General features: G+C 60.2%; 56 protein-coding genes and 1 pseudogene (2 of these 57 only partly in view). 33 read left to right on the top strand and 24 right to left on the bottom strand.

What is annotated here, in order from left to right; translation table 11 throughout:
• On the top strand, positions 1-89 hold the 3' end of the coding sequence (locus AC3WJW_RS07650) for a NorM family multidrug efflux MATE transporter (RefSeq protein ID WP_095964442.1). Its footprint begins 1,309 nt before the window's first position; the window shows 89 of its 1,398 coding nt (coding positions 1,310-1,398); its start codon lies beyond the left edge, outside the window; it ends in the stop codon at positions 87-89.
• 135 nt (positions 90-224) lie between these two features.
• Here AC3WJW_RS07650 and AC3WJW_RS07645 read toward each other — a convergent pair whose 3' ends face one another.
• Positions 225-1,898: a putative bifunctional diguanylate cyclase/phosphodiesterase gene (locus AC3WJW_RS07645; RefSeq protein WP_102699678.1), complete on the bottom strand. Its 1,674-nt coding sequence runs from the start codon at positions 1,896-1,898 to the stop codon at positions 225-227.
• Positions 1,899-2,162: 264 nt separating this feature from the next.
• On the opposite strand from AC3WJW_RS07645, the gene rep reads away from it, so the two are divergent.
• Positions 2,163-4,172: a DNA helicase Rep gene (rep, locus tag AC3WJW_RS07640; RefSeq protein WP_007975144.1), complete on the top strand. Its 2,010-nt coding sequence runs from the start codon at positions 2,163-2,165 to the stop codon at positions 4,170-4,172.
• A gap of 55 nt (positions 4,173-4,227) precedes the next feature.
• Positions 4,228-4,800, top strand: coding sequence for a xanthine phosphoribosyltransferase (locus AC3WJW_RS07635; protein WP_007975145.1), 573 nt, complete (start codon positions 4,228-4,230; stop codon positions 4,798-4,800).
• A gap of 129 nt (positions 4,801-4,929) precedes the next feature.
• On the opposite strand, the gene AC3WJW_RS07630 is transcribed toward AC3WJW_RS07635, so the two are convergent.
• The 6 genes from AC3WJW_RS07630 to dadA form a co-directional block, all read right to left on the bottom strand.
• Positions 4,930-6,852, bottom strand: coding sequence for an acetyl-CoA hydrolase/transferase C-terminal domain-containing protein (locus AC3WJW_RS07630; protein ID WP_493725628.1), 1,923 nt, complete (start codon positions 6,850-6,852; stop codon positions 4,930-4,932).
• Between the two features lie 247 nt (positions 6,853-7,099).
• Positions 7,100-7,522, bottom strand: coding sequence for a c-type cytochrome (locus AC3WJW_RS07625; protein WP_150815265.1), 423 nt, complete (start codon positions 7,520-7,522; stop codon positions 7,100-7,102).
• 182 nt (positions 7,523-7,704) lie between these two features.
• Positions 7,705-8,253 carry a cupin domain-containing protein gene (locus tag AC3WJW_RS07620; RefSeq protein ID WP_007975150.1) on the bottom strand — a complete coding sequence of 183 codons (549 nt, stop codon included), beginning with the start codon at positions 8,251-8,253 and terminating at the stop codon, positions 7,705-7,707.
• A gap of 128 nt (positions 8,254-8,381) precedes the next feature.
• Positions 8,382-9,455 (bottom strand): alanine racemase, encoded by a 1,074-nt coding sequence (gene alr, locus AC3WJW_RS07615; protein ID WP_102700090.1) that lies wholly within the window; start codon positions 9,453-9,455, stop codon positions 8,382-8,384.
• A 97-nt stretch (positions 9,456-9,552) separates the two neighbouring features.
• A complete protein-coding gene (locus tag AC3WJW_RS07610) occupies positions 9,553-9,906 on the bottom strand; it encodes a RidA family protein (RefSeq protein WP_095964325.1) in 354 nt (117 codons plus the stop codon).
• On the bottom strand, positions 9,878-11,182 hold the full coding sequence (dadA, locus tag AC3WJW_RS07605) for a D-amino acid dehydrogenase (protein ID WP_493725627.1): 1,305 nt from the start codon (positions 11,180-11,182) through the stop codon (positions 9,878-9,880). Before dadA ends, AC3WJW_RS07610 begins: the two co-directional genes overlap by 29 nt.
• A 157-nt stretch (positions 11,183-11,339) precedes the next feature.
• On the opposite strand from dadA, the gene AC3WJW_RS07600 reads away from it, so the two are divergent.
• A complete protein-coding gene (locus AC3WJW_RS07600) occupies positions 11,340-11,828 on the top strand; it encodes an Lrp/AsnC ligand binding domain-containing protein (protein WP_007975155.1) in 489 nt (162 codons plus the stop codon).
• Positions 11,829-11,898: 70 nt separating this feature from the next.
• On the opposite strand, the gene AC3WJW_RS07595 is transcribed toward AC3WJW_RS07600, so the two are convergent.
• Positions 11,899-12,252 carry a YkgJ family cysteine cluster protein gene (locus tag AC3WJW_RS07595; protein WP_102700091.1) on the bottom strand — a complete coding sequence of 118 codons (354 nt, stop codon included), beginning with the start codon at positions 12,250-12,252 and terminating at the stop codon, positions 11,899-11,901.
• Between the two features lie 147 nt (positions 12,253-12,399).
• On the opposite strand from AC3WJW_RS07595, the gene AC3WJW_RS07590 reads away from it, so the two are divergent.
• On the top strand, positions 12,400-13,707 hold the full coding sequence (locus AC3WJW_RS07590; RefSeq protein WP_493725626.1) for an NAD(P)/FAD-dependent oxidoreductase: 1,308 nt from the start codon (positions 12,400-12,402) through the stop codon (positions 13,705-13,707).
• A 103-nt stretch (positions 13,708-13,810) separates the two neighbouring features.
• Here the strand turns inward: AC3WJW_RS07590 and AC3WJW_RS07585 are convergent, their stop codons facing one another.
• Positions 13,811-14,056, bottom strand: a complete 246-nt coding sequence (locus tag AC3WJW_RS07585; RefSeq protein ID WP_493725625.1) for a DUF1127 domain-containing protein — start codon at positions 14,054-14,056, stop codon at positions 13,811-13,813.
• A 179-nt stretch (positions 14,057-14,235) separates the two neighbouring features.
• On the opposite strand from AC3WJW_RS07585, the gene AC3WJW_RS07580 reads away from it, so the two are divergent.
• Together AC3WJW_RS07580 and AC3WJW_RS07575 are read left to right on the top strand one after the other, a co-directional pair.
• Entirely contained in the window at positions 14,236-15,669 is a 1,434-nt protein-coding gene (locus tag AC3WJW_RS07580) for an aminotransferase-like domain-containing protein (protein WP_493725624.1), read from the top strand.
• 60 nt (positions 15,670-15,729) lie between these two features.
• Positions 15,730-17,304 carry a phospholipase D family protein gene (locus AC3WJW_RS07575; RefSeq protein ID WP_493725623.1) on the top strand — a complete coding sequence of 525 codons (1,575 nt, stop codon included), beginning with the start codon at positions 15,730-15,732 and terminating at the stop codon, positions 17,302-17,304.
• Between the two features lie 55 nt (positions 17,305-17,359).
• On the opposite strand, the gene AC3WJW_RS07570 is transcribed toward AC3WJW_RS07575, so the two are convergent.
• Positions 17,360-18,502, bottom strand: a complete 1,143-nt coding sequence (locus AC3WJW_RS07570) for an MFS transporter (protein WP_218481072.1) — start codon at positions 18,500-18,502, stop codon at positions 17,360-17,362.
• Between the two features lie 192 nt (positions 18,503-18,694).
• Complete coding sequence (locus tag AC3WJW_RS07565; protein ID WP_493725622.1) at positions 18,695-20,188, bottom strand: aldehyde dehydrogenase; 1,494 nt, start codon at positions 20,186-20,188, stop codon at positions 18,695-18,697.
• Positions 20,189-20,423: 235 nt separating this feature from the next.
• Here AC3WJW_RS07565 and AC3WJW_RS07560 point away from each other — a divergent pair, with 235 nt between their 5' ends.
• Positions 20,424-20,786: a cupin domain-containing protein gene (locus AC3WJW_RS07560; RefSeq protein ID WP_493725621.1), complete on the top strand. Its 363-nt coding sequence runs from the start codon at positions 20,424-20,426 to the stop codon at positions 20,784-20,786.
• Between the two features lie 188 nt (positions 20,787-20,974).
• Here the strand turns inward: AC3WJW_RS07560 and rpmG are convergent, their stop codons facing one another.
• Both rpmG and rpmB read right to left on the bottom strand, forming a co-directional pair.
• A complete protein-coding gene (rpmG, locus tag AC3WJW_RS07555; RefSeq protein ID WP_003177274.1) occupies positions 20,975-21,130 on the bottom strand; it encodes a 50S ribosomal protein L33 in 156 nt (51 codons plus the stop codon).
• An 11-nt stretch (positions 21,131-21,141) separates the two neighbouring features.
• On the bottom strand, positions 21,142-21,375 hold the full coding sequence (gene rpmB, locus AC3WJW_RS07550) for a 50S ribosomal protein L28 (RefSeq protein WP_007975166.1): 234 nt from the start codon (positions 21,373-21,375) through the stop codon (positions 21,142-21,144).
• Positions 21,376-21,820: 445 nt separating this feature from the next.
• Here rpmB and AC3WJW_RS07545 point away from each other — a divergent pair, with 445 nt between their 5' ends.
• Positions 21,821-23,407, top strand: coding sequence for an ABC transporter substrate-binding protein (locus AC3WJW_RS07545; protein WP_493725620.1), 1,587 nt, complete (start codon positions 21,821-21,823; stop codon positions 23,405-23,407).
• A 127-nt stretch (positions 23,408-23,534) separates the two neighbouring features.
• Here AC3WJW_RS07545 and radC read toward each other — a convergent pair whose 3' ends face one another.
• Positions 23,535-24,209, bottom strand: a complete 675-nt coding sequence (gene radC / locus AC3WJW_RS07540) for a RadC family protein (protein WP_493725619.1) — start codon at positions 24,207-24,209, stop codon at positions 23,535-23,537.
• 135 nt (positions 24,210-24,344) lie between these two features.
• Between radC and coaBC the strand changes: the two genes are divergently transcribed.
• The 4 genes and pseudogenes from coaBC to argB all read left to right on the top strand — a co-directional run bounded on the left by coaBC (position 24,345) and on the right by argB (position 28,574).
• Positions 24,345-25,553, top strand: a complete 1,209-nt coding sequence (coaBC, locus tag AC3WJW_RS07535; RefSeq protein WP_493725618.1) for a bifunctional phosphopantothenoylcysteine decarboxylase/phosphopantothenate--cysteine ligase CoaBC — start codon at positions 24,345-24,347, stop codon at positions 25,551-25,553.
• Positions 25,554-25,558: 5 nt separating this feature from the next.
• Positions 25,559-26,014, top strand: coding sequence for a dUTP diphosphatase (dut, locus tag AC3WJW_RS07530; protein ID WP_102700100.1), 456 nt, complete (start codon positions 25,559-25,561; stop codon positions 26,012-26,014).
• A 260-nt stretch (positions 26,015-26,274) separates the two neighbouring features.
• Positions 26,275-27,651: pseudogene (locus tag AC3WJW_RS07525) on the top strand (phosphomannomutase/phosphoglucomutase); the annotation flags it as partial.
• 17 nt (positions 27,652-27,668) lie between these two features.
• A complete protein-coding gene (argB, locus tag AC3WJW_RS07520; RefSeq protein WP_015097366.1) occupies positions 27,669-28,574 on the top strand; it encodes an acetylglutamate kinase in 906 nt (301 codons plus the stop codon).
• Between the two features lie 176 nt (positions 28,575-28,750).
• Here argB and pyrE read toward each other — a convergent pair whose 3' ends face one another.
• The gene (gene pyrE, locus AC3WJW_RS07515) at positions 28,751-29,395 is read right to left on the bottom strand and encodes an orotate phosphoribosyltransferase (RefSeq protein ID WP_007954442.1); all 645 of its coding nucleotides are present in this window, start codon (positions 29,393-29,395) and stop codon (positions 28,751-28,753) included.
• Positions 29,396-29,476: 81 nt separating this feature from the next.
• Here pyrE and crc point away from each other — a divergent pair, with 81 nt between their 5' ends.
• On the top strand, positions 29,477-30,256 hold the full coding sequence (gene crc / locus AC3WJW_RS07510; RefSeq protein WP_003176915.1) for a catabolite repression control protein Crc: 780 nt from the start codon (positions 29,477-29,479) through the stop codon (positions 30,254-30,256).
• An 89-nt stretch (positions 30,257-30,345) separates the two neighbouring features.
• Here crc and gltS read toward each other — a convergent pair whose 3' ends face one another.
• The 3 genes from gltS to rph all read right to left on the bottom strand — a co-directional run bounded on the left by gltS (position 30,346) and on the right by rph (position 33,095).
• Positions 30,346-31,554: a sodium/glutamate symporter gene (gene gltS, locus AC3WJW_RS07505; protein ID WP_493725617.1), complete on the bottom strand. Its 1,209-nt coding sequence runs from the start codon at positions 31,552-31,554 to the stop codon at positions 30,346-30,348.
• A gap of 421 nt (positions 31,555-31,975) precedes the next feature.
• Entirely contained in the window at positions 31,976-32,344 is a 369-nt protein-coding gene (locus AC3WJW_RS07500) for a DUF4870 domain-containing protein (protein WP_007975177.1), read from the bottom strand.
• Between the two features lie 28 nt (positions 32,345-32,372).
• Positions 32,373-33,095, bottom strand: coding sequence for a ribonuclease PH (rph, locus tag AC3WJW_RS07495; RefSeq protein WP_007975179.1), 723 nt, complete (start codon positions 33,093-33,095; stop codon positions 32,373-32,375).
• Positions 33,096-33,363: 268 nt separating this feature from the next.
• Between rph and AC3WJW_RS07490 the strand changes: the two genes are divergently transcribed.
• From AC3WJW_RS07490 to AC3WJW_RS07465, 6 genes are all read left to right on the top strand, one after another.
• Positions 33,364-34,227: a YicC/YloC family endoribonuclease gene (locus tag AC3WJW_RS07490; protein WP_007975180.1), complete on the top strand. Its 864-nt coding sequence runs from the start codon at positions 33,364-33,366 to the stop codon at positions 34,225-34,227.
• 12 nt (positions 34,228-34,239) lie between these two features.
• Positions 34,240-34,860 carry a guanylate kinase gene (gene gmk / locus AC3WJW_RS07485; RefSeq protein WP_493725616.1) on the top strand — a complete coding sequence of 207 codons (621 nt, stop codon included), beginning with the start codon at positions 34,240-34,242 and terminating at the stop codon, positions 34,858-34,860.
• A gap of 167 nt (positions 34,861-35,027) precedes the next feature.
• A complete protein-coding gene (rpoZ, locus tag AC3WJW_RS07480; RefSeq protein ID WP_007921129.1) occupies positions 35,028-35,291 on the top strand; it encodes a DNA-directed RNA polymerase subunit omega in 264 nt (87 codons plus the stop codon).
• Between the two features lie 57 nt (positions 35,292-35,348).
• Positions 35,349-37,454 (top strand): bifunctional GTP diphosphokinase/guanosine-3',5'-bis pyrophosphate 3'-pyrophosphohydrolase, encoded by a 2,106-nt coding sequence (gene spoT, locus AC3WJW_RS07475; protein WP_102700103.1) that lies wholly within the window; start codon positions 35,349-35,351, stop codon positions 37,452-37,454.
• A 22-nt stretch (positions 37,455-37,476) separates the two neighbouring features.
• On the top strand, positions 37,477-37,857 hold the full coding sequence (locus tag AC3WJW_RS07470) for a RidA family protein (RefSeq protein WP_102673745.1): 381 nt from the start codon (positions 37,477-37,479) through the stop codon (positions 37,855-37,857).
• A 67-nt stretch (positions 37,858-37,924) separates the two neighbouring features.
• A complete protein-coding gene (locus AC3WJW_RS07465; protein ID WP_104450283.1) occupies positions 37,925-38,665 on the top strand; it encodes a hypothetical protein in 741 nt (246 codons plus the stop codon).
• A 90-nt stretch (positions 38,666-38,755) separates the two neighbouring features.
• On the opposite strand, the gene AC3WJW_RS07460 is transcribed toward AC3WJW_RS07465, so the two are convergent.
• A complete protein-coding gene (locus AC3WJW_RS07460; protein WP_493725615.1) occupies positions 38,756-39,610 on the bottom strand; it encodes an SDR family oxidoreductase in 855 nt (284 codons plus the stop codon).
• A 188-nt stretch (positions 39,611-39,798) separates the two neighbouring features.
• Between AC3WJW_RS07460 and exbB the strand changes: the two genes are divergently transcribed.
• The 6 genes from exbB (at position 39,799) to AC3WJW_RS07430 (ending at position 46,733) form a co-directional block, all read left to right on the top strand.
• On the top strand, positions 39,799-40,770 hold the full coding sequence (gene exbB, locus AC3WJW_RS07455; protein ID WP_493725614.1) for a tonB-system energizer ExbB: 972 nt from the start codon (positions 39,799-39,801) through the stop codon (positions 40,768-40,770).
• A 6-nt stretch (positions 40,771-40,776) separates the two neighbouring features.
• Positions 40,777-41,205, top strand: a complete 429-nt coding sequence (gene exbD, locus AC3WJW_RS07450) for a TonB system transport protein ExbD (protein WP_007975187.1) — start codon at positions 40,777-40,779, stop codon at positions 41,203-41,205.
• Positions 41,202-41,951, top strand: a complete 750-nt coding sequence (locus tag AC3WJW_RS07445; RefSeq protein WP_493725613.1) for an energy transducer TonB family protein — start codon at positions 41,202-41,204, stop codon at positions 41,949-41,951. The genes exbD and AC3WJW_RS07445 overlap by 4 nt, the downstream gene beginning before the upstream one ends.
• Before the next feature lie 285 nt (positions 41,952-42,236).
• Complete coding sequence (locus tag AC3WJW_RS07440) at positions 42,237-43,166, top strand: hydrogen peroxide-inducible genes activator (RefSeq protein WP_007975189.1); 930 nt, start codon at positions 42,237-42,239, stop codon at positions 43,164-43,166.
• Positions 43,167-43,175: 9 nt separating this feature from the next.
• A complete protein-coding gene (recG, locus tag AC3WJW_RS07435; protein ID WP_493725612.1) occupies positions 43,176-45,251 on the top strand; it encodes an ATP-dependent DNA helicase RecG in 2,076 nt (691 codons plus the stop codon).
• 78 nt (positions 45,252-45,329) lie between these two features.
• Complete coding sequence (locus tag AC3WJW_RS07430; protein ID WP_493725611.1) at positions 45,330-46,733, top strand: aminoacyl-tRNA deacylase and HDOD domain-containing protein; 1,404 nt, start codon at positions 45,330-45,332, stop codon at positions 46,731-46,733.
• 97 nt (positions 46,734-46,830) lie between these two features.
• Here the strand turns inward: AC3WJW_RS07430 and AC3WJW_RS07425 are convergent, their stop codons facing one another.
• Positions 46,831-47,214, bottom strand: a complete 384-nt coding sequence (locus AC3WJW_RS07425; RefSeq protein ID WP_493725610.1) for a helicase — start codon at positions 47,212-47,214, stop codon at positions 46,831-46,833.
• A gap of 437 nt (positions 47,215-47,651) precedes the next feature.
• Between AC3WJW_RS07425 and AC3WJW_RS07420 the strand changes: the two genes are divergently transcribed.
• The 3 genes from AC3WJW_RS07420 (at position 47,652) to AC3WJW_RS07410 (ending at position 50,335) form a co-directional block, all read left to right on the top strand.
• On the top strand, positions 47,652-49,001 hold the full coding sequence (locus AC3WJW_RS07420; RefSeq protein WP_493725609.1) for a DUF6861 domain-containing protein: 1,350 nt from the start codon (positions 47,652-47,654) through the stop codon (positions 48,999-49,001).
• 18 nt (positions 49,002-49,019) lie between these two features.
• On the top strand, positions 49,020-49,637 hold the full coding sequence (locus tag AC3WJW_RS07415) for a GAD-like domain-containing protein (RefSeq protein ID WP_493725608.1): 618 nt from the start codon (positions 49,020-49,022) through the stop codon (positions 49,635-49,637).
• Positions 49,638-49,717: 80 nt separating this feature from the next.
• Positions 49,718-50,335, top strand: coding sequence for a GAD-like domain-containing protein (locus tag AC3WJW_RS07410; protein ID WP_493725607.1), 618 nt, complete (start codon positions 49,718-49,720; stop codon positions 50,333-50,335).
• A gap of 121 nt (positions 50,336-50,456) precedes the next feature.
• Here the strand turns inward: AC3WJW_RS07410 and AC3WJW_RS07405 are convergent, their stop codons facing one another.
• The 3 genes from AC3WJW_RS07405 to AC3WJW_RS07395 form a co-directional block, all read right to left on the bottom strand.
• The gene (locus AC3WJW_RS07405; protein ID WP_003195589.1) at positions 50,457-50,732 is read right to left on the bottom strand and encodes an HU family DNA-binding protein; all 276 of its coding nucleotides are present in this window, start codon (positions 50,730-50,732) and stop codon (positions 50,457-50,459) included.
• Between the two features lie 194 nt (positions 50,733-50,926).
• Positions 50,927-52,075, bottom strand: a complete 1,149-nt coding sequence (locus AC3WJW_RS07400; protein ID WP_493725606.1) for an NAD(P)/FAD-dependent oxidoreductase — start codon at positions 52,073-52,075, stop codon at positions 50,927-50,929.
• Positions 52,076-52,093: 18 nt separating this feature from the next.
• Complete coding sequence (locus AC3WJW_RS07395; RefSeq protein WP_007975200.1) at positions 52,094-52,264, bottom strand: rubredoxin; 171 nt, start codon at positions 52,262-52,264, stop codon at positions 52,094-52,096.
• A 199-nt stretch (positions 52,265-52,463) separates the two neighbouring features.
• Between AC3WJW_RS07395 and AC3WJW_RS07390 the strand changes: the two genes are divergently transcribed.
• Together AC3WJW_RS07390 and ubiA are read left to right on the top strand one after the other, a co-directional pair.
• Complete coding sequence (locus AC3WJW_RS07390) at positions 52,464-53,027, top strand: chorismate--pyruvate lyase family protein (RefSeq protein WP_493725605.1); 564 nt, start codon at positions 52,464-52,466, stop codon at positions 53,025-53,027.
• Positions 53,027-53,917, top strand: a complete 891-nt coding sequence (ubiA, locus tag AC3WJW_RS07385; protein WP_493725604.1) for a 4-hydroxybenzoate octaprenyltransferase — start codon at positions 53,027-53,029, stop codon at positions 53,915-53,917. Before AC3WJW_RS07390 ends, ubiA begins: the two co-directional genes overlap by 1 nt.
• Before the next feature lie 61 nt (positions 53,918-53,978).
• On the opposite strand, the gene AC3WJW_RS07380 is transcribed toward ubiA, so the two are convergent.
• Positions 53,979-54,362 (bottom strand): COG4315 family predicted lipoprotein, encoded by a 384-nt coding sequence (locus AC3WJW_RS07380; RefSeq protein WP_493725603.1) that lies wholly within the window; start codon positions 54,360-54,362, stop codon positions 53,979-53,981.
• A gap of 153 nt (positions 54,363-54,515) precedes the next feature.
• Between AC3WJW_RS07380 and phoB the strand changes: the two genes are divergently transcribed.
• The gene (phoB, locus tag AC3WJW_RS07375) at positions 54,516-55,205 is read left to right on the top strand and encodes a phosphate regulon transcriptional regulator PhoB (protein WP_003229608.1); all 690 of its coding nucleotides are present in this window, start codon (positions 54,516-54,518) and stop codon (positions 55,203-55,205) included.
• An 80-nt stretch (positions 55,206-55,285) separates the two neighbouring features.
• A protein-coding gene (gene phoR, locus AC3WJW_RS07370; protein ID WP_493725784.1) for a phosphate regulon sensor histidine kinase PhoR crosses the window boundary here: on the top strand, positions 55,286-56,197 show its 5' portion. It continues 375 nt past the right edge of the window; the window shows 912 of its 1,287 coding nt (coding positions 1-912); the start codon lies at positions 55,286-55,288; the stop codon falls past the right edge of the window.

Here is a 56,197-nt window from a genome sequence, read left to right as displayed (position 1 = left end):
TGACGCTGGGGTTTGAGTGGAAGATGAAGCGGATGATCAAGCGCGAAACGACGTCAGAGCAGCGCTTCGAAGTCGCTCAGCCTGACTGAGACCCCTTGTAGGAGCGAGCCCGCTCGCGATAAACCCGAGAACGCCGCGGGGCACATGCCAACCAGCGTTATCGTTGACGACCATCGCGAGCAAGCTCGCTCCTACAGGGTTCCGTGGCAACCAATTACTCGTGATCAGATCACGACTTCCAGCGGCGGCTGCTGGCTGGAGCCAAACATCAGATACTCCACCAGCTCGGCCAACGGCAATGGCCTGCTGATCAAATACCCCTGCACCTGATCGCATTCGAACCCACGCAGTAGATCCAGTTGCTCCGGCGTCTCCACACCTTCGGCGACCACCTCAAGGTTGAGGTTGTGCGCCAGGTTGATCATCGCGTGGACCAGCTTGCGGTTTTCCTCACGCTGTTCCATGCCACCGACAAAGCTCTTGTCTATTTTCAGCAAAGTGATCGGCAGGCTGTTGAGGTGCACGAACGACGAGAAGCCAGTGCCAAAGTCGTCGAGGGAGAAGCGCACACCGAGGCGCCCGAGGGCGTCCATGGTCTGCTTGACCAGATCGCTGCGGCGCATCACGGCGGTTTCGGTTAGTTCGAACTCCAGCCACTGCGCCTCGACACCGCGCTCGGCAATCAGGCGACTCAGGGTCGACAGCAACTGGCTGTCCTGGAACTGCCGGAACGACAGGTTGATCGCCATGTGCAACGGCGGCAAACCCAGCTCAAGCAGCGCCTGCATGTCGCGCAAGGCCCGGGAAATCACCCAGTAGCCCAGCGGCACGATCAGGCCGCTTTGCTCGGCCAGCGGCACGAATTCGCTCGGTGGCAGCAAGCCGCGCTCGGCATGCCGCCAGCGCACCAACGCTTCGAGGCCGACGATCTGTCCGTCTTCAAGGTTCAGCCGTGGCTGGTAGTGCAATTCCAGCTCATCGCGGCGCAGTGCCCGACGCAGTTCGGTTTCGAGGTCGGCGATGCTGCGGGCATTGCGATTGATGCGCTCGTTGAAAATGTGAAAGGTGCAACCTTGCGTGCTTTTGGCCTGCTGCATGGCGATGTGCGCGTGCCACATCAGCGGGTCCGCGCCGGCCTGGGCCCGGGCGTGGGCAATGCCCAGGCTGGAGCCGATCAACAGGCTTTCGCCGTCAATCCAATAGGGCTCGGCCAGCGCTTCGCTGATGCGCTCGGCCATCCATTCGGCACGCTGGGGAGCGCGACGGGTGTCGATCAGCAGCGCGAATTCATCGCTGCCCAGGCGTGCCAGTTGATCGCCGGCTTCAAGCTGGCTCTTGAGTCGCGCCACCACTTGCAGGATCAGGCGGTCACCAGCCTGATGGCCGAGGGCGTCGTTGGCGTAACGGAAATTGTCGAGGTCGAGATGACCGAGGGCCAGGCCGCGACCGTCGTTTTCCGCCAACCGCGCCGTCAACAGGGTCTGAAAGCCCTGGCGGTTGGCGATGCCGGTGAGCGGATCTTGCTCGGCCAGACGTTGCAGGGTGTTTTCCAGAACGCCACGTTCGCGCACATGGCGCAGGCAACGGCGCAACATGCCCGGATCGAGATGATCGCGCACCAGCCAGTCACTTACACCGTCGGGCGGGGTCAGCGGCTCATGGTCGAGCAGCAACACCGTCGGCAGGCTGCAACGGCCCGGCGCCGGTTGAAGTTGCGGGATGGTCAATAACACCGCGCTGCGGTTGTCATCGAACAGGCTGCTGACCGACTCCCAACTCGGCGCGCTGATGAGCACGGCCGAGCTCCCCATCGGAGCCAGACACTCGCGCAACAACGCTGCCCACGCTGGCTCTTCGGCCAGTAGCAGCAAACGCAAGGGTTCGACAGGCGTAGACAAGCTAGCTCCCTAGACTCTGCAAAGATGTAGGCGACGGGCATTATGCCGTCCCGATAACTAATGACAATGACATCAGTTATCAAAACGAGCCCTTTGTATCTGGAATTACGAACATTAGCCGCAAATTCGTTGCGCATCCTGCGTGAAAGTAACAAAACCGGCAATTGCAGATCGCGCGGTACGTCACAAGTCGGACAGAGCAGCACAATTCGCTGAGCCTGTTAAAATGCCGGCCCATTTCGTGACTGACTCCTGAATTTACCTATGTCCCGACTCAATCCCCGGCAGCAAGAAGCCGTGAGCTACGTCGGCGGCCCTCTTTTGGTGCTCGCCGGTGCAGGCTCCGGCAAGACCAGTGTGATCACGCGCAAAATCGCGCACCTGATCCAGAACTGCGGCATCCGCGCCCAGTACATCGTCGCCATGACCTTTACCAACAAGGCCGCCCGCGAGATGAAGGAACGGGTCGGCACCCTGCTGCGTGCCGGTGAAGGTCGCGGGCTGACGGTCTGCACCTTCCACAACCTGGGCCTGAACATCATCCGCAAGGAACACGTGCGGCTGGGCTACAAACCGGGCTTCTCGATCTTCGACGAGACCGACGTCAAGGCCCTGATGACCGACATCATGCAGAAGGAATACTCGGGCGACGACGGCGTCGACGAGATCAAGAACATGATCGGTGCCTGGAAAAACGACCTGATCCTGCCGGCCCAGGCCCTGGAAAACGCGCGCAACCCCAAGGAGCAGACCGCCGCCATCGTCTACACCCACTACCAGCGCACGCTCAAGGCGTTCAACGCAGTGGACTTCGACGACCTGATCCTGCTGCCGGTGAAGCTGTTCGAAGAACACGCCGACATCCTGGAAAAGTGGCAGAACAAGGTGCGCTACCTGCTGGTCGACGAATACCAGGACACCAACGCCAGCCAGTACCTGCTGGTGAAAATGCTCATCGGCAAACGCAACCAGTTCACCGTGGTGGGCGACGATGACCAGTCGATCTACGCCTGGCGCGGTGCCCGCCCGGAAAACCTGATGCTGCTCAAGGAGGACTACCCGTCCTTGAAAGTGGTGATGCTTGAGCAGAACTACCGCTCCACCAGCCGCATCCTGCGCTGCGCCAACGTGCTGATCTCGAACAACCCCCACGAATTCGAAAAGCAGCTGTGGAGTGAAATGGGCCACGGCGACGAGATCCGCGTGATCCGCTGCCGCAACGAGGATGCCGAGGCCGAGCGTGTGGCCATGGAAATCCTCAGCCTGCACTTGCGCACCGACCGTCCGTACAGCGATTTCGCGATCCTCTATCGCGGCAACTACCAGGCCAAGCTGATCGAGCTGAAATTGCAGCACCACCAGGTGCCGTATCGCCTGTCCGGCGGCAACAGCTTTTTCGGCCGCCAGGAAGTGAAAGACCTGATGGCCTACTTCCGCCTGATCGTGAACCCGGATGACGACAACGCCTTCCTGCGGGTGATCAACGTGCCGCGCCGCGAGATCGGCTCGACCACGCTGGAGAAACTGGGTAACTACGCCACTGAACGCAAGATCTCGATGTACGCCGCCACCGACGAAATCGGCCTGGGCGAGCATCTGGACAGCCGCTTCACCGATCGCCTGTCGCGCTTCAAGCGCTTCATGGACAGGGTGCGCGAGCAGTGCGCCGGCGAAGACCCGATCTCGGCCCTGCGCAGCATGGTCATGGACATCGACTACGAGAACTGGCTGCGCACCAACAGCTCCAGCGACAAGGCCGCCGATTACCGCATGGGTAACGTGTGGTTCCTGATCGAGGCGCTGAAGAACACCCTGGAAAAAGACGAAGAAGGCGAAATGACCGTCGAGGACGCCATCGGCAAACTCGTCCTGCGCGACATGCTCGAGCGTCAGCAGGAAGAGGAAGACGGCGCCGAAGGCGTGCAGATGATGACCCTGCATGCGTCCAAGGGCCTGGAATTCCCCTACGTGTTCATCATGGGCATGGAGGAGGAAATCCTCCCGCACCGCTCCAGCATCGAAGCCGACACCATCGAAGAAGAACGTCGCCTGGCCTACGTGGGCATTACCCGCGCCCGCCAGACCCTGGCCTTCACCTTCGCGGCCAAGCGCAAGCAGTACGGCGAGATCATCGATTGCGCGCCGAGCCGCTTCCTCGATGAGTTGCCACCGGACGATCTGGCCTGGGAAGGCAACGACGACACACCGACCGAAGTCAAAGCCGTGCGGGGCAACAACGCATTGGCAGATATACGCGCGATGTTAAAGCGCTAGAATTGACCACTTTTATATGACCTTCGGCGCACAGGCGCCAAAAGAGGACAGCTTCATGGAAGCCCTGCACCAGAAAATTCGCGAACAAGGCATTGTGCTTTCCGACCAGGTCCTGAAGGTCGACGCCTTTCTGAACCACCAGATCGACCCGGCCTTGATGAAGCTGATCGGCGACGAATTCGCCACGCTGTTCAAGGACTCGGGCATCACCAAGATCGTCACCATCGAAGCCTCGGGCATCGCCCCGGCGATCATGACCGGCCTGAACCTCGGTGTGCCGGTGATTTTCGCCCGCAAGCACCAGTCCCTGACCCTCACCGAAAACCTGCTGTCGGCGACCGTGTACTCGTTCACCAAGCAGACCGAAAGCACCGTGGCCATCTCCCCTCGCCACCTGACCAGCAGCGACCGCGTGCTGATCATCGATGACTTTTTGGCCAACGGTAAGGCGTCCCAGGCGCTGATTTCGATCATCAAACAGGCCGGTGCGACCGTGGCGGGCCTGGGCATTGTGATCGAGAAGTCGTTCCAGGGCGGCCGTGCGGAGCTGGATTCGCAGGGTTATCGCGTGGAGTCCCTGGCTCGCGTGAAGTCGCTGGCCGATGGTGTCGTGACCTTTATCGAGTAAGCCGGGACACAGTAATACCTTGTGGGAGCGAGCCTGCTCGCGATTGCATAGTGTCAGTCGATATCTTCGTTGACTGATACACCGCTATCGCGAGCAGGCTCGCTCCCACAGTTGATTTTGGGTGGGCAGTTATTGCGCGGTGGCCTTGAGGCCGGTGAGCAGCAACCGCTGATACAAATCCTCCTTCAGTCCTTCAGGATTGGCCAGTTGCATGCGCTCCAGATGCTCCGGGAACGCTGCTGCCTCCGGCGCATCCAGCGCTGCCTTGCCCAGTTCCAGCACCTCGCTCAGCTTGAACTTGCTCTTGAGCCAGTTCAGCGCCCGCAACACATCTCGCTCGACCTCGGTGAAATCACAGCCCAGCGGATACTCTGGAAAAAGCCGCGGATGCCGCGCCTGGATCTCCTGCAACCGCTGCGGAGTGTTATCGGTAAAGCGCGGCTCGAGTCGGAAGTCCTTGGGCAGTTTGCCGACCTTCTGTGCCCGCTCAATCAATCCCGACTGAAAACGCGAGTCGCTGATATTGAGCAAGGCCTCGATCACTGCCGCATCGGTTTTGCCACGAAGATCGGCGATGCCATATTCGGTGACCACCATGTCCCGCAAGTGCCGGGGAATCGTGCAGTGGCCATACTCCCAGACGATGTTCGAGCTGACATCACCGCCAGACTCACGCCAGCTGCGCAGCAGCAACACCGAGCGCGCGCCTTGCAGCGCATGCCCCTGAACCACGAAGTTGTATTGCCCGCCTACGCCGCTGAGCACACGTCCGTCTTCGAGCTGATCCGCCACCGCGGCACCGAGCAAGGTCACAGTGAACGCGGTGTTGATGAACCGCGCATCCAGGCGCTGCAAGCGCTTGAGTTCTTCCTGGCCGTAGAGCTCGTTGATGTAGCTGATGCGGGTCATGTTGAATTCGAGCCGCTTGTTTTGTGGCAATTCGCGCAAGCGTTCGTAGTAGCTGCGCGGACCAAGGAAGAAACCGCCGTGCACCGAGATGCCATCGGTTTGCGCAGGCTCGTCGAGGGTGCCGGCATTCGCCTGCTGCTGGGTCGCCACGTCCGGATAAACCTTGCGCCGCACGATCCCGGCATCAGCCAGTACCAACAAGCCGTTGACGAACATTTCGCTACAGCCATACAGGCCTTTGGCGAACGGTTCGATGCCGCCCTCGCGCTCGATCAGTTGCGCCCAGTGGCTCAGGTTTACGTCGGCCAGCAACGCCTTGTAAGCGTCGTTGTCCGCTTGCCGCGCCAGCAGCGCCGCCGTCAGCGCATCGCCCATGGAGCCGATGCCGATCTGCAAGGTGCCACCGTCACGCACCAGGGTGCTGGCATGCAAGCCGATGAAATGGTCCTGGCACCCCACCGGCATGTTCGGCGTGGAAAACAGCGTGGTGTGGTCTTTCTCATCGATCAGCAGGTCGAAGGTGTCGATGCCGAGTTCCGCATCGCCGGGCATGTAAGGCAGTTCGTTGTGCACCTGGCCGACCATCAGGATGGTTTCTCCTGCGGCGCGGCGCTTGGCGATCATCGGTAACAGGTCGAGGGTGATGTCGGGGTTGCAGCTGAGGCTCAAGCGGTCGGGATGCTCGGCATGGCTGGCCACCAGTTGCGCCACCAGGTTCAACCCGGCGGCGTTGATGTCCCGCGCCGCATGGCTGTAGTTGCTGCTGACGTAATCCTGCTGCGCCGTGGCACTGTTGAGCAGGCTGCCGGGCTGCATGAAAAACTGCTGGATGTGGATGTTGCCCGGGAGCTGATCGCGACGCAGATCGGCGAGGAAATCCAGCTCCGGATAATCGCCGAAAACCCGTTCGACAAAAGGTTCGAGGAAGCGCTTTTGCAATCCGTCGCCCAAGGGCGGGCGGCCCAGGCACAACGCGGTGTAGATCGTCAGCCGCCGCTCGGGCAACTGTGCGATTCGTCGATACAACGCGTTGACGAAGTGATTGGGTTTACCCAACCCCAGAGGCAAGCCCATGTGGATATGCGCCGGCAACCGCGCCAAGACGTCATCGACTGCCTGTTCGATAGAACACAGCTGCACCATTCGATCCTCCCTTACATTCCATGAAGTGGGTTGGACCGAGCTTGCCGGGTCTTTGCTGCAATGAACAGCCTGTATCGGCCAACCGCCCGACACAAAAATCTCTGTAGGAGCTGCCGCAGGCTGCGATCTTTTGATGTTGATCATAAAAAGTAAAATCAAAGGATCGCAGCCTGCGGCAGCTCCTACAGGGAACCGACAGGCACAAAAAAGCCGCTCGAAAGCGGCTTTTCGGCAGCAAGACCCTGGCTTATTTCAAGCCGGACATCTTCTGGATGGCGCCTTTGAGTTCGGCGTCTGCGCAATCGGCGCAGGTGCCTTTTGGCGGCATCGCGTTGATACCGGAGATCGCTTTGGCAAGCAGGCCGTCAACACCACCTTCTTTCTTGGCGCGCTCGCCCCAAGCGGCAGCATCACCGATTTTCGGTGCGCCCAACAGGCCTGAACCGTGGCAAGCGTTGCAATGTTTTGCAATCACTTCATCCGGGGTTTTTGCACCACCCCCGCCGCCGGCGGAAGCGGCCACTTCCATGCCCTTGCACTCTTTACCCTGAACACAGACCTGGCCGACTGGCTCAAGGCGTTTGGCGATATCGTCGTTGGTCGCAGCCTGAGCGCTGACACTGACAGCCCATAGGGCCAATACGGTTGCTGGTGCAGCCAGCATTTTCATAATTAGGTTCACGCGTTCACCCTCAATGGTGGCTAGTCACGCCTACGGCCACGGTTCGCAGGCGGGCGCAAGTATAGCGGTAAGCCCGTCGCACTGAAACAACCCCAAAGTCGCAAGGGTCTTAGGCTGCGGCGGAAAAACGGCCCGGGCGCCTCTGCGATGCTGGCAGGACGCCTCTTTTCTTAGAAATTCGCCGGCGTGGCTGCGCTGATTAGTCGCGCAGGCGCATCGAACGGATTCCGGAAACGGTGTGGCTTGGTACTTTCAAAGTAGTAGCTATCGCCGGCTTCGAGGACAAAAGTTTCGAGACCGACCACCAGTTCCAGTTTTCCTTCGACCAGGATGCCGGTTTCCTCACCCTCATGGGTGAGCATCTCGTCACCGGTGTCGGCGCCTGGCGGATAGATTTCATTGAGGAATGCGATAGCCCGGCTCGGGTGCGCCCGGCCGACCAGTTTCATGGTCACGGCGCCATCGGAAATATCGATCAGCTCGTTGGCCTTGTAGACGATCTGGGTCGGCTTTTCCTGCAGGATTTCTTCGGAAAAGAATTCGACCATGGACATGGGAATCCCGCCCAACACCTTGCGCAACGAACTGATCGAAGGGCTCACGCTGTTCTTTTCGATCATCGAAATGGTGCTGTTGGTGACACCCGCACGTTTGGCGAGCTCACGCTGGGAAAGGCCTTTGAGCCTACGGATGGATTGCAGTCGTTCACCGACGTCCAAAGCTTGCGCCTCCAGGATTCAAGATTGTTGGAATAGTGGACGTTATCATGGCGACAGCGTTCAGTATTTACAACACCTTGACCTGAATCCTGCTCAGTGAGGCGACTTCCGGTCTGGAGCCTTGCGCACTAAGCCCCGGAATAGAGCAGTGGCACCCGGCGCAGGTTGCAGAAAATCTGGTAAGGAATCGTCCCGGCGGCCATGGCTACATCGCTGGCGAGGATGTTTTTGCCCCACAACTCGACGGTCGAACCGAGACCGGCCTGCGGCACATCGGTCAGGTCGATGCAGAGCATGTCCATCGACACCCGGCCGATCAACTGGCTGCGCTGCCCGGCAACCAGCACGGGGGTGCCGGTCGGTGCCAGACGCGGGTAGCCGTCGGCGTAACCCATGGCCACCACACCAATGCGCATCGGTTTGGGCGTGATGAATCTGGCGCCGTAACCGACTGGCTCGCCAGCCGGCAGTTCGCGGACACTGATGACTTTCGACTCAAGGGTCATCACGGGTTGCAGCCGCGATGCCACTTCATTGGCCTCTTCGAACGGCGTGGCGCCATAGAGCATGATGCCGGGACGTACCCAATCGCTCGGAATCTGCGGCCAACCGAGCACCGCCGGCGAGTTGCGCAGGCTGATCTCGGCGGACAAGCCCTTGCGCGCCGCTTCAAATACCGCCACCTGATCGGCACTGGCTTGTTCGTGCAGTTCATCGGCACGCGCAAAGTGGCTCATCAGCACTATCTTCGCGACCTTGCCGCTGGCCAGCAGCCGTTGATAGGCGGCCTGATAATCCGCCGGGTGCAGCCCCACGCGGTGCATGCCCGAATCAAGCTTCAGCCACACGGTGATCGGCTTGCTCAACGCCGCTTTCTCGATGGCTTCGAGTTGCCACAGCGAATGCACCACGCACCAGAAATCATGCTCGACGATCAGCGCCAGTTCATCGGCTTCGAAAAAACCTTCCAGCAGCAGGACCGGTGCACGAATGCCCGCCGCCCGCAGCTCCAGCGCCTCTTCGATGCAGGCCACGGCAAACCCGTCCGCCTCGGCTTCCAGCGCCTGGGCGCAACGCACCGCGCCATGGCCATAGGCATCGGCCTTGATCACCGCGAGGGCTTTGGCCCCCGTGAGCTCACGGGCGATTCGGTAGTTGTTGCGCAGGGCTTGAAGGTCGATCAGGGCACGGGCAGGACGCATGGCGGCAGACTTCTGGTCGGGTTATCGGGAAAAAAAACCGGCGCTGGCTGACAGCGTGAACCGCCAACAGCACCGGGAGAGGGATCTGTCTGAAAGCTTATGGCAGAGCGGCTACAACCGACAGCTCGACCAGGATTTCCGGTTCGCACAATTTCGATTCAACGGTGGCACGGGCCGGAGCGACGCCTTTTGGCAGCCAGTTGTCCCACACCGCGTTCATGCCTTCGAAGTGCGCATCGATGTCTTTCAGGTAAATCGTCACCGACAGCAGGTTGTGCTTGTCGGTGCCGGCCAGATCGAGCAAACGCTCGATGTTGGCGAGGGTTTCACGGGTCTGCTGTTCAATCCCGGCGTTCATGTCGTCGCCTACCTGTCCGGCCAGGTAAACCGTGCCGTTATGGGTGACGATCTGACTCATGCGCTCATTGGTGAGCTGGCGCTGGACTGACATGCTTTGCAGGCTCCTGGGTATTGTTGCCATAACGGGAAATATCGAGGCCTTCGGCGCTGATCTGCGGCTTTTTCTTCGCCATCAGGTCAGCCAGCAAACGGCCCGAGCCACAAGCCATGGTCCAGCCGAGCGTGCCGTGACCGGTGTTCAGGAACAGGTTCTTGAACGGGGTGGCGCCAACAATCGGCGTGCCGTCCGGGGTGGTCGGACGCAGGCCGGTCCAGAAGCTGGCCTGGGCCAGATCACCGCCCTGAGGATAAAGATCGTTGACGATCATCTCCAGGGTTTCCCGGCGACGCGGGTTCAGCGACAGGTCAAAACCGGCGATTTCAGCCATGCCGCCGACGCGGATGCGGTTGTCGAAACGGGTGATCGCGACCTTGTAGGTCTCGTCGAGAATGGTCGAGGTCGGGGCCATCGCCGAGTTGGTGATCGGCACAGTCAGGGAGTAGCCCTTGAGCGGGTACACCGGCGCCTTGATCCCCAGCGGCTTGAGCAGTTGCGGCGAGTAGCTGCCGAGGGCCAGCACGTAGCGGTCGGCGGTTTCCAGCTTGCCGTCGATCCATACACCGTTGATGCGGTCACCGGCGAAGTCGAGGCGCTGAATGTCCTGGCCGAAACGGAATTGCACACCGAGGTTCGCGGCCATCTCGGCGAGCTTGGTGGTGAACATCTGGCAGTCGCCAGTCTGGTCGTTCGGCAGGCGCAGGGCACCGGCGAGGATGTCAGTCACGCTGGCCAGCGCCGGCTCAACGCGGGCAATACCTTCACGGTCGAGCAGTTCGAACGGCACGCCGGACTCTTTCAGCACGGCGATGTCTTTCGCGGCGCCGTCCAGTTGAGCCTGGGTGCGGAACAGTTGGGTGGTGCCGAGGCTGCGGCCTTCGTAGGCGATGCCGGTTTCGGCACGCAGTTCATCGAGGCAGTCACGGCTGTACTCGGACAGGCGGACCATGCGCTCCTTGTTCACTGCATAACGGCTGGCCGTGCAGTTGCGCAGCATCTGTGCCATCCACAGGTACTGGTCGATGTCGGCAGTGGCCTTGATTGCCAGGGGCGCGTGGCGCTGCAACAGCCACTTGATGGCCTTGAGCGGCACACCCGGTGCGGCCCACGGCGAGGCATAACCCGGCGAGACCTGCCCGGCGTTGGCGAAACTGGTCTCCATGGCAGCAGCCGGCTGCCGGTCGACGACCACCACTTCAAACCCGGCACGGGCCAGATAATAAGCACTGGTGGTACCGATGACGCCGCTGCCCAAGACCATGACGCGCATTTTCATATCCCTCATCGCGGCTAACCGCTGACGTTTGTTGTTCAGAGCTTTAGATGCGCGCAGTGTAAAAAAGATTTGCCAGTGCTTTTCACTATATAAGCGCCTATATTTGGCGACAATTCTCGGCAAAAACCCTTTTCACGGAGGCGCATCCCCTATGCGTACCAACACTCAGACCAAACGTGAGCTGGACAAGATCGACCGCAACATCCTGCGGATCCTGCAAGCGGACGGGCGGATTTCCTTTACCGAGCTTGGGGAAAAGGTCGGGCTCTCGACCACGCCCTGTACTGAACGGGTCCGGCGCCTGGAGCGCGAGGGGATCATCATGGGCTACAACGCCAGGCTGAATCCGCAACACCTGAAGGGTAGTCTGCTGGTGTTCGTCGAGATCAGCCTGGATTACAAATCCGGCGATACGTTCGAAGAGTTCCGGCGTGCGGTGCTGAAATTGCCCCATGTGCTGGAGTGTCATCTGGTGTCAGGGGATTTCGACTACCTGGTGAAGGCGCGGATTTCCGAGATGGCCTCGTACCGCAAGTTGCTGGGCGACATCCTGCTCAAGCTGCCCCATGTGCGGGAATCCAAGAGCTATATCGTGATGGAAGAGGTGAAGGAGAGTTTGACTCTGCCGATTCCGGATTGACGAACAAAAGATCAAAAGATCGCAGCCTTCGGCAGCTCCTACATAGGAGCGCGTGGTCCGCTGCGATCCTTTAAACCAGCACCTGCCGGGTGCTGGCCATATACTCGAACACCTGCTTCTCCACCCGCGGATGAATCAACTCCACCGGCCCGCGCCCATTGGGGCATGGCAAGGTCTTGGTAGTGCCGAACAACCGGCAAATCAGCGGCCGCTCGTCATACACCGTGCAGCCATTGGGCCCCAGATGCACACAGTTGAGTGCTTCCATGGCGGCATCCTGCTCGGCGCGCGTCTTGCGCGGCAGGCGCGACATTTCTTCCGGCGAGGTGGTCACCGGCCCGCAGCAGTCATGACAGCCGGGCACGCACTCGAATGAGGGAATCTGTTGGCGCAATGTGCGGATTGTCTGGCTGTTGCAGCTCATTGCAGCGGTGACCCAAAGCGGAATAGAGCGCGATTCTGACGCAAAAGCCTCGATCCAGACAGCACCAGCCGACCAATGTTGCCCGTCCGGGAAGGTCCGGCTTATGCTCCGTCAAATTTTCTAAACGCAAGAATCAGGAACACGCACATGACCCCCCGTGCTCAACAGCCTGCTCTGAACCACACCGCGTCCTACTACGCCGCCACCAGCCTGCCGCAGCCCGAACTTCCGGTGCTCAAAGGCGAAGTGCTGGCCGATGTCTGCGTGGTGGGCGGCGGGTTTTCGGGGTTGAACACGGCGCTTGAGCTGGCCGAACGCGGCCTCAGCGTGGTGTTGCTTGAAGCCCACAGAATGGGTTGGGGCGCCAGTGGACGCAATGGCGGGCAGCTGATTCGCGGCGTCGGCCACGGCCTTGATCAGTTCACCAACGTCATCGGTGCCGAAGGCGTGCGGCAAATGAAACTCATGGGCCTGGAAGCCGTGGAAATCGTCCGGCAACGGGTCGAGCGCTTCCAGATCCCCTGCGACCTGACCTGGGGTTACTGCGACCTCGCCAACAAGCCACGCGACCTTGAAGGGTTCGCCGAGGATGCCGAAGAACTGCGCAGCCTCGGATATCGCTACGAGACCCGCTTGTTGCAAGCCAATGAGATGCACACGGTGGTCGGCTCCACACGGTACGTCGGCGGCCTGATCGATATGGGCTCGGGGCACCTGCACCCACTGAACCTGGTCTTGGGTGAAGCGGCGGCGGCGCAACAACTTGGGGTCCGACTGTTCGAGCGATCGGCCGTGACCCGCATCGACTATGGCCCCGAGGTCAAGGTCCATACCGCCGAGGGCTCGGTGCGCGCCAAAACCCTGGTGCTGGGCTGCAACGCCTACCTCAACAACCTCAACCCGGAACTCAGCGGTAAAGTCCTGCCCGCCGGCAGCTACATCATCGCCACCGAACCACTGAGCGAAGAACAGGCCCACGCCCTGCTGCCGCAGAACATGGCGGTCTGTGACCAACGGGTGGCGCTGGACTACTACCGGCTCTCGGCGGACCGACGCCTGCTGTTTGGCGGCGCTTGCCATTACTCCGGCCGCGACCCGAAAGACATCGCCGCGTACATGCGTCCGAAAATGCTCGAGGTTTTCCCGCAGCTGAGCGCAGTGAAGATCGATTACCAATGGGGCGGCATGATCGGCATCGGCGCCAACCGCCTGCCGCAGATCGGCCGGCTCAAGGACCAGCCGAATGTGTATTACGCCCAGGCTTACTCCGGTCATGGCGTGAATGCCACCCACCTGGCCGGCAAGCTGCTGGCCGAAGCCATCAGCGGTCAGCACAGCGGCGGCTTCGATCTGTTCGCCCGGGTGCCGCACATCACCTTCCCTGGCGGGAAGCATTTGCGCTCGCCGTTGCTGGCGCTGGGGATGTTGTGGCATCGGCTTAAGGAATTGGTTTAATCAAAACCTGTAGGAGCTGCCGCAGGCTGCGATCTTTTGACTTTGCCTTTTTAAAAAACAAGATCAAAAGATCGCAGCCTGCGGCAGCTCCTACGAGGGACGGTTACTGTCTCCAGAAGGGTTTTAGCCCCTCCTCGCGCGCCTGCTCCCGTGTCAGTCCGATATCCTTGAGCTGGTCGGGGGTCAGCGCCAGCAACGCCTTGCGCGTGTGCAGCCGACGCCAGAACTGATCCCAACGACTCTGGCCGGACGACGCATTGTGCATGCCCGCCTCCCGCGCGCCGTTGTTCTGCCCTGTCGCCAGTTCCTGACTGTGTAATGTCAGCCGCACATCGCTCAAACCGTTCATCTTGGATGCTCCTGTTTACTTGGGTAGCCAGAGGTTCCATGATGCGCGGGCGGGAAAAAGCATTACAGATTCAACGAGACTGTATTAACTCCATACAGTTTTACCGATTCCGCCACTGAATCACGATTTTTCGTCTGATCTGTACTGGTTGACCGAATCATCCCTATCGAGGCTGCACCATGACCCTTTACGTCAACCTGGCCGAATTGCTCGGCACGCGTATCGAACAGGGCTTCTATCGCCCCGGTGATCGGCTGCCCTCGGTACGGGCGCTGAGCGTCGAGCACGGCGTCAGCCTGAGCACGGTGCAGCAGGCTTATCGGGTGCTGGAAGACAGCGGACTGGCCACGCCACGTCCCAAGTCCGGGTACTTCGTCCCGGCAAGCCGCGAACTGCCGGATTTGCCGGCAGTCGGCCGCCCGGCCCAACGGCCGGTGGACATCTCCCAATGGGATCAGGTGCTGGAGTTGATTCGCGCCGTGCCACGCAAAGACGTGGTGCAACTGGGCCGCGGCATGCCGGACATCACCAGTCCAACGATGAAGCCACTGTTGCGCGACCTGGCACGGATCAGCCGGCGGCAGGACATGCCCGGTCTGTATTACGACAACATCCACGGCAACCTCGAACTGCGCGAACAGATCGCCCGCCTGATGCTCGATTCCGGCTGCCAGTTGGGCGCCAGCGACCTGGTAGTGACCACCGGCTGCCACGAAGCGCTGTCCACCAGCATTCGCGCGATCTGCGAACCGGGAGACATTGTGGCGGTGGACTCGCCAAGTTTTCACGGTGCGATGCAGACCCTCAAGGGCCTGGGCATGAAGGCTCTGGAAATCCCCACCGATCCACTGACCGGCATCAGCCTCGAAGCGCTGGAGCTGGCCCTGGAGCAGTGGCCGATCAAGGTCATACAGCTGACGCCCAACTGCAACAACCCGCTGGGCTACATCATGCCCGAGTCGCGCAAACGCGCGTTGTTGACGCTTGCGCAGCGGTTTGACGTGGCGATCATCGAGGACGATGTGTATGGCGAACTGGCCTACACCTACCCGCGTCCGCGCACGATCAAGTCCTTCGACGAGGACGGTCGCGTCCTGTTGTGCAGTTCGTTTTCCAAGACCCTGGCCCCAGGCCTGCGCATCGGCTGGGTCGCGCCCGGCCGCTATCTGGAACGGGTGCTGCACATGAAATACATCAGCACCGGCTCCACCGCGCCGCAACCGCAGATCGCCATCGCCGAATTTCTCAAGGGCGGCCATTTCGAACCGCATTTGCGGCGGATGCGCACGCAATACCAGCGCAATCGCGACATGATGATCGATTGGGTAACCCGCTACTTCCCGGCCGGCACCCGCGCCAGTCGCCCACAAGGCAGCTTCATGCTGTGGGTCGAACTACCGGAAGGTTTCGACACCCTGAAACTGAATCGCGCCTTGCACGACCAGGGCGTACAGATTGCCGTGGGCAGTATTTTTTCCGCCTCGGGCAAGTACCGCAATTGCCTGCGCATGAACTACGCTGCCAAGCCAACACCGCAGATCGAAGACGCGGTTCGCAAGGTCGGTGCGACAGCGATCAAACTGCTGGCGGACACCGATCAGCTCAGCGACTGACTTTTATACTGGATTCAGCGTCCATATGCCTGACTATGCCGCCAAACGGAACGACCCTACGTGAGAGTCAGACAGCCCCTGCTTGCTCTTGTGCTACTCGCCGCGTTCCTGGGCGGCTGCGCCAGCCTCGACGTACAGCGTGTACCGAGCCAGGCGTTGCCGGCTTCAGACTCCGCATTCGGCCGCTCGGTCCAGGCGCAGGCCGCGCCTTACAAGGGACAATCGGGCTTCCGCCTGCTATCGGACAGCACCGAGGCCTTCACCGCCCGTGCCGAACTGATCCGCAATGCCCAAAGCAGCCTCGACTTGCAGTACTACATCGTGCACGACGGCATCAGCACACGCATGTTGATCGAGGAATTGCTCAAGGCCGCTGACCGGGGCGTGCGGGTGCGGGTACTGCTTGATGACACGACCAGCGACGGCCTGGACCGCGTCATTGCCACCCTCGCCGCGCACCCGCAAATCCAGATCCGCGTGTTCAATCCGCTGAACCTGGGCCGCAGTACGGGGGTGACACGTACCGTCGGCCGCCTGCTCAACCTGTCGCAACAGCATCGACGCATGCATAACAAGTTGTGGTTGGCGGACAGCAGCATGGCCATCGTCGGCGGGCGAAATCTGGGGGATGAGTATTACGATGCCGAGCCCAACATGAATTTCACTGACATCGACTTGCTCGGTGTCGGCCCGGTTGCCGAGCAACTCGGGCACAGTTTCGACCAATACTGGAACAGCGCCCTGAGCAAGCCGATCGACGAATTCCTGTCGAGCAAACCCACCCTCCACGACCTGGAAAACACCCGCACCCGACTGGAAGAGTCCCTGGCGGAAACCCGCAAGCAGGATCACGCGCTCTACAAACACTTGATGACCTTCACCACCCATCCGCGTCTGGACATCTGGCGCCGCGAACTGATCTGGGCCTGGAACCAGGCATTGTGGGACGCGCCGAGCAAGGTGCTGGCCAAGGGCGAGCCCGATCCACAGTTGCTGCTGACCACGCAATTGGCGCCTGAACTCGACGGTGTCCGCAAAGAGCTGATCATGATTTCGGCTTATTTCGTGCCAGGTCAACCGGGGCTGGTGTACCTGACCGGGCGCGCCGATGCCGGCGTTTCGGTGAGTTTGCTGACCAATTCACTGGAAGCCACGGACGTTCCCGCGGTTCACGGTGGTTATGCACCCTATCGCAGGGCATTGCTGGAACACGGCGTGAAGCTGTACGAATTGCGTCGCCAACCCGGCGAGGAAGGCGGCAGCGGTAGCGGGCCGCATCTGTTTTCCAGCAGCTCCTATCGCGGCTCCGACTCCAGCCTGCACAGCAAGGCGATGATCTTCGACCAGCAGAAATCCTTTATCGGCTCGTTCAATTTCGATCCACGCTCAGTGCTGTGGAACACCGAGGTCGGCGTGCTGGTGGACAGCCCGGAGTTGGCTGCACGGGTCCGCGAACTGGCGCTGCAGGGCATGGCGCCAGCCCTGAGCTATCAAGTGGAGCTGGAGAACGGTCAGATTGTCTGGAGCACGGAAGATGACGGAAAAATGCACATCCTGACCAAGGAGCCTGGGAGCTGGTGGCGTCGCTTCAATGCGTGGCTGAGCAACACGGTCGGGCTGGAGCGGATGCTGTAGCCCCCTCAAAACCCCGTAGGAGCTGCCGAAGGCTGCGATCTTTTGATCTTTTGATCTATGCCGGTTGCACCGCACCAAACGCCCCCTGCCGCGACACCACGATCAACACACCCAAAGCCCCGACCGCCATCAGCAACGGCAACGCATGGCCGCTGATCCACTGGCTGCCGGCGCCCGCCAGCAGCGGCCCGACCAGACAACCGATGCCCCACAGCTGTGCAATATGCGCGTTGGCCCGCACCAGCGCATCGTCGCGATAACGCTCGCCGATCAGGATCAGCGACAAGGTGAACAAGCCGCCGGCACTGGCGCCGAACAAGACCCACAGCGGCCAGATCAGCAGCGTATCGATAAACATCGGAATCGCCAGGCTCGACACCAGCAAGACGACTGCGCAGCCGGTAAACAACGCCCGGCGCGACAAGCGATCGGCCAACGCACCGATCGGCAATTGCAGCACCGCATCGCCGACCACCACCGTACTGACCATCGCCAGGGCGATCTCCGTGGTGAAACCCTGGCGCAGGCAATAGACCGGCAGCAGGGTCAGAATCATCGCCTCGAACGCGGCGAACAGCGACACCGCCCAGGCAATCGCCGGCAGGCCACGACAGAAAGCAAGCAAATCACTCAAGGTCACGCTGCTGGCTTCGCTGCTCGGTGCACCACTGCGGCCCAGCAACAGGAACGGAGCCGCCATCAACAAACCGACGCCCACCCAAAAGCCATAATCGTGTTCGGTACCGAGAAAGCCCAGCAACACCGGGCCTGCCAGCTGACTCAGCGCATAGCTGCTGCCATACAGCGCCACCAGCCGCCCGCGCCACTCCTCGACGACCAATTGATTGATCCAGCTTTCACCGATGATGAACACAAGGGTCAGGATCACCCCGATCATCAACCGCAGCACCAACCAGACCGGATAACTCGGCAACAGCGCCAGCAATCCGATCGAAACCGCCCCGGCCCACAGGCACAGGCGCATCAGATTGGCGGTACCGAATCGCGCCGCCAGGTGGCTGGAGATTTTCGCGCCCAACAGGACGCCGATGGCCGGCATCGCGGCCATCACACCAATGGCAAACGAGCCGTAGCCCCAGCTCTCCAGGCGAAACGACACCAGCGGCATGCTGACGCCCAGGGCCAGGCCGACACTCAGGACAGATGCCAATACGGCGAAATAAGTCGCCCAACGCATGTTCCACGCTCCTGTGGATTTATTGTTTTTACAGACAACACAAAACACTGTGGGAGCGAGCTTGCTCGCGATACCGGTACAACATTCAACATTTTCGTCGACTGTCACACCGCTATCGCGAGCAAGCTCGCTCCCACAGGGGATCTGTGTCGCTTAGGGAGGCCGGTTCTACAACCGGCCTCCCTTAAAGACTTACAGCTTGATCCAGGTCGCCTTCAGCTCGGTGTACTTGTCGAACGCGTGCAGGGACTTGTCGCGACCGTTGCCGGACTGCTTGAAGCCACCGAACGGGGCGGTCATGTCGCCGCCATCGTACTGGTTGACCCACACGCTACCGGCACGCAGTGCGCGGGCGGTGAGGTGCGCCTTGGAAATGTCGGCAGTCCAGACCGCAGCGGCCAGGCCGTACGGCGTGTCGTTGGCGATCGCGATGGCCTCTTCGGCGCTGTCGAATGCGATGACCGACAGTACCGGGCCGAAGATTTCTTCCTGGGCGATTTTCATCGCATTGCTCACGCCGTCGAAAATCGTCGGTTCAACGTAAGTGCCGCCAGTTTCCTGGAGGGTACGCTTGCCACCGGCCACCAGCTTGGCGCCGTCGGCATGGCCGGACTCGATGTAGGACAGCACGGTGTTCATCTGTTGGGTATCGACCAGCGCGCCAACATTGGTCGCCGGATCCAGCGGGTTGCCAGGCTTCCAGGTTTTCAGCGCCTCGATCACCAGCGGCAGGAATTTATCCTTGATCGAACGCTCCACCAGCAGACGCGAACCGGCGGTGCAGACTTCGCCCTGGTTGAAGGCGATGGCGCCAGCAGCGGCTTCGGCAGCTTCCTGCAGGTTCGGCGCATCGGCGAAGACGATGTTCGGGCTCTTGCCGCCGGCTTCGAGCCAGACGCGCTTCATGTTCGACTCGCCGGAGTAGATCAGCAGTTGCTTGGCGATTTTGGTAGAGCCGGTGAATACCAGGGTGTCGACGTCGTTGTGCAGGGCCAGAGCCTTGCCGACGGTGTGGCCGTAACCTGGCAGCACGTTCAACACGCCTTTCGGAATGCCGGCTTCGACGGCCAGAGCGGCGATGCGAATGGCAGTCAGCGGCGATTTTTCCGAAGGCTTGAGGATCACCGAGTTACCGGTGGACAGCGCCGGACCCAGCTTCCAGCACGCCATCATCAGCGGGAAGTTCCATGGCACGATGGCCCCGACCACGCCGACCGGCTCACGGGTCACCAGACCCAACTGATCGTGCGGGGTGGCGGCTACTTCGTCGTAGATCTTGTCGATGGCTTCGCCACTCCAGCTCAGGGCTTGCGCCGCGCCAGGGACGTCGATGTAGAGGGAGTCGCTGATCGGCTTGCCCATGTCCAGGGTTTCAAGCAGCGCCAGCTCTTCGGCGTGCTGCTTGAGCAGGCCGGCGAAACGGATCATGGTGGCTTTGCGCTTGGTCGGCGCCAGGCGCGACCATGCACCGGAGTTGAAGGTGGCGCGGGCGTTTTCCACGGCGCGCTGGGCATCGGCGGCGTCACAGCTGGCAATCCTGCCCAGCAGACGGCCATCGACCGGACTGATGCACTCGAAGGTCTCGGCGGAAACGGCGTCGGTGTATTCGCCATTGATATAGGCGCGGCCTTCGATTTTCAGATCGCGGGCACGTTGTTCCCAGTCGGCACGGGTCAGGGTGGTCATGCGAGTGTCCTCCTCTTATTGATACGACACCCGCGTTCTTCGCGGGTGCTGTCAGGAATTCTGCCCGGCCAGCCTGCTTTTCGGCCCAAGGCATCCACCACCCTAAACCAGCCACCCATGAAGTTTCAATATATTTGACATAACGCCGGCAAACGGCCTTGCGATGTTCATTTTAATAAACATAGACTTTGGGCTCATCAACCAACCGCGCCGCAATCACGGGGAGATAACAACAATGAACATCCAGAACGTCGTCGACTTCAGCCAGGCCACCACCGCCGCCGAGCGCTACCGCCCGGACCCGACCAAAGTGCTCAAGGGCGACCCGGAACAAGCGGTGTACAACCACTACAACAGCCCTTGTGGTCAGTTGAATGCGGGCGTGTGGGAAGGTGAAGTCGGACAGTGGACGGTGAATTTCACCGAGCACGAATACTGCGAAATCGTGCAGGGTGTTTCCGTGCTGCGTGACCTCGACGGTAATGCCAAGACCCTGCGCGTGGGCGACCGCTTCGTGATTCCGGCAGGTTTTCGCGGTACCTGGGAAGTGCTGGAGGCGTGCCGCAAGATCTACGTGGCGTTTGAACAGAAGGCCTAAAGAATATCGCTGTCCGGGCCGACGCTATCGCGAGCAAGCTCGCTCCCACAGGGATCTGTGATGACCACAAAACCTGTGGGAGCGAGCCTGCTCGCGATGAGGCCCTGACAGGCAGCGCATAACCATCAGACAACAAAAAAGGCCCGTATCTCGCGATACGGGCCTTTTTCGTAAGAGAGAAAAATCAATTACTTGATTTTGCCTTCTTTGTAGATCACGTGCTTGCGAACAACCGGATCATATTTCTTGATCTCGATTTTGTCCGGGGTAGTACGCTTGTTCTTGTCGGTAGTGTAGAAGTGACCAGTACCGGCGCTCGAAATCAAACGAATCAATTCACGCATGATTAGCTCCCTTAAACCTTGCCATCGCGGCGAAGTTCGGCCAGCACGACAGTGATGCCACGCTTGTCGATGATACGCATGCCTTTGGCAGATACGCGCAGACGCACAAAACGTTTCTCTTCTTCAACCCAGAAGCGGTGATGCTGCAGGTTCGGCAGGAAACGACGACGGGTTTTGTTGTTTGCGTGGGAAATGTTATTCCCGGTTACCGGACCCTTACCGGTAACTTGACATACTCTAGACATGCCTCAGCCCTCTAAAACCACATGCCCAACCCGGCATGGGTTGGCCGCTTAATCTCTCAGTCATTTGGCGCCAGGCGCCGCGTTTCTTTAGAGGTCTTACCGGCTACACCTACAGTGAAGGAACCGGGCCCCTAGAAAAGAGCGCTGCTTTATACCAGAAAGACTGGAGAGCAACAACATTCAGTGTGCGTTGAATTCACAAAATCCCCGTTTTCCGGGCTCCGAGCGCTTTGGACAAAGGCTATCGTCGATGGCGACCGCTCGTCGCAGAGAATCGGGCATTGGGCCAACCAGGGGGGTTTCACAACCGCTGCACAGCAAAACAGTCGCCTATAGTCCTCTCAAAATGAAAAAGGGGATAGTCATTTGCAAAAGAGCCCACTAGGGTAAGGCTTTTCCAGACTGCACTTGCAGATGGGCCTTCGATCTGTAAAGGAAGCCGACCATGCGCCTCGCTGCCCTACCGCTGTTGCTCGCCCCGCTTCTGCTGAGTCCACAAGCCTTTGCCGCCGCCCTGAGCGTCTGCACCGAGGCCAGCCCTGAAGGGTTCGATGTGGTGCAGTACAACTCGTTGACCACCACCAACGCCTCGGCCGACGTGCTGATGAACCGCCTGGTGGATTTCGACACGGCCAGCGGCAAGGTGGTCGCCAGTCTCGCCGACAGCTGGGAAGTCAGCCCCGACGGCCTGATCTACGTCTTCAAGTTGCACCCGCAAGTAAAATTCCATCGCACCGAGTACTTCACCCCAACGCGCGACCTGAACGCCGAAGACGTGATTTTCAGCTTCGACCGCATGCTCGACCCGGCCAATGCGTGGCACAAAGTCGCCCAGAGCGGCTTCCCGCATGCGCAATCGATGCAGTTGCCGGCGCTGATCAAGAAAATCGACGCCCTCGACCCACAGACCGTGCGCTTCACCCTCGACCACGCGGATTCGACCTTCCTGGCGACCCTGAGCATGGGCTTCGCCTCGATCTATTCGGCCGAGTACGCCGACAAGCTGATGAAGGCCGGCACGCCTGAAAAACTCAACAGCCAACCGATCGGCACGGGTCCGTTCGTGTTCACGCGCTTCCAGAAGGATGCTTCGGTTCGCTATAAAGCCAACCCCGACTACTTCGCCGGCAAACCCTCTGTCGATCCGCTGATCTTTGCCATCACACCGGACGCCAACGTCCGCTTGCAGAAATTGCGGCGCAATGAATGCCAGATCGCCCTGTCGCCCAAGCCTCTGGACGTACAGGAAGCGCTGAAAGAGCCGACCCTGAAAGTCGAAAAGACAGACGCGTTCATGACCGCATTCGTCGGCATCAACAGCCAGCATCCACCGCTGGACAAGCCAGAAGTGCGTCAGGCCATCAACCTTGCCTTCGACAAGTCCAATTACATCAAAGCCGTGTTCGAAGACACCGCCGAAGCGGCCAATGGTCCGTATCCGCCGAACACCTGGAGCTATGCGAAAAGCCTTCCGGGGTATCCGCATGACGTCGAGAAGGCCAAGGCGCTGATGGCCAAGGCCGGGCTCAAGGATGGCTTCCAGACCACCATCTGGACCCGTCCTTCCGGCAGTCTCCTCAACCCCAACCCGAGCCTTGGCGCTCAACTGCTGCAATCCGACCTGGCGGAAATCGGCATTCAGGCCGAAATCCGGGTAATCGAATGGGGCGAACTGATCCGCCGCGCCAAGGCCGGTGAACACGACTTGCTGTTCATGGGCTGGGCCGGTGACAACGGCGATCCGGACAACTTCCTCACGCCGCAGTTTTCCTGCGCCGCGGTCAAGTCCGGCACCAACTTCGCGCGCTACTGCAATGCAGACCTGGACAAGCTGATCAGCGCCGGCAAGACCACCGGCGAGCAAGGCGTGCGCACCAAGCTCTACGAACAGGCGCAGGCGCAGATCCAGCAACAGGCGCTGTGGTTGCCCCTGGCCCACCCGACGGCCTTCGCGCTGACGCGCAAGGATGTCGAAGGGTATTCGGTCAGCCCGTTCGGGCGGCAGGACTACTCAAAGGTCAACCTCAAATAATCCGCCCCACTACAAAACCCTGTAGGAGCGAGCTTGCTCGCGATGGACGTCAACGATAACGCGGGGAGCCAGACACCCCGCAGCGTTCTCGGGTTTATCGCGAGCAAGCTCGCTCCTACAGGGCGCCCTACATCCACCCATACTCAGCCATCGACAGCGGATCGCCATCGCCAACGATGAAATGGTCGAGCACCCGCACGTCAATCAACTCCAGCGCCTCTTGCAGACGCTTGGTCAACACCCGGTCGGACTGACTGGGGTTACTGTTGCCCGAAGGATGGTTGTGGCAGAGGATCAATGCCGCTGCATTGTTGGCCAAGGCGCGCTTGACCACCTCTCGCGGATGAACGCTGGTGTGGTCAATGGAGCCGCGAAACAGCGTCTCAAACGCCAGTACCTGGTGCCTGGAATCGAGAAACAGGCAACCAAACACCTCGTGCGGCTCATGGCGCAGCATTGATTTCAGGTACTCGCGAACCGCTTGCGGGCTCTCAAGTGCCGATTTTTGACGCGCACGCTCGGCCAAATGGCGCCTGCTCATTTCTTGCGCAGCCTGCAACTGTGCAAATTTCGCCGGACCCAGCCCCAACTGCTTGCTGAACGCTTCCTGGTCGGCCTCAAGCAGCAAACGCAGGCTGCCAAACTGATTCAACAGGTGTCGTGCCAAATCCACGGCGCTTTTACCGACCACGCCCGTCCGTAAAAATATCGCCAGCAACTCGGCGTCCGAAAGGCTTCCCGAGCCCTGTTCAAGCAACCTCTCCCGCGGCCGTTCCGCCGCCGGCCAATCGCGAATACTCATAACACCTCCCTGTCTGTGGGCGCCGCTGTTCCGTAGCGGTCGCTGTGATATCGTAGCCCATCTTTTTTGCGGGCGAATTCACCCTGGGGAGGGGGTTTCGCCACGTATGTCACCAACGAATTGAAAGGCAGGCCTATGCAGCGGCTGTATCGGAAACGCATTGTTCTGGGCGTCGGCGGCGGTATCGCTGCCTACAAGAGCGCCGACCTGGTTCGCCGCCTGATCGACCAGGGCGCCGAAGTGCGTGTGGTCATGACCCGTGGCGGCGCAGAGTTCATCACCCCGTTGACCATGCAGGCCCTGTCCGGGCACCCGGTCCATCTGGACCTGCTGGACCCGGCGGCCGAAGCGGCCATGGGCCACATCGAACTGGCGAAATGGGCCGACCTGGTGCTGATCGCCCCCGCCACGGCGGATCTGATTGCCCGCCTGGCCCAAGGCATTGCCGATGACCTGCTGACCACGCTGGTGCTGGCCACCGACGCGGTGGTCGCCGTTGCCCCGGCCATGAACCAGGCCATGTGGCGCGATCCGGCGACCCAGGCCAACCTGCAAACCCTCGAGAGCCGCGACATCAAAGTCTTCGGTCCGGCCTCCGGCAGCCAAGCCTGCGGCGACGTCGGCCTGGGGCGCATGCTCGAAGCCCTTGAGCTGGCCCAGTGCGCCGCCGACTGCTTCCAGCGCCAGGCCCTGACCGGCAAACACGTGCTGATCACTGCCGGCCCAACCCAGGAAAACATCGACCCGGTGCGCTACATCACCAACCACAGCTCCGGGAAAATGGGCTTTGCCCTGGCCGAAGCCGCCGTGGAAGCCGGTGCCCGCGTGACCCTGATCACCGGCCCAGTGCATCTGCCGACCCCGGATCGCGTCACTCGCATCGACGTGGTCAGTGCCCGCGACATGCTGGCCGCCTGCGAAGCAGCCATCCCTTGCGATCTGTTCATCGCCTCGGCAGCCGTCGCGGACTACCGCCCGGAAGTCGTCGCCCCACAGAAACTCAAGAAAGATCCTACGAACGGCGACGGCTTGTTGCTACAGATGGTGCGTAACCCGGACATCCTGGCCACCATCGCCACCCGCCCCGACCGCCCGTTCAGTGTCGGTTTCGCCGCCGAGACCGAACACCTGCTCGATTACGCTGCGCGCAAGTTGAAAGACAAGAACCTCGATTTGATCGTCGCAAACGACGTCGCCAACCCGAGTATTGGCTTCAACAGCGAAGAAAACGCCTGCAGCGTCATCGATCGTAAGCTTCACGCCACACTTTTCGCCCAGACCAGCAAGAGCAAGATTGCTCGCCAGCTGATCACTTTTATCACCGAACGTCTGAACCAGGTTTAATTTACATGCACGCTTTGCAAGCCAAGATCCTCGACCCCCGCATCGGTACCGAATTCCCGCTGCCGCAATACGCCACACCGGGCTCCGCCGGCCTCGACCTGCGCGCCATGCTGGAGCAGGACACCGTGATCAAGCCGGGTGAAACCGTGCTGATCCCTACCGGCCTGTCGGTCTACATCGGTGACCCGAACCTGGCGGCGCTGATTCTGCCGCGCTCGGGGATGGGCCATAAGCACGGCATCGTGCTGGGCAATCTGGTCGGCCTGATCGACTCCGACTACCAGGGCCCACTGATGGTTTCCTGCTGGAACCGTGGCCAGACCGAATTCACCATGCCGGTCGGCGAGCGCCTGGCGCAACTGGTGCTGGTGCCGGTGGTGCAGGCTCACTTCGAGATGGTTGACGAGTTTGTTGAAACCGAGCGTGGCACTGGCGGTTTCGGCCATACCGGTACCCGTTGATACAGATCCATGGTGGGGAGGGAGCTTGCTCCCTCCCCACAAAATTCAAATTGTCATCTGCAACGTTTAGCACCGAAAATCAAGGCATTGCCCGGCCAAACCCTTGCCATCAGGGGCGTCATGGCCCTTTCACACCACGAACTCTCTGTGGAAAACGCCGTCATACCCTTCAGTTTGAACCTGTCGCCGAATGACTCGGCGGCCTGTCCAGCCACTTTCGAGATGGAGCATTTCCACAGATGAACACCCCGGCCAAAATTGCACCCAAGTTCCCTGACAGCATCTTCCGCGCCTACGACATCCGCGGCACCGTCCCGGAATTCCTGAACGCCGAGACCGCTTACTGGATTGGCCGCGCCGTCGGCTCCCAAAGCCTGGCCCAGGGCGAGCCAAATGTGTCCGTCGGTCGCGACGGTCGCTTGTCCGGTCCGGAGCTGGTCGCGCAACTGATCAAAGGCATCGCCGACAGCGGCTGCCACGTCAGCGATGTCGGTCTGGTCCCGACGCCGGCGCTGTACTACGCCGCCAACGTGCTGGCCGGCAAATCCGGTGTGATGCTCACCGGCAGCCACAACCCGTCGAACTACAACGGTTTCAAGATCGTCATTGCCGGCGACACCCTGGCCAACGAACAGATCCAGGCCCTGCACGACCGCCTCAAGACCAATGACCTGAGCAGCGGCCAGGGCAGCATCACCCAGGTCGAAATCCTCGACCGCTACACCACCGAAATTGTCCAGGACATCAAGCTGGCCCGTCGCCTGAAAGTGGTCGTCGACTGCGGCAACGGCGCGGCCGGCGTGATTGCCCCGCAGCTGATCGAAGCGCTGAACTGCGAAGTCATCCCGCTGTTCTGCGAAGTCGACGGCAACTTCCCGAACCATCACCCGGACCCGGGCAAGCCTGAAAACCTCGTCGACCTGATCGCCAAGGTCAAGGAAACCAACGCCGACATCGGCCTGGCCTTCGACGGCGACGGCGACCGCGTCGGCGTGGTGACCAACACCGGTAGCATCGTCTATCCGGACCGCCTGCTGATGCTGTTCGCCCGCGACGTCGTAGCGCGCAACCCGGGCGCCGAGATCATCTTCGACGTCAAATGCACCCGGCGCCTGATCCCGCTGATCAAGGAGTACGGCGGCCGGTCGTTAATGTGGAAGACCGGTCACTCGTTGATCAAAAAGAAAATGAAACAATCCGGCGCCCTGCTGGCTGGCGAAATGAGCGGGCACATCTTCTTCAAGGAGCGCTGGTTCGGTTTCGACGACGGCATTTATAGCGCCGCGCGGTTGCTGGAGATCCTCAGCAAGGAAAAATCCTCGGCGGAAGAGCTGTTCGCAACCTTCCCGAACGATATTTCTACGCCGGAAATCAATATCCATGTGACCGAAGAGAGCAAATTCAGCATCATTGATGCACTGCACGACGCACAGTGGGGCGCAGGCGCCGACCTGACCACCATTGACGGCGTGCGAGTCGACTACGCCAAAGGCTGGGGCCTGGTACGCGCATCCAACACCACACCGGTGCTGGTGCTGCGTTTCGAGGCCGATGACGAGGCTGAATTGCAGCGCATCAAGGACGTTTTCAAAGTCCAGTTGAAGCGCGTTGCACCTGATCTCCAACTACCGTTCTGATTCACCCGGAGCCCTGAATGACCCTCGAACGCGAAGCCGCCGCCAACACCGCCAAGGTCCTGTCCGAAGCGTTGCCTTATATCCGCCGATACGTCGGCAAGACACTGGTGATCAAATACGGCGGCAACGCGATGGAAAGCGAGGAGCTGAAAACCGGCTTCGCCCGCGACATCGTGCTGATGAAGGCCGTGGGCATCAACCCGGTGGTGGTTCACGGCGGCGGCCCGCAAATAGGTGACCTGCTCAAGCGCCTGTCGATCGAGAGTCATTTCGTCGACGGCATGCGCGTCACCGACGCCGCGACCATGGACGTGGTGGAAATGGTCCTCGGCGGCCAGGTCAACAAGGACATCGTCAACCTGATCAACCGCCACGGTGGCAGCGCAATCGGCCTGACCGGTAAAGACGCCGAGCTGATTCGTGCGAAGAAGCTCACCGTCACCCGCCAGACCCCGGAGATGACCACCCCGGAAATCATCGACATCGGCCATGTGGGCGAAGTGGTCGGAATCAACACCGATCTGCTGAACCTGCTGGTCAAGGGCGACTTCATTCCGGTGATCGCGCCAATCGGCGTCGGCGCCAACGGCGAGTCGTACAACATCAACGCTGACCTGGTGGCCGGTAAAGTCGCCGAAGCGTTGAAAGCCGAGAAGCTGATGCTGCTGACCAACATCGCCGGCCTGATGGACAAGTCGGGCAAGGTCCTGACCGGCCTGACGACTCAACAGGTCGACGAACTGATCGCCGACGGCACTATCTACGGCGGCATGCTGCCGAAGATCCGCTGCGCACTGGAAGCGGTCCAGGGCGGCGTGGGCAGCTCGCTGATCATCGACGGTCGTGTGCCGAACGCGATCCTGCTGGAAATCTTCACCGATACCGGTGTGGGTACTTTGATCAGCAATCGCAAGCGTCCTTAAGCGATAACGCAAACAAAAAGACCCCGCTCGGCCTGGCTGAGCGGGGTCTTTTTTTGCCTGCAATCCCTGCGACCCACCCCCTGTAGGAGCTGCCGCAGGCTGCGATCTTTTGATTTTGCTTTTAAAAACAAGATCAAAAGATCGCAGCCTGCGGCAGCTCCTACAGGGGTTTGCCGTTACACGCCGAACTGGGCGCGGTAGGCTTCGACGGCTGGCAGGTGCTGCTTGAGCTGCGGATCATCCGCCAGGAATTCCAGCACCTGGTTCAGCGAAACGATGCTGATGACAGGGATGCCGAAGTCGCGCTCGACTTCCTGGATCGCCGACAACTCGCCATTGCCGCGCTCCTGACGGTTGAGGGCGATCAGCACGCCGGCGGCCTTGGCGCCGTCCTGGGAAGCGATGATCTGCATCACTTCACGGATGGCTGTACCGGCGGTGATCACGTCGTCGATGATCAGCACTTCGCCGGTCAAGGGTGCGCCAACCAGGCTGCCACCTTCGCCGTGGGCCTTGGCTTCCTTGCGGTTGAAGCACCATGGCAGGTCACGGTTGTGATGCTCGGCCAGGGCCACGGCCGTAGTCGCCGCCAACGGGATGCCTTTGTAGGCCGGGCCAAACAGCACGTCGAACGGAATGCCGCTCTCGGCAATGGCAGCGGCGTAGAAACGACCCAGCTGCGCCAGGGCCGAACCCGAGTTGAATAGCCCGGCATTGAAGAAGTAAGGACTGGTGCGCCCGGACTTCAGGGTGAACTCACCGAAGCGCAAAACGCCGCGATCGATGGCAAAACGGATGAAATCGCGCTGATACGCTTGCATGAAAAAACCCCAAATACCACGGATTTAGCTAATTAGCTTGACGCCGTGTATCATACACGCACGCGATTTTTGGGGCCATTTATGCGGATCATCAGTGTGAACGTCAATGGTATTCAGGCTGCAGTCGAGCGCGGTTTGCTCAGTTGGCTGCAGGCACAGAATGCCGACGTCATCTGCCTGCAGGACACCCGCGCCTCCGCCTTTGAACTGGACGATCCAGCCTTCCAACTGGATGGATACTTCCTTTATGCCTGCGATGCCGAAGTCCCCGCCCAAGGTGGCGTGGCTTTGTATTCGCGGCTGCAACCGAAGGCTGTCATCAGCGGTCTCGGTTTCGAGACGGCCGACCGCTACGGGCGCTACCTGCAAGCCGATTTCGACAAGGTCAGCATCGCGACCTTGCTGCTCCCTTCGGGGCAGAACGGCGATGAAGACTTGAACCAGAAGTTCAAGCTAATGGACGACTTCGCCCGTTATCTTGATAAACAGCGGCGCAAACGTCGCGAGTACATCTATTGTGGCTCGCTGTACGTGGCGCAACAGAAGCTGGATATCAAGAACTGGCGCGACAGCCAGCAATCTCCGGGTTTCCTGGCGCCTGAACGTGCCTGGATGGACGAGATTGTCGGCAACATGGGTTATGTCGACGCCCTGCGCGAAGTCAGCCGCGAAGGCGACCAGTACAGCTGGTGGCCGGATAACGAACAGGCGGAGATGCTCAACCTCGGTTGGCGCTTCGACTATCAACTGCTGACCCCGGGTCTGCGCCGCTTCGTACGCAGTGCACGCCTGCCACGCCAGCCGCGGTTCTCGCAACACGCGCCGCTGATCGTGGACTACGACTGGACGCTGACCATCTGAGGCGTCGTTTCGCAGACGCCCAGGACGGTCAAAAAAAATGCCCGTATCGCAAGATACGGGCATTTTTTATGGGGCAAGCCGGCTGAACTTCAGACAGCGACGAAAAATGGCAGCGCCAGGAACAACTTGATCACGATGACGTTAATGATATCGATGAAGAAAGCGCCCACCATTGGCACCACCAGAAACGCAATCTGTGAAGGTCCGTAGCGTTGTGTCACGGCCTGCATATTAGCAATGGCTGTTGGCGTGGCACCCAGCCCGAAACCGCAATGTCCTGCGGACAGTACTGCCGCATCGTAGTTGCTCCCCATTATTCTGAACGTCACGAATATCGCAAACAGCGCCATGACGACTGTTTGCACAGCCAGAATGATAAAGATCGGCAAAGCCAGCGATGCCAGGTCCCAGAGTTTGAGGGACATCAGGGCAATTGCCAGGAACAGCGACAAGCTTACATTCCCAAGTACCGAGACTTCGCGCTCAAACACCTGATACAAGCCAAGTGCCGAAAGCCCGTTGCGCAGAACAACACCGACGAACAACACACAAACGAAAGTCGGCAACTCGAATGCACTGCCGAGCAACAGCCCATTGAGAAGATTACCTGCCAGCAAGCTGACGGCGATCAGCGCGAGTGTCTCGATAAACGAGAAAGGCGTGATCGAGCGCTCCTTGTTCGGTTGCTCAAAGCCCTTTGGCGCGCGCGGCTTAGCCTGCTCAACGCAACCGGGTACCTGTACACGCTTGATCAGCAAGCGGGCGACCGGCCCACCAATCAGACCGCCCAGCACCAGGCCGAATGTCGCAGAAGCCATCGCAAGCTCGGAAGCCGAAGCCAGGCCGTATTTCTCGCTGAATGTCGCGCTCCAGGCAGCGCCTGTGCCGTGACCGCCCGCCAGGGTCACCGAGCCTGTCAGCAGGCCCATCAGAGGATCAAGCCCCAGCAGGCTGGCAAGACCAATGCCCATGGCATTCTGGACCAGCAGAAGGCCGCTGACCGCAAGAATGAAAATCCCCACGACGCGCCCGCCCTTCTTCAGGCTGGCGAAGTCGGCGCTCAAGCCAATGGTGGCGAAAAATGCCAGCATCAAGGGGGTCTGCAACGAAGTGTCGAACCGGACTTGAACATCGAAGCTGCGCAAGACCAGGAGAACCAGGGCAACCACCAGGCCACCCGCTACAGGTTCGGGGATATTGTAGGCGCGTAAAAAACCGACACGTGTGACAAGCCCGCGACCCAATAACAGCACCAGGGAGGCGGCGACTAATGTTCCATAAAAATCAAGCTGAATCATTTTGCACTTATTCTTGGATATATATTCAGGGGCGAACTTTTTACCTGGACACGCCTCTTGAACAGGTTGAATTTCTCAACACTGATTGATTGTGAATTCAAGGACCTTCAATGGTCTGAATATATCAAAATATTTCTTGAAATATTTCGTGGGGGCAACTTTATCAATCACCCTGACTTATTGCCAAGCACAAGGGCAATATCGACACTGTACAGTTGTGACTAAAAATGTATTAACTCAGCAGTACTTGCCATAATGGTTGTTACAACTAGTAAACATTACAACTTGAAACATTTATTTGTTATGACAAACGAAAATGCCCCGAATTATCGGGGCATTTGCTTATTACCTTGGTTGACGCTGCTTTTGCTTTGCCTCTGTGAGTGCGAGCAGGCTCGCTCCTACAAGTGAGGATTGATCATTATTTGATCAGCCGCCAGGTAAACGGGTACCGGTAAGGAAACCCTTCATTGGCTTTCACCCCGGCAATAATCGTCAGCACCAGCGCACCTATCGCCACCAGTCCGAACAGGAAGAACCCGATGATCACCACCATCAGCAGGAAGCAGATGGCCGAGGCAATGGCGACGGTGATCTGAAAGTTCAAAGCCTCCTTGCCCTGGGCGTCGATGAACGGGTCCATCTCGCGTTTCATTTGCCAGAGAATCAGCGGACCGATCAGCGTGCCGAACGGAATCCAGATCCCCAGCAAGGCGGACAGGTGACAGAACATCGCCCACTGACGCACCTCCTGGCTCGGCGTGGGCAGCGGCAGTTGTTCGTCACTCATGGTGTCCTCCTTGCCTGGAGCGGTCCGGTCAGTCGGCCAATGCGGCCTTTTGCAGTTCGAAGATCTCGTTCATGCCTTTCTTCGCCAGCTCCAGCATGGCGTTCAGCTCTTCAGGCTGGAACGGTGCGCCTTCGGCAGTACCCTGGACTTCGATGAAGCCGCCAGCACTGGTCATCACCACGTTCAAGTCGGTTTCGGCAGCCGAGTCTTCCAGGTAGTCGAGGTCGAGCACAGGCTCGCCCTTGTACATGCCCACGGAAACAGCAGCGATCATCTGCTTGACCGGGTCGCCGCCTTTCAGGCCGCCACGCTTCTTGATCACTTTCAAGGCATCGATCAGCGCGACCATGGAACCGGTGATCGACGCCGTACGGGTGCCACCGTCTGCCTGGATCACGTCGCAGTCTACGTACAGGGTGACGTCGCCCAGCTTGGTCATGTCCAGCGCAGCGCGCAGGGAACGACCGATCAGACGCTGGATTTCCAGGGTACGGCCGCCTTGCTTGCCACGGCTGGCTTCACGCTGGTTACGCTCGCCGGTGGCACGTGGCAGCATGCCGTACTCGGCGGTCAGCCAGCCCTGGCCCTGGCCTTTCAGGAAACGCGGTACGCCCGGTTCAACGCTGACGGTGCAGATGACCTTGGTATCACCGAACTCGACCAGCACAGAACCCTCGGCGTGCTTGGTGTAGTTGCGGGTGATGCGGATCGAGCGGAGCTGATCGGCAGCGCGACCACTTGGACGTATCATAGGGAATACCTGTACTGGGGACGGAAAACTGCGGAGCATTATAGAGCCGACGGCCGCCCCTGGGCACTTCTAAAAAAATCCGCCGACGACCGAAGGCTCTGCACTGCACGCCGGCGCAGGCCTGCCGCTCTTTGTCACACCCTGTGTTTGGGCGCATCCGCGCCACTGCGCTACAATCCTGCGCCTTTGCTGCCAGTCGGCTTTAATTCATTGATATCGGATTCCCGGAACCACGGTTCTGCGCCGATCTGCCTTGCGAGGTACCGCCATGGTGCACAGCATGACCGCCTTCGCCCGCGTCGAAAAAGCCGGCGTCCAGGGCACCCTGAGCTGGGAACTGCGGTCGGTCAACAGCCGCTACCTGGAACCCCACCTGCGCCTGCCGGAGTCCTTTCGCGACCTCGAAGGTGCGGTACGTGAAGCCCTGCGCCAAGGCGTATCGCGGGGCAAGCTCGAATGCACCCTGCGCTTCACCGAAGAAAACACCGGCAAAGCGCTGCAGATCGATCAGGAGCGCGCTGCGCAACTGGTCGCCGCCGCCGAGACCATCGCCGGCCTGATCAAGAACCCGGCCGCGCTGAACCCGCTGGAAGTCCTGGCCTGGCCCGGCGTACTGGTGGGCGACGCCACCGACCCGCAAGCCTTGAACGCCGAAGCGCTGGCACTGTTCAACCAGGGCCTCAAGGAACTCAAGGCCGGTCGCGAGCGCGAAGGTGCGGAGCTGGCACGGTTGATCAACGAGCGCCTGACCTCCATCGAAGAAGACGTGGTGACCCTGCGCGAACTGGTCCCGCAGATGCTCGCCACCCAGCGCCAGAAAGTCCTCGACCGTTTCGCCGACATGAAGGCCGAGATGGACCCGCAGCGCCTGGAGCAGGAAATGGTCATGCTCGCGCAAAAAAGCGACGTTGCCGAAGAACTGGATCGCCTGAGCACTCACATCATCGAAGTTCGCCGGGTACTCAAATCCGGCGGCGCTGCCGGTCGGCGCCTGGACTTCCTGATGCAGGAACTCAACCGCGAAGCCAACACACTGGGCTCCAAAGCCTTCGACCCGCGCAGCACCCAGGCTGCGGTCAACCTCAAGGTGTTGATCGAGCAGATGCGCGAACAAGTGCAGAATATTGAGTAAGGCTACCCCGACATGACCCACAGCACTGGCACCCTTTACATCATTTCCGCCCCTTCAGGCGCGGGCAAGAGCAGCCTGGTCAAGGCTTTGACCGACGCGAATCCGGAGATCCGCGTGTCGGTCTCCCACACCACCCGTGCCATGCGCCCGGGCGAAGTGGACGGCGTGAACTACAACTTCGTCTCCCGCGAAGAGTTCGTGAAGATGATCGAACACGGGGACTTCCTCGAGCGCGCCGAAGTGTTCGGCAATCTCTATGGCACCTCGCAAAGCCACCTGCAGCAGACCCTGGACGAAGGCCACGACCTGATCCTGGAAATCGACTGGCAAGGTGCCGAGCAAGTGCGCAAGCTGATGCCGCAGGCCCGTTCGGTCTTCATCCTGCCGCCGTCACTGCAGGCCCTGCACCAGCGCCTGACCAACCGTGGCCAGGACAGCGCCGAGATCATTGACGGCCGCATGCGCGAAGCCGTCAGCGAAATGAGCCATTACGTCGACTACGATTACCTGATCATCAACGACGATTTTGCCCACGCACTGCACGACCTGAAGGCGATTTTCCGCGCCAATCAGCTGATTCAGAAGCGTCAGCAGCAGCGTCACGGCAAATTGCTGGCTGAATTGCTCGGTTAATCAGCTCTTCCCAAAACCGCTGCGAGGGCTTTACATTGGCACTTGCAGCGCGTTGAAGGGCTTGGTCAAAAAATCAGCGCTTCCCTAATCGCTGGTGATTTTTTAAACTGTTGAGTCCGCTCGCCCATCCGGGCAGCGCGCATATTGCATTTGCTACGAGGAAGACCATGGCCCGCGTAACCGTTGAAGACTGCCTAGAACACGTGGATAACCGCTTTGAGCTGGTCATGCTCTCTACCAAGCGTGCCCGTCAACTGGCCACCGGCGGCAAAGAGCCGAAAGTAGCATGGGAAAACGACAAGCCTACCGTCGTCGCCCTGCGCGAAATCGCTGAAGGCCTGATCGACTACGCAGCTATCGCCGAAGCCGAAATCGTTGAAGATGAACCGCTTTTTGCTGCATTCGAGGACGAGTCCAACGAGGCCGTCTAAGCCTATGCCTGGTCGACGTAGCACGGCGCGGGATCACAGCTTACGGCAGGAGACATCATGCCGAGCATAGACGCCCTCGCCGATCGCTTATCGACCTACCTCGGCAATGACCAGGTCAACCTGGTCCGCCGAGCGTATTTCTACGCCGAACAAGCCCACGACGGCCAACGCCGCCGTAGCGGCGAAGCGTACGTCACGCACCCACTCGCGGTGGCGAATATTCTTGCCGACATGCACATGGACCATCAGAGCCTGATGGCCGCGATGCTGCATGACGTGATCGAAGACACCGGCATTGCCAAGGAAGCGCTGCAAGCGCAGTTCGGCGAAACCGTGGCCGAACTGGTCGACGGGGTCAGCAAACTGACCCAGATGAACTTCGAGACCAAGGCCGAAGCCCAAGCCGAAAACTTCCAGAAGATGGCCATGGCCATGGCCCGCGACATTCGCGTGATCCTGGTCAAGCTGGCCGACCGCCTGCACAACATGCGCACCCTGGAAGTGCTGTCCGGTGAAAAACGCCGGCGCATCGCCAAGGAAACCCTGGAAATCTATGCGCCCATCGCCAACCGGCTGGGCATGCACGCCATCCGCATAGAATTCGAAGACCTCGGCTTCAAGGCCATGCACCCGATGCGTTCCGCGCGGATCTACCAGGCCGTCAAGCGCGCCCGGGGCAACCGCAAGGAAATCGTCAACAAGATCGAAGAGTCCTTAAGCCACTGCCTGGCCATCGATGGCATCCAGGGCGAGGTCAGCGGTCGCCAGAAACACCTCTACGGCATCTACAAGAAAATGCGCGGCAAGCGTCGGGCCTTCAACGAGATCATGGATGTCTACGCGTTCCGGATCATCGTCGACAAGGTCGATACCTGCTACCGCGTGCTGGGTGCTGTACATAATTTGTACAAACCGTTGCCGGGGCGTTTCAAGGATTACATCGCGATCCCCAAGGCCAACGGCTACCAGTCGCTGCACACCACGCTGTTCGGCATGCACGGTGTTCCGATCGAGATCCAGATCCGTACCCGTGAAATGGAAGAGATGGCCAACAACGGCATCGCCGCCCATTGGCTGTACAAATCCAGCGGCGACGAGCAGCCAAAAGGCACCCATGCCCGCGCCCGCCAGTGGGTCAAGGGCGTGCTGGAAATGCAGCAACGCGCCGGCAACTCGCTGGAATTCATCGAAAGCGTGAAGATCGACCTGTTCCCGGACGAGGTCTACGTGTTCACGCCCAAAGGCCGGATCATGGAGCTGCCCAAGGGTTCCACGGCGGTCGACTTCGCTTACGCGGTGCATACCGACGTGGGCAACAGCTGCATTGCCTGCCGGATCAACCGTCGTCTCGCACCGCTGTCCGAACCGCTGCAAAGTGGCTCCACGGTCGAGATCGTCAGCGCTCCTGGCGCACGACCGAACCCGGCGTGGCTCAACTTCGTGGTCACCGGCAAGGCGCGCACGCACATCCGCCACGCCCTGAAGCTGCAACGCCGCTCCGAATCCATCAGCCTCGGCGAACGCCTGCTGAACAAGGTCCTCAACGGATTCGACAGCGCGCTGGAGAAAATCCCGGCCGAACGCGTCAAGGCGATGCTCGCCGAGTACCGCCTCGAACTGATCGAGGATTTGCTCGAGGATATCGGCCTGGGCAATCGCATGGCCTATGTGGTCGCCCGCCGCCTGCTCGGCGAAGGCGAACAGCTGCCAAGTCCGGAAGGCCCGCTGGCGATTCGCGGCACCGAAGGCCTGGTACTCAGCTACGCCAAGTGCTGCACACCGATCCCGGGCGACCCGATTGTCGGCCACCTGTCCGCGGGCAAGGGCATGGTCGTGCACCTGGACAACTGCCGCAACATCAGCGAAATCCGCCACAACCCGGAAAAATGCATCCAGCTCTCGTGGGCCAAGGATGTCACCGGCGAATTCAACGTCGAACTGCGCGTCGAACTGGAACACCAGCGCGGCCTGATTGCCCTGCTGGCCAGCAGCGTCAACGCCGCCGACGGCAACATCGAGAAAATCAGCATGGACGAACGCGATGGTCGCATCAGCGTGGTCCAGTTGGTGGTCAGCGTGCACGACCGTGTGCACCTGGCCCGCGTGATCAAAAAACTGCGCGCCTTGACCGGGGTGATCCGCATCACCCGCATGCGTGCTTAAGCCCACTTACAAGGAGTCATTCATGTCCAAGACTGTTATCACCAGCGACAAGGCCCCGGCCGCCATCGGTACTTACTCCCAGGCGATCAAGGCTGGCAACACCGTCTACATGTCGGGCCAGATTCCCCTGGACCCAAAAACCATGGAACTGGTCGAAGGCTTCGAAGCCCAGACCGTCCAGGTGTTCGAGAACCTCAAGGCCGTAGCCGAAGCGGCCGGCGGTTCGTTCAAGGACATCGTCAAGCTGAACATCTTCCTCACGGACCTGAGCCACTTCGCCAAGGTCAACGAGATCATGGGCAAGTACTTCGACCAGCCTTACCCAGCCCGCGCCGCCATCGGCGTTGCAGCCCTGCCAAAGGGTTCGCAGGTTGAAATGGATGCCATCCTGGTCATCGAGTAATGTGCACGGCGCAGCCTGGGGCTGCGCCGACTGCTCTGCTGTAAAGAAAGTTTGAAAGGATTCCACCATGCGCAATGCGCTTGCTCTCTCGCTGCTCGCCCTGCTCCTGGGCGGATGTGCCAGCAACCCTGCCGATCGTGATATCAGCGGCACCTGGATCAATCAGGTGGCGATCGATGCTGCCGCCAAAGGCGTCCCCCTGCGTGAAGCGCTCCAGGCCTATGGCCCGAACCTGGAATGGGACATCAACACCAAGGCCGGCCAGGCCCGCTACACCAATGGTTTTGAAAATGTCGACGGCAAGCTGCTCGGTGAAGAATCCGGCGCCTGGAAAATCGACTTTTATGGCAGCTCGGCCAGCGAGCTGAAGCGTGACGGCAAGCAACTCAGCCAGTCCGCCAGCGACAACGAGCCCGAGCAGGTTTTCGACCGCGCCCTGATTCCGGTGCCGGACGGCGCTCCAATCGGCGCCAGCTTCGAACGTGCGCTGTATTCAGCCTACATGGGCGGCAACTGGACAATCGTCAGCGGTACCGGCGAAGGCAACACGGTTCAATTCCAGGCCGATGGCCAGGTGACCGGCCTGCCGGGTACTGACCGTTATGCGTTGTGCCTGGCCGGCGATTGCGCCTCGATGAGTGGCGGCAACGACAACATGTGGCTGCAGCTCAATGGGCAAGGAAACGCCTGGATCTTTGCGCGCAAGGGCAAAGAGCTGGAAATATTCCAGACCGTGAACACGGCGCAGGCGGACGAAATGCCTCAGTACACGCCCGGTGATCGCAAGTGGCTGCTGGAAAAACAGTAACCATCTGAAAAGATCGCAGCCTCCGGCAGCTCCTACAGGGTCATGCAAACACCTGTAGGAGCTGCCGAAGGCTGCGATCTTTTTTGTTGTTCAGCGCCCTTCAAGAATCGCCGCATACCCCTCGCGAAAACTCGGATACTTCGGCGCCCAGCCCAAGGCCTTGGCCCGCGCATTACTGCAACGCTTGCTGCCGGTGCGCCGCACGCTTGAATCGTCGTCCCACTCAGTCACGCCCAGATACCCGCGCAACCAGCCCACCACGTCGACCAGCGCTGCCGGCTCGTCATCGACGCCGATGTAGACATCCTCCAGCGCCACGCCACGCCGGTCCGCCTCAAGCAGGCACGCCATCAACCCTGCCGCATCGTCCGCATGGATCCGGTTGGCATACAACGGTGGCTCGACTGCCACGCGATAACCCCGGCGAACCTGAGTCAGCAACCACTCACGCCCCGGGCCATAGATGCCGGTCAGTCGCACGACACTGGCCGGGATACCGCTCTTGAGCGCGATCTGCTCGGCCTCCAGCATCACACGCCCAGAATAACCGGACGCCACCGTAGACGAATGCTCATCGACCCACTCGCCATCCTGCTGCCCGTAAACACTGCTGCTGGACACAAACAACAGGCGATTGGGCACCTGACCGTAGTCGTTCAGCCACTCCAGCACATGCTCCAACCCCTGGACATAGGCAGCACGGTAGCCGGCCTCGTCGTGATCGGTGGCTGCCGCGCAATACACCAGGTAATCCACGGCACCGATCGGCCAAGTGGCCGGGCAGTCCTTGTTGAACAAATCACCGGCAACGCCGATGACGCCCGCGGGCAGGCGCGAAACATCCCGCCGCAGGCCATGAACCTCCCATCCCGCCGCCAGCAGTTGTGTGGCCAGGCGGCTGCCGACATCACCGCAACCGGCGATCAAAACAGTAGGCGCAGACATCAGAAAACTCCCATCGCAAAGCCACAGACTAGCGCCGACAACAGACAGGCGGCTAGCAATGCAGGAAAAAAAGAGACGCTATTACTTCTGTTAACAAGAATTACTTGCAATAATACGCCCCACTTTTGTTCTCGGCCCTTCGAGGCCTGGAAGAACATCACCCGTTTTTTCTCTCAGGTCCGGCCAGCATGACACGTAATCAACTCTCCGCTTCGCCAACCAAACGACCTCGCGCCTGGAGCGCGGCGGCCGCCCTGCTCCTCAGCCTGATGCTCGCGCCAGTCGCCGCTTTCGCCGATGCCCAGGCGCCAGCTACTCCGGCCGCCGCAGCCCCTGCACCGGCTGATCAAGCCGCCCCGGCCGTCGCTCCCGCCGCGACCGATCCTGCCCAGGCAACGCCGGCAGAAATCCTGGGTGAAGACGTTCCTGAAGTCCTCGAAGCCGACAACACCTTGGGCATGGCCCATGACCTGTCGCCGTGGGGCATGTACAAGAACGCCGACATCATCGTGAAAATCGTGATGATCGGCCTGGCCATCGCCTCGATCATCACCTGGACCATCTGGATCGCCAAGGGCCTTGAGCTGATGGGCGCCAAGCGTCGCCTGCGCGGTGAAATCGCCCAACTGAAAAAATCCACTTCCCTCAAGGAAGCCAGCGCCACGGCCGCGAAGGAAGGCACACTCGCCAACCTGCTGGTGCACGATGCTCTCGAAGAGATGCGCCTGTCGGTCAACAGCCGCGAGAAAGAAGGCATCAAGGAACGCGTCAGCTTCCGCCTTGAGCGCCTGGTCGCGGCCTGCGGTCGCAACATGAGCAGCGGCACCGGCGTGCTGGCGACCATCGGTTCCACCGCGCCCTTCGTCGGCCTGTTCGGTACCGTGTGGGGCATCATGAACAGCTTCATCGGCATCGCCAAGACCCAGACCACCAACCTCGCCGTCGTCGCTCCCGGCATCGCCGAAGCCCTGCTGGCCACCGCACTGGGCCTGGTTGCAGCGATCCCTGCGGTCGTGATCTACAACGTCTTCGCCCGCTCCATCGCCGGTTACAAGGCCCAGGTGTCCGATGCGTCGGCACAGGTCCTGCTGCTGGTCAGCCGCGACCTCGACCACCAGCCTGAGCGCAGCTCGCAACCGCACATGGTGAAAATGGGGTAATCGGCCATGGGCCTGCATTTGAAAGAAGGGGCAGACGACGATCTGTCCGAAAACCACGAAATCAACGTCACGCCGTTCATCGACGTGATGCTGGTGCTGTTGATCATCTTCATGGTGGCGGCCCCGCTGGCCACCGTGGACATCAAGGTCGACCTGCCCGCCTCCACCGCCAAACCGGCGCCGCGGCCAGAGAAACCGGTGTTCCTCAGCGTCAAGGCTGACCAGCGCCTGTTCCTCGGTGAAGACGAAGTGAAAGCCGAAGCACTCGGCGCCACGCTCGACGCCAGGACCCAGGGCAAGAAGGACACGACGATCTTCTTCCAGGCCGACAAAGGCGTGGATTACGGCGACCTGATGAGCGTGATGGACAACCTGCGATCGGCCGGTTACCTGAAGGTAGGTCTGGTCGGACTCGAGACGGCAGCCAAGAAATGATCACGACGCGCCATAAGCTGACGCGTTACAGCGGTAGCCTGGCTGTGGTGCTGGGCGTTCACGCGCTGGCCATCGCGCTGGCGCTGAACTGGTCCGTCCGCCCGCCCATCGAATTGCCGCCCCAGGCAATGATGGTCGAACTGGCACCGGTTCCCGCCCCGCCACCGCCTGCTCCGCCAAAGGTCGTCACCCCACCGCAGCCACCGGCTCCGGTTGAAGAACTGCCGATCCCCAAGCTCGCCGAAGCGCCGAAAGCTGAAATTGCCGTGCCCAAGCCCGTCAAGCCAAAGCCCAAGCCACAGCCGCCCAAGCCGGTAGAGAAGAAACCCGAACCGCCGAAGGAAAAACCGGCCGAGGAAAAGCCTGCCGAAACGCAACAGACTCAGGCACCGACGGAGAAATCCGCTCAGCCTGCGCCGGGTCCTTCGCCGGCTCAACTGGCGGCCAAGGCCAGCTGGCAAGGCACGCTGCTGGCGCACCTGCAGAAGTACAAAAAGTACCCTGCCAGTGCACAGGCACGGGGCAAGGAAGGCATGAACCGTCTGCGTTTCGTCGTGGATGCCGAAGGCAATGTGTTGTCGTTTGAACTGGTAGGCGCCTCGGGCACTGCCGATCTGGACCGGGCCACCCTGGAAATGATCCGCCGCGCTCAACCGCTGCCAAAGCCGCCGGCCGACATGCTGACCAATGGCTCCATCGAAATCGTTGCACCCTTTGTGTATTCGCTGGAAAAACGCCGTCGGTAAACGCACCACCGCCCCATGTGGGAGCGAGCTTGCTCGCGATAGCGGTCTAACATTCAACGTAGATGTCGAATGTTGGGCCCTCATCGCGAGCAAGCTCGCTCCCACAGAGATTTCTGCCAGCAGGAAGGTCGCGCTCCAAGCCAAAAAGGCACCGAAAGGTGCCTTTCTCTTATCTGCCAGCGGCAAACCGGCATTACCCGGTGTCACCCGACACGTTCAGTCTGATAACGTGCGTCTATCGATTGCAGCCGGTATGCTTGGCACGCAAACTCATGGACGCTTGCTATGACCCTCACAGAATTACGCTACATCGTTACCCTCGCCCAAGAGCAGCACTTCGGCCACGCGGCCGAGCGTTGCCACGTCAGCCAGCCGACCCTTTCGGTGGGCGTGAAAAAGCTTGAAGACGAACTCGGTGTGCTGATTTTCGAGCGCAGCAAAAGCGCCGTGCGCCTGACGCCGGTCGGCGAAGGCATCGTGGCCCAGGCGCAAAAGGTACTGGAACAGGCCCAGGGCATCCGCGAACTGGCCCAGGCCGGCAAGAACCAGCTGACCGCCCCGCTCAAAGTCGGCGCGATCTACACCGTCGGGCCGTACCTGTTTCCGCACCTGATTCCACAACTGCACCGGGTCGCCCCGCAGATGCCGTTGTACATCGAAGAAAACTTCACCCACGTGCTGCGCGACAAACTGCGCAACGGCGAACTCGACGCGATCATCATCGCCCTGCCGTTCAGCGAAGCCGACGTGCTGACCCTGCAGCTCTACGACGAGCCGTTCTACGTACTGATGCCAGCCCAGCACCCATGGACGCAAAAAGAGTCCATCGACGCCAGCCTGCTTAACGACAAGAGCCTGCTGCTGCTCGGCGAAGGCCACTGCTTCCGCGATCAGGTACTGGAAGCCTGCCCGACCCTGACCAAAGGCAACGACGGCGCCAAGCACACCACGGTGGAATCGAGCTCCCTGGAAACCATTCGCCACATGGTCGCGTCCGGCCTGGGCATTTCGATCCTGCCGTTGTCGGCAGTCGACAGCCATCACTACGCCCCCGGCGTGATCGAGGTGCGTCCGTTGTCGGCACCCGTACCGTTCCGCACCGTGGCCATTGCCTGGCGCGCCAGCTTCCCGCGTCCGAAGGCGATTGAAATCCTCGCCGACTCCATTCGCCTGTGCTCGGTGGCCAAGCCAGCGGCGCAGGTCGCTGCGGGCTAAGCGACGGTCATGAGCGAGTTGTCGCAAGTGTCGGTGACGGCACTCAAGGGTGTCGGTGAAGCCATGGCCGAGAAACTGGCCAAGGTCGGCCTGGAAAACCTCCAGGACGTGTTGTTTCACTTGCCCCTGCGCTATCAGGATCGCACCCGTGTGGTCCCGATCGGCGCGCTGCGACCCGGACAGGATGCAGTCATCGAAGGCACGGTCAGCGGCGCCGATGTGGTCATGGGCCGTCGGCGCAGCCTCGTGGTGCGCTTGCAGGACGGCACCGGCGGACTCAGCCTGCGCTTCTACCATTTCAGCAATGCGCAGAAGGAAGGCCTCAAACGCGGCACGCGGATTCGCTGCTACGGCGAGGCACGGCCCGGTGCTTCGGGGCTGGAAATCTACCACCCGGAATATCGCGCCATCACTGGCGACGAACCACCGCCGGTAGATGAAACCCTGACCCCGGTCTACCCGCTCACCGAAGGCCTGACCCAACAGCGCCTGCGCCAGTTGTGCATGCAGACCCTCACCCTGCTCGGCCCCAGCAGCCTGCCCGACTGGCTGCCGAACGAGCTGGCCCGCGACTACCAACTGGCACCGCTGGCCGATGCAATCCGCTACCTGCACAACCCGCCCGCCGATGCCGACGTCGATGAACTCGCCCTCGGCCATCACTGGGCGCAGCACCGTCTGGCTTTCGAAGAACTGCTGACCCATCAACTGTCGCAACAGCGCCTTCGTGAAAGCATGCGCTCCCTGCGCGCGCCGGCGATGCCCAAAGCCACCCAGTTGCCGGCCAAGTACCTGGCCAACCTCGGTTTCAACCCGACCGGCGCCCAGCAACGGGTCGGTAACGAAATCGCCTACGACCTCAGCCAGCACGAACCGATGCTGCGGCTGATCCAGGGCGACGTCGGCGCCGGCAAAACCGTGGTCGCCGCCCTTGCCGCGCTGCAAGCGCTGGAGGCCGGTTATCAAGTCGCGCTGATGGCACCCACCGAGATTCTCGCCGAGCAGCACTTCATCACCTTCAAGCGCTGGCTCGAACCGCTGGGCATCGAAGTCGCGTGGCTCGCCGGCAAGCTCAAGGGCAAGAACCGCACCGCCGCGCTGGAGCAAATCGCCAATGGCACGCCCATGGTGGTTGGCACTCACGCGCTGTTCCAGGACGAAGTGCAATTCAAGAACCTGGCGCTGGTGATCATCGACGAACAGCACCGTTTCGGCGTGCAGCAGCGTCTGGCCCTGCGGCAGAAAGGCGTCGGCGGACGCATGTGTCCGCATCAGTTGATCATGACCGCCACGCCGATTCCGCGCACGCTGGCCATGAGCGCCTACGCCGATCTCGACACCTCGATCCTCGACGAACTGCCCCCCGGCCGAACCCCGGTCAACACCGTGCTGATCACCGACACCCGGCGCGTCGAAGTCATCGAGCGAGTGCGCAGCGCTTGCGCCGAAGGGCGACAAGCCTATTGGGTATGCACACTGATCGAAGAGTCGGAAGAGCTGACCTGCCAGGCCGCCGAAACCACATACGAAGACCTGACCGCCGCCCTCGGCGAGCTGAAGGTCGGGCTGATCCACGGCCGCATGAAGCCTGCGGAAAAAGCCGCGGTGATGGCCGAGTTCAAGGCCGGCAACCTGCAACTGCTGGTCGCGACCACGGTGATCGAAGTGGGCGTTGACGTACCCAACGCCAGCCTGATGATCATCGAAAACCCCGAGCGCCTGGGCCTGGCGCAACTGCACCAGTTGCGCGGCCGCGTCGGCCGCGGCAGCGCTGTCAGCCATTGCGTGCTGCTCTACCATCCGCCGCTGTCGCAAATCGGCCGTCAGCGCCTGGGCATCATGCGTGAAACCAACGACGGTTTTGTCATCGCCGAAAAGGATCTGGAATTGCGCGGCCCCGGCGAAATGCTCGGTACCCGCCAAACCGGCCTGCTTCAATTCAAGGTCGCCGACCTGATGCGCGATGCCGATTTGCTGCCCGCCGTACGGGATGCCGCCCAGGCATTGCTCGAACGCTGGCCGACCCATGTCAGCCCGCTACTCGACCGTTGGCTGCGTCATGGCCAACAATACGGCCAAGTGTGACAACCGTCACAGTTTCTGAGGCGTGGCCTTAGGCAAGCTGGTTATACTCCTGCAATTGTTTAAGTACGGATACAGACCATGACCGAAGTTGCCTTCGCACCCGACACCCCGCACGCTCCGTCGGTTATTCGGCTGATGCTGGGCAAGTTGGGCATTGCCTACGAAGAAGTGCTTGACCGTCACGGCCTCAATGCCGCGCGCAAAGTGCAGGCCGTTCTGCTCGATGACAGCGTCGGCGCGTTGATGGTGTTGTTCCCGCAGAGCCAGTTGCTGGACCTCAATCGCCTGACCGAGCTCACGGGTCGCCGCCTCACTGCCGTACCCACCGAGCGCCTGAAAAAAATGCTCGGCAAGCACAACCTCAGCTTGCTGCCGGGCCTGCCGGCGCTAAGCAGCTCACCGTGCCTGTACGACGAAAGCCTGCTGCGCGAGCCGAAGTTGCTGATCAACTCCGGTGAGCCGGGCGTGCTGCTGGAAATCACCAGCGAAGACTTCAAGGCGACCATGCTGACCAAGGCCAGCGCCGCCAACTTCGGCGAAAACCTGACCAGCATCCGTCCCAACCTCGACCGCCCCGATGACGACCGCGAGGAAATCACCCAGGCCGTCCAGGCGTTCACCGCGCGGCGCATCCAGCAGCGTCTGGAAGAGACCATCGAGATTCCACCGCTGGCCGAAACCGCGCAAAAGATCATCAAGCTGCGTGTCGACCCCAACGCCACCATCGACGACATCACCGGCGTGGTCGAAACCGACCCGGCGCTGGCCGCGCAAGTCGTGAGCTGGGCGGCGTCGCCGTACTACGCCTCGCCGGGCAAGATCCGCTCCGTGGAAGACGCCATCGTGCGCGTGCTGGGCTTCGACCTGGTGATCAACCTGGCGCTGGGCCTGGCCCTGGGTAAAACCCTGAGCCTGCCCAAGGACCACCCGCAACAAACCACGCCGTACTGGCAGCAATCCATCTACACCGCCGCCGTCATCGAAGGCCTGACCCGCGCCATGCCGCGCACCCAGCGCCCGGAAGCAGGCCTGACCTACCTGGCCGGCCTGCTGCACAACTTCGGCTACCTGCTGCTGGCCCACGTGTTCCCGCCACACTTCTCGCTGATCTGCCGCCACCTGGAGGTCAACCCGCACCTGTGCCACAGTTTCGTGGAACAACACCTGCTGGGCATCAGCCGTGAACAGATCGGCTCGTGGCTGATGCGCTACTGGGACATGCCCGAAGAGCTGTCCACCGCCCTGCGCTTCCAGCACGACCCGGCCTACGACGGCACCTACGCCGAATACCCGAACCTGGTCTGCCTGTCGGTGCGCCTGCTGCGCAGCCGAGGCATCGGCTCCGGCCCCGACGAAGGCATTCCGGACGCACTATTGGAACGCCTCGGCCTGAGCCGCGCCAAGGCCGAAGACGTGGTCAGCAAAGTGCTGGAAGCTGAAGTGCTGCTGCGCGAACTGGCTTCGCAATTCAGCCAAGGCTGAACAGCATCGCGAGCAGGCCCGCTCCCACAGGGATCGCTTAAATCCTGTGGGAGCGGGCTTGCCCGCGATGAATATCACTCGGTCTAACTGAAAGACCTCAAGCCTTGGGCTTCGCCTTTTTCGGCTTCAAATACTTGGTCAACCCCTGGAACCAGATCACCAGCGCCGGGTTGCCCTTGATCTGAATCGACTTGTCCTGAATCCCCGTCATGAACGCCAATTGCTTGTTCTTCGCCTGCATCGTGGCAAAGCCATACGCGGCGTCTTTAAAGGCAATCGCAAACGCAGGATCGGCATGCACACCCGATTGACTGGTGATGCGCTGGTCCTTCACGCGGAATTGCCGCGCCACTTTCCCGTCCAGGGTCTGCAGCTGGAACACCAGGTCCTTGTCACCCAACTGCTGCTGAAACGCCGGATTGGTCCGGCTGGCCTTACCCATCAACAAACCCAGCATCCACAGCAGAAAACGAAATTTCATGCGCACAGCCTCAGAAGGAAAATGAACGGCCGGGGCAGTTTAGCGACTTAAAACAAGAACGCCACCATCTAGATGCGTTAGAAGAAGATGAGCCACATTCCCCGCATGATGACTGCCAAGTCACGATTTTAAACACATTCCTGTAGGAGCTGCCGCAGGCTGCGATCTTTTGATCTTCACAATCCGGTCGTTCCTTAGACTGAGTATCACGTTGTTCGCCATCAAATTCACCCGCGCCACGGCTCCAGGAAAAAATCCAGGTGCCAGCTTGGATCGTCCCGCCTTGAGACATGCAACATTCTGAAACGCGGGAAGTTTCCGATCGCTGAAGGAGAGTCTTCCTACATCACCTCCTCCAAGTTCTTGTTAGCGTATTTCGGTCATGGACACCGGAGTTACTAGTCCACGAGAGGGCGAACTGTCAGGGAGACACTCGAATGTTTTTATGGCAAATCGTGCCCACATGGCACGAGATTGAAAAACGTATAACCCATGAAATGGGTTACCAGGGAGGAGCCAGCTTTCGCACGCAATTCAACGAACCTGCCCCCTCCCTTTCTCTGAACATCCGACGGATCAACAGTGTCCGCTACGCATTCAACCAAGCCGAGTGGGAAGCCGGCCGCCTATTGAGGCAACGGTTCTCTGACCTCGACATCTCCAGCATCCTCAACGAGTTGATCGAAGTTGTTACTCAAATGGCAATGATCGTCGCCGGCAGTGTGCTGACTGGAGGGGCAATTGGCGCGGGAGCAGGCGCATTCCTCGGAGGGGCAGGTGCCATTCCCATGGGTGCCGCTGGCGCCGCAATGGGATTGCAAGTCAGCACCTGGATATTAGGGATACTTGGCCTGACGTCCATCGCCGCGTTTTTCGTCGAGGGATTGCCGCGTATTGGCGAGTATTACCTGACGGGCATCAACATCGCGTGGAAAGGCCCACGCGGCGAGGAAGGGTTGAACCCGTTCAGCCGGGACGATCCTTTTGCCGAAAAAAGAGCCTCCCATCACATCGCACTGGGGCATGTAGAGGTTGTCGTCCTGCTGCTGGGAGCCATCGTCGCTTACATTACGCGTGGTCGAGGCAATGCAAATGTCCTCGCCCAGGAAATGCGAGCAAGTCCCAAAGGGGCACGGCTTGGCGAATGGATGCTCAAGCATGAGGAGGCACTGAAAAAACGACCAGACCTGCAAACCGCAGAGCCGCGCAGAGGTGCACTTGGCCCGCGGGAGCCTGCGTCACCCGCAAATCGCCCATCTGGAAAAGACAAGGACTCGCCCCGTGACAAACCGAACGCCATGCCGCTTCATAAAGTCGAATGCTTCAAAGCGGACAAGATGCCAGCGTCTAAAATCGGAGAGTTCGAGCGGCAGTTGAAGGGGCAAGAGGACGGGCTGAATCGGCTGACGGTTGATGAATATCTCGAGAATATTGCTAATCCGGTGAAGCGTAGCCAAAAAGCCGCCAAGCAAGCCCGTAAGGATTTACAAGACACGTTACAAGCGCGCTTCCAAGAAGACTTTTCCCAGTTCATGGACGAACTCGACGCTGAAGTAGCTGCCATCAAAAAAGCGAAGGAAACAATGTCAAACCTTGCAGGGCTGCATAATCCTGATCTGAGGGCTGGAGGTAAGGATATCATTGCGGACTTTGGTGATCGACAAGTGAACTCCAGTATTGGTCCTCAGTGGAGGCCGAAAATCGCAAATTTGAAGGCGGCGGCTGAAAACGTGCCCCGATCAATGCGAGAGTCAACTTTTATCAATGTAAAACTACATAAATGCTAATTAATAAGGAGGTATAGCGTGGACAAAGTATTTGCTAGGTTTATAGAGAAATTTGGCGGACCTGTTGAACGACAGGAAGTGCCGACTTCAAGTATCGAAAGATATAAAGGAAAGCTGCCCAATCAGTTGCTGGAATACTGGGCTGAACACGGCTGGTGCGGTTACGGTGATGGAATTTTTTGGATAGTGAATCCTCAGGAATACGACGGGGTGGTAGCGTCATGGCTTGAGGGGACGAAGTTTGAAGCCTTTGACACCTACCACCTAATTGCTCGCAGTGCCTTTGGCGACTTGTATCTTTGGGGCGAAAAAACGGGTGCCTCTCTCAAGATAACTAGTGTCCTTTCCCGCTATACAACACACACATCTATCTTTACAGGAGAGCAAATGGATAAGGGGCTGCGAAATTTTCTGTTGTCGCGGGAGGTTGACTCTAACGATTATGGCGACATGTTCAAGCCTGCGAAGAAAAAGCTCGGCACCCTGCGTCACGACGAGATGTACGGCTTTGTTCCAGCGCTGATGTTCGGCGGCCCCGACACCCTCGATTATCTAGAGAAGGTGAAGGCGGTGGAGCATCTGATCCTGCTGTCTCAGATTACCGAGCTTCAGCCCTATAGTTTTTCAGACCTGTAAAGAATGTAGTTTCGCCCCTAGGCCGCGCTCTGAACAGGGTTACTGGCCTGGCGCCCTCACAACTCTTAATGAGATATTGAATGGATGAAATATTTTCGATTTTTCTGGAGACGTTTGGCGGACCCGTTGATCGTCAGGAAGTACCGACTTCAAGTATCGAACGCTACAGGGGTAAGCTGCCCAATCAATTGCTGGAGTACTGGGCTGAGTACGGCTGGTGCGGTTACGGTGATGGGATTTTTTGGATAGTGAATCCTCAGGAATACGAAGGGGTCGTAGCATCCTGGCTTGAGGGGACGGAATTTGAAGCGTTTGACATCTACCACCTGATTGCCCGTAGCGCATTTGGTGACTTGTACCTTTGGGGCGAAAGAACGGGATTTTCGCTCAAAATAACCAGTGTTCTTTCTCGTGTTGTGATTAAAAACCTCGAAATTACGAGTGAAGAGATGGACAGAGAACTACAAGGTTTTCTGCTTTCCAGGAATGTGGATTCCAACGATTATGGCGACCTGTTCCAACCCGCAAAGAAAAAGCTCGGCACCCTGCGTCACGACGAGATGTACGGCTTTGTTCCAGCACTGATGTTCGGCGGCCCCGACACCCTCGATCATCTAGAGAAGGTGAAGGCGGTGGAGCATCTGATCCTGCTGTCTCAGATCACCGAGCTTCAGCCCTATAGTTTTTCAGACCTTTAAACCAGATTTCAGGGGACGGATTTCAACAAGCTCTGTTAACCCCACAAAAAATGGGCACCCAACCCAGGTTGGCGTGCCCATTTTTATTCCACCCCCCCGCTACGCGAGAGGCGAAAACGGCTTACGGATTGACGCTGTCTTTCAACGACTTGCCTGGCTTGAACGCAACGGTGTTGCTGGCCTTGATTTTGACGGGTTCACCGGTTTGCGGGTTTTTGCCGGTGCGGGCACCGCGATGGCGTTGCAGGAAGGTGCCGAAGCCCACCAGCGTCACGCTGTCTTTGCGGTGCAGGGCACCGGTGATTTCTTCAAGAACGGCGTTGAGAACGCGGTTGGCTTGTTCTTTGGTGAGGTCTGCTTTTTCAGCAATGGCTGCAGCGAGGTCTGGTTTACGCATGTGAGTGAAGCCCCTTTGACGGTTTGTTGTTGTTATGTCCGTGCTGCTCTCTGCGGAGCAGCGCCAAAAGCGCCGCAGGTGCTCTACTCTGCGGCAGACGGGAGTGAGGATGGCACGCAGTGAGGCCCCGCGCCAGTATCGGCGCGGCCATTGTTAGGGCAAAAGGGGGGTGATTCCGACAGAACGACCGGTATTTATGCCAACAGGGCTGGAAGCTCTTTGTTCAGGGCCAGTTTTTCCATCACGGCGGCGCCTGTGAGGGCATAACCGAGCAGTTTGCCTGCGGCATCGCGGCATAAAACCTTGATGTCGGCGCCCTGCCCTTCGACGGTCCAGATGCCTTCTGCGCCCCGTGGTGGCGGGGACACCACCAGCGGGCACACCGGCGTTTTGACGGTGATCGGCATCGGGCCATAAGTGACGGCGGTCGGGTTGCCGGCCAGGGTTTGCGCCAGCGCTCGCGCACAGCTCATCAGGGGCATGACGTACAGCAGGTTCAGCCCATCGACCTCGGCACAGTCGCCCAGGGCGTAGATGTTCGCGTGGGAGGTCTTCAGGTGCCGGTCGACCATGATGCCGCGGTTGACCTGCAAACCGGCCGCTGCCGCCAGGTCGACACGCGGGCGCAGGCCAATGGCCGAGACCACCACGTCGCACGGGATCACCTGGCCATCGGACAGGTGCGCTTCCAGGCCGTCCGACACTCGTTGCAGGCGGTTGAGCACCGGCCCGAGGTGGAAACGTGCGCCGAGGCTTTCCAGGCCAGCCTGCACCGCAGCCGCGGCCGCCGGGTGCAACAGGGTCGGCATGACTTGTTCGCACGGCGCAACCAGTTGCACTTCGTAGCCACCCAGGGTCAGGTCGTTGGCGAACTCGCAGCCGATCAGACCGGCGCCGAGCAGCAACACGCGGCGCTTGCCAGCGGCTGCCGCCCGGAAGCGTGCGTAATCTTCCAGGTCGTTGATCGGGAATACGCAATCCGCCGCGTCACCTTCAATGGGCACGCGCACGGTTTCGGCGCCCCAGGCCAGGATCAGGTCGCGGTACATCACCGCCTCTTCACCGATCCACAGGCGCTTGTGGCCCGGGTCAATGCCGCTGATGCGCGTGTGGGTGCGTATTTCGGCCTTGAGTTGGTCGGCCATGGCGCCGGGTTCGGCCATGCTCAGGCCGTCGGCATCCTTGTTTTTGCCGAAGCCGGTGGAGAGCATCGGCTTGGAGTAGGAGCGCCCGTCATCGGCGGTAATCAAAAGCAGCGGGGTTTCGCTGTCGAGCTTGCGAAACTCGCGGGCGACGTTGTAGCCAGCCAGACCGGTGCCAATGATGACGACAGGTGCGTTCATTCCTTACTCCTCAATTATTCAGGCAGCGATTTCGATCATTTCAAAATCCATTTTGCCCACACCGCAGTCCGGGCACAGCCAGTCTTCCGGCACGTCTTCCCAACGGGTGCCCGGCGCAATGCCGTCATCCGGCCAACCGTCGGCTTCGTTGTAGATCAGGCCGCAGACGATACATTGCCACTTTTTCATCAGGTACTTCCTCAGGGTTCAGGCGTTTTGCCGGCCGGACGGTCGATGGTTGTAGCACTGCCGTCCAGCTCAGCGCGTTTTGTACTGATCGATGCCGCCGGATGCAAGCCTGTTCGGCGCAACGGCAGGCCAATTCAATCGATATCGGCGGCTGACATGTTAAGCTCGCCGCCTCATTTGCTGCCAATAATGACTCATTGTGCAACACACAGAATCCCCCTCTCCAGCTCCTCTCTGGCTCTCGCGCAGCGAACTGGCGCCCCTCCCCGATGCTTCTATCCTGGACTGGCTGTTCGACGAAGGCTCGCTGACCCGACGCCTGATTCATCTGTCGAATGATGCCTTCAGCGTCTCGCCGATGTTCGAAGGCTGGCAAACCCTGCGCGCCGACGAATGCGCAGCGCTGGACCTGGCCGACGGCAGTGAAGGTTGGGTGCGCGAGGTGTATCTGCGCGGTCATGGTGAAGCCTGGGTGTTCGCCCGCAGCGTCGCGGCACGCAGTGCATTGCAAGGCGACGGCTTGCACATGGACGAATTGGGCAGCCGCTCCCTGGGTGAATTGCTGTTCTGCGACCAGGCCTTTCAGCGCCGGGCCATCGAGGTTTGTCATTATCCTCAAGAATGGTTGCCAAGCGAGGTGCGGGCGCCGGACCTATGGGGCCGCCGTTCACGTTTTGACCGCGGCGCGCTGAGTGTACTGGTGGCCGAAATCTTCCTGCCTTCCCTGTGGGACGCCGCACGCGCCCGATCGGAGAACCTCTGATGTACCAAAGCCTGCTCAAGTCCTTGAACCGCTTGAACCCTCGGGCCTGGGACTTCATTCAGCTGACGCGGATGGACAAGCCGATCGGCATTTACCTGCTGCTCTGGCCAACGCTGTGGGCGCTGTGGATTGCCGGTAAGGGTTCGCCGTCCCTGGCCAACATTGTGATTTTCGTCCTGGGCGTGGTGCTGACCCGCGCCGGTGGCTGCGTGATCAACGACTGGGCGGACCGCAAGGTCGATGGTCATGTGAAACGTACCGAGCAGCGCCCGCTGGTGAGCGGCAAGATCAGCTCGAAAGAGGCGCTGGTGTTCTTCGCCTTGCTGATGGGCATCAGTTTCCTGCTGGTGCTGTGCACCAACGCCGCGACCGTGTGGCTGTCGCTGGGCGGCCTGGCGCTGGCGTTCAGTTACCCCTTCATGAAACGCTACACCTATTACCCGCAAGTGGTGCTGGGCGCCGCATTTTCGTGGGGGATGCCGATGGCGTTCACCGCAGAAACCGGTGAATTGCCGGCTGCCGCATGGCTGCTGTGGATCGCCAACCTGATGTGGACCGTGGGTTACGACACGTATTACGCGATGACCGATCGCGATGACGACCTGAAGATCGGCGTGAAATCCACGGCAATCCTGTTCGGCGACGCGGACCGGGCGATCATCCTGACCCTGCAGGGACTGGCGCTGGGTTGCCTGTTGCTGGCGGGGTCGAAGTTCGACCTGGGTGGCTGGTTCCACCTCGGATTACTGGTGGCAGCGGGCTGCTTTGCCTGGGAGTTCTGGTATACCCGCGACAAGGACCGGATGCGTTGCTTCAAGGCGTTTTTGCACAATCACTGGGCGGGATTGGCGATTTTCGTCGGGATTGTGCTGGATTACGCGTTGCGTTGACTGTTGAAAAGATCGCAGCCTTCGGCAGCTCCTACCCGAAGGCTGCGATCCTTTTGCGGTGTTACATATGCTCGCGAACGACGTGCCAGACATCTTTTTTCTTGTCACCCGTCATGTCTCCGGGCTTTTTGTCGTCCTCGTAGTAGTACAGCGGCTTGCCGTCATAGGCCCATTGCATGGTCCCGTCGTCACGCTTGACAACGGTCCATTTACCTTCAGCCTTGGCACCCGCCTCTGCCTTGAACGGCGGCCAGTATTTGGCGCAGTCGCCAGTGCACACCGACTTGCCGCCAGTGTCCTTGTCGAACGTGTACAAGGTCATGCCCTTATGGTCGACCATCATGCCGTCTTTCATCATCGCCGGGTCGGCGGCAAAGGCCAGTGTCGGCAGCGTTAACGCCGCAGTGACCAGCAAAGCCTTCCAGGATTGAGCAATGTAGTTCATGGAAACCTTCCTCTTGTGGTTGTCAGGATCCGGACTTAGAGCTTAGCCCAGGATCCAGCCAATCGCCGGCCGACTAAAATACTGTCACACGACTGCAATAATTCCGTTATCTAATGCGGCGCAAGACAGTTAAATGACAAGAGGATTAAGGGCATGGTTGGCAGGAGCATTCTGATCGTCGACGACGAAGCGCCTATTCGCGAAATGATCGCCGTTGCGTTGGAAATGGCCGGCTATGACTGCCTGGAGGCTGAAAACTCCCAGCAGGCCCACGCCATTATCGTCGACCGCAAACCGGACCTGATCCTGCTCGACTGGATGCTGCCCGGCACGTCCGGCATCGAGCTGGCCCGTCGGCTCAAGCGTGATGAACTGACCGGGGACATCCCGATCATCATGCTCACCGCCAAGGGTGAAGAGGACAACAAGATCCAGGGCCTGGAAGTCGGCGCCGACGACTACATCACCAAGCCGTTTTCCCCCCGTGAGCTGGTAGCGCGCCTGAAGGCCGTGCTGCGCCGTGCCGGCCCGACCGATGGCGAGGCGCCGATCGAAGTCGGCGGCCTGCTGCTGGACCCGATCAGCCACCGCGTGACCATCGACGGCCGTCCTGCCGAGATGGGCCCGACCGAATACCGCCTGCTGCAATTCTTCATGACTCACCAGGAGCGCGCCTACACCCGTGGCCAGTTGCTGGATCAGGTCTGGGGCGGCAACGTCTATGTCGAAGAGCGTACCGTCGACGTGCACATTCGACGCCTGCGCAAAGCCCTCGGCGATGCTTACGAAAATCTGGTACAAACCGTGCGCGGCACCGGTTACCGCTTTTCCACCAAAGCCTGACTCGGACCCTTACCGCCCGACAAGCTGACAAGGACGCGCGTCAAGTGAACCAAAACTGGCATGGCACCCTGATTCGCCACATGCTGCTACTGGTCACCGCCTGCCTGGTGATCGGCCTGATCACCGGCTATTACGGCTGGAGCCTCGCCGCAGGCCTGGGTCTTTACCTGGCCTGGACCCTCAAGCAATTGCTGCGTCTGCACGAGTGGCTGCGCCTGCACAAACCCGATGAAGCGCCGCCCGACGGCTACGGCCTGTGGGGCGAGGTGTTCGACAGCATCTACCACCTGCAACGCCGCGACCAACGGGTACGCGGACGCCTGCAAGCGGTGATCGACCGGGTTCAGGAATCCACCGCCGCGCTGAAAGACGCGGTGATCATGCTCGACACCGACGGTAACCTGGAATGGTGGAACCGTGCCGCCGAAACCCTGCTGGGCCTCAAGACCCCACAGGACAGCGGCCAACCGGTGACCAACCTGGTGCGCCATCCGCGCTTCAAGGAATACTTCGAGCAAGACAGCTACGCCGAGCCGCTGGAAATTCCTTCGCCGACCAACGACCGCGTGCGCATTCAGCTGTACATCACCCGTTACGGCAACAACGAACACTTGATGCTGGTGCGCGATGTGACACGCATCCATCAGCTTGAGCAAATGCGCAAGGATTTCATCGCCAACGTGTCCCATGAACTGCGCACGCCGTTGACGGTGATCTGCGGTTACCTGGAAACCCTGCTCGACAACGTCGACGAGGTGAACCCGCGCTGGGGCCGTGCCTTGCAGCAGATGCAGCAACAAGGCGGGCGCATGCAGACCCTGCTCAACGACCTGTTGCTGCTGGCCAAGCTGGAAGCCACCGATTATCCATCGGACAACCAGCCGGTGCCGATCGACGGCTTGCTGCAATCGATCAAGAGCGACGCGCAGCAGTTGTCCGGCCAGAAAAACCAGAAAATCACGCTGGACGCCGACCCGACGATTCTGCTCAAG

It is taken from the genome of Pseudomonas sp. GW821-FHT07G06, from assembly GCF_058986625.1.
Note: the sequence above shows the minus strand (reverse complement) of the source record. Positions and strands in the feature narration are given on the sequence as shown.

Coding starts and splice junctions, on each gene's coding strand:
- rep (WP_007975144.1), top strand. CDS start 2,163: ATGTCCCGACTCAATCCCCGGCAGCAAGAAGCCGTGAGCTACGTCGGC.
- AC3WJW_RS07635 (WP_007975145.1), top strand. CDS start 4,228: ATGGAAGCCCTGCACCAGAAAATTCGCGAACAAGGCATTGTGCTTTCC.
- AC3WJW_RS07630 (WP_493725628.1), bottom strand. CDS start 6,852: ATGGTGCAGCTGTGTTCTATCGAACAGGCAGTCGATGACGTCTTGGCG.
- AC3WJW_RS07625 (WP_150815265.1), bottom strand. CDS start 7,522: ATGAAAATGCTGGCTGCACCAGCAACCGTATTGGCCCTATGGGCTGTC.
- alr (WP_102700090.1), bottom strand. CDS start 9,455: ATGCGTCCTGCCCGTGCCCTGATCGACCTTCAAGCCCTGCGCAACAAC.
- AC3WJW_RS07610 (WP_095964325.1), bottom strand. CDS start 9,906: ATGTCAGTCCAGCGCCAGCTCACCAATGAGCGCATGAGTCAGATCGTC.
- dadA (WP_493725627.1), bottom strand. CDS start 11,182: ATGCGCGTCATGGTCTTGGGCAGCGGCGTCATCGGTACCACCAGTGCT.
- AC3WJW_RS07600 (WP_007975155.1), top strand. CDS start 11,340: ATGCGTACCAACACTCAGACCAAACGTGAGCTGGACAAGATCGACCGC.
- AC3WJW_RS07595 (WP_102700091.1), bottom strand. CDS start 12,252: ATGAGCTGCAACAGCCAGACAATCCGCACATTGCGCCAACAGATTCCC.
- AC3WJW_RS07590 (WP_493725626.1), top strand. CDS start 12,400: ATGACCCCCCGTGCTCAACAGCCTGCTCTGAACCACACCGCGTCCTAC.
- AC3WJW_RS07585 (WP_493725625.1), bottom strand. CDS start 14,056: ATGAACGGTTTGAGCGATGTGCGGCTGACATTACACAGTCAGGAACTG.
- AC3WJW_RS07580 (WP_493725624.1), top strand. CDS start 14,236: ATGACCCTTTACGTCAACCTGGCCGAATTGCTCGGCACGCGTATCGAA.
- AC3WJW_RS07570 (WP_218481072.1), bottom strand. CDS start 18,502: ATGCGTTGGGCGACTTATTTCGCCGTATTGGCATCTGTCCTGAGTGTC.
- AC3WJW_RS07565 (WP_493725622.1), bottom strand. CDS start 20,188: ATGACCACCCTGACCCGTGCCGACTGGGAACAACGTGCCCGCGATCTG.
- AC3WJW_RS07560 (WP_493725621.1), top strand. CDS start 20,424: ATGAACATCCAGAACGTCGTCGACTTCAGCCAGGCCACCACCGCCGCC.
- rpmG (WP_003177274.1), bottom strand. CDS start 21,130: ATGCGTGAATTGATTCGTTTGATTTCGAGCGCCGGTACTGGTCACTTC.
- rpmB (WP_007975166.1), bottom strand. CDS start 21,375: ATGTCTAGAGTATGTCAAGTTACCGGTAAGGGTCCGGTAACCGGGAAT.
- AC3WJW_RS07545 (WP_493725620.1), top strand. CDS start 21,821: ATGCGCCTCGCTGCCCTACCGCTGTTGCTCGCCCCGCTTCTGCTGAGT.
- radC (WP_493725619.1), bottom strand. CDS start 24,209: ATGAGTATTCGCGATTGGCCGGCGGCGGAACGGCCGCGGGAGAGGTTG.
- coaBC (WP_493725618.1), top strand. CDS start 24,345: ATGCAGCGGCTGTATCGGAAACGCATTGTTCTGGGCGTCGGCGGCGGT.
- dut (WP_102700100.1), top strand. CDS start 25,559: ATGCACGCTTTGCAAGCCAAGATCCTCGACCCCCGCATCGGTACCGAA.
- argB (WP_015097366.1), top strand. CDS start 27,669: ATGACCCTCGAACGCGAAGCCGCCGCCAACACCGCCAAGGTCCTGTCC.
- pyrE (WP_007954442.1), bottom strand. CDS start 29,395: ATGCAAGCGTATCAGCGCGATTTCATCCGTTTTGCCATCGATCGCGGC.
- crc (WP_003176915.1), top strand. CDS start 29,477: ATGCGGATCATCAGTGTGAACGTCAATGGTATTCAGGCTGCAGTCGAG.
- gltS (WP_493725617.1), bottom strand. CDS start 31,554: ATGATTCAGCTTGATTTTTATGGAACATTAGTCGCCGCCTCCCTGGTG.
- AC3WJW_RS07500 (WP_007975177.1), bottom strand. CDS start 32,344: ATGAGTGACGAACAACTGCCGCTGCCCACGCCGAGCCAGGAGGTGCGT.
- rph (WP_007975179.1), bottom strand. CDS start 33,095: ATGATACGTCCAAGTGGTCGCGCTGCCGATCAGCTCCGCTCGATCCGC.
- AC3WJW_RS07490 (WP_007975180.1), top strand. CDS start 33,364: ATGGTGCACAGCATGACCGCCTTCGCCCGCGTCGAAAAAGCCGGCGTC.
- gmk (WP_493725616.1), top strand. CDS start 34,240: ATGACCCACAGCACTGGCACCCTTTACATCATTTCCGCCCCTTCAGGC.
- rpoZ (WP_007921129.1), top strand. CDS start 35,028: ATGGCCCGCGTAACCGTTGAAGACTGCCTAGAACACGTGGATAACCGC.
- spoT (WP_102700103.1), top strand. CDS start 35,349: ATGCCGAGCATAGACGCCCTCGCCGATCGCTTATCGACCTACCTCGGC.
- AC3WJW_RS07470 (WP_102673745.1), top strand. CDS start 37,477: ATGTCCAAGACTGTTATCACCAGCGACAAGGCCCCGGCCGCCATCGGT.
- AC3WJW_RS07465 (WP_104450283.1), top strand. CDS start 37,925: ATGCGCAATGCGCTTGCTCTCTCGCTGCTCGCCCTGCTCCTGGGCGGA.
- AC3WJW_RS07460 (WP_493725615.1), bottom strand. CDS start 39,610: ATGTCTGCGCCTACTGTTTTGATCGCCGGTTGCGGTGATGTCGGCAGC.
- exbB (WP_493725614.1), top strand. CDS start 39,799: ATGACACGTAATCAACTCTCCGCTTCGCCAACCAAACGACCTCGCGCC.
- exbD (WP_007975187.1), top strand. CDS start 40,777: ATGGGCCTGCATTTGAAAGAAGGGGCAGACGACGATCTGTCCGAAAAC.
- AC3WJW_RS07445 (WP_493725613.1), top strand. CDS start 41,202: ATGATCACGACGCGCCATAAGCTGACGCGTTACAGCGGTAGCCTGGCT.
- AC3WJW_RS07440 (WP_007975189.1), top strand. CDS start 42,237: ATGACCCTCACAGAATTACGCTACATCGTTACCCTCGCCCAAGAGCAG.
- recG (WP_493725612.1), top strand. CDS start 43,176: ATGAGCGAGTTGTCGCAAGTGTCGGTGACGGCACTCAAGGGTGTCGGT.
- AC3WJW_RS07430 (WP_493725611.1), top strand. CDS start 45,330: ATGACCGAAGTTGCCTTCGCACCCGACACCCCGCACGCTCCGTCGGTT.
- AC3WJW_RS07425 (WP_493725610.1), bottom strand. CDS start 47,214: ATGAAATTTCGTTTTCTGCTGTGGATGCTGGGTTTGTTGATGGGTAAG.
- AC3WJW_RS07420 (WP_493725609.1), top strand. CDS start 47,652: ATGTTTTTATGGCAAATCGTGCCCACATGGCACGAGATTGAAAAACGT.
- AC3WJW_RS07410 (WP_493725607.1), top strand. CDS start 49,718: ATGGATGAAATATTTTCGATTTTTCTGGAGACGTTTGGCGGACCCGTT.
- AC3WJW_RS07405 (WP_003195589.1), bottom strand. CDS start 50,732: ATGCGTAAACCAGACCTCGCTGCAGCCATTGCTGAAAAAGCAGACCTC.
- AC3WJW_RS07400 (WP_493725606.1), bottom strand. CDS start 52,075: ATGAACGCACCTGTCGTCATCATTGGCACCGGTCTGGCTGGCTACAAC.
- AC3WJW_RS07395 (WP_007975200.1), bottom strand. CDS start 52,264: ATGAAAAAGTGGCAATGTATCGTCTGCGGCCTGATCTACAACGAAGCC.
- ubiA (WP_493725604.1), top strand. CDS start 53,027: ATGTACCAAAGCCTGCTCAAGTCCTTGAACCGCTTGAACCCTCGGGCC.
- AC3WJW_RS07380 (WP_493725603.1), bottom strand. CDS start 54,362: ATGAACTACATTGCTCAATCCTGGAAGGCTTTGCTGGTCACTGCGGCG.
- phoB (WP_003229608.1), top strand. CDS start 54,516: ATGGTTGGCAGGAGCATTCTGATCGTCGACGACGAAGCGCCTATTCGC.